At 42.7% G+C, this 57,671-nt stretch carries 49 protein-coding genes and 1 pseudogene; 39 read left to right on the forward strand and 11 right to left on the reverse strand.

The window, feature by feature from the left end:
- Nucleotides 1-197: 197 nt before the first annotated feature.
- Nucleotides 198-1,037: a DODA-type extradiol aromatic ring-opening family dioxygenase gene (locus ACHUFV_RS22780; protein WP_394238180.1), complete on the forward strand. Its 840-nt coding sequence runs from the start codon at nucleotides 198-200 to the stop codon at nucleotides 1,035-1,037.
- A gap of 188 nt (nucleotides 1,038-1,225) precedes the next feature.
- Complete coding sequence (locus tag ACHUFV_RS22785; protein ID WP_394238182.1) at nucleotides 1,226-2,689, forward strand: aldehyde dehydrogenase; 1,464 nt, start codon at nucleotides 1,226-1,228, stop codon at nucleotides 2,687-2,689.
- 451 nt (nucleotides 2,690-3,140) lie between these two features.
- On the opposite strand, the gene ACHUFV_RS22790 is transcribed toward ACHUFV_RS22785, so the two are convergent.
- The gene (locus ACHUFV_RS22790) at nucleotides 3,141-3,578 is read right to left on the reverse strand and encodes an Rrf2 family transcriptional regulator (RefSeq protein WP_394238184.1); all 438 of its coding nucleotides are present in this window, start codon (nucleotides 3,576-3,578) and stop codon (nucleotides 3,141-3,143) included.
- A gap of 202 nt (nucleotides 3,579-3,780) precedes the next feature.
- Between ACHUFV_RS22790 and ACHUFV_RS22795 the strand changes: the two genes are divergently transcribed.
- A complete protein-coding gene (locus ACHUFV_RS22795; protein ID WP_394238186.1) occupies nucleotides 3,781-4,653 on the forward strand; it encodes an SDR family oxidoreductase in 873 nt (290 codons plus the stop codon).
- 181 nt (nucleotides 4,654-4,834) lie between these two features.
- On the opposite strand, the gene ACHUFV_RS22800 is transcribed toward ACHUFV_RS22795, so the two are convergent.
- Nucleotides 4,835-5,494, reverse strand: coding sequence for a carboxymuconolactone decarboxylase family protein (locus tag ACHUFV_RS22800; RefSeq protein WP_394238188.1), 660 nt, complete (start codon nucleotides 5,492-5,494; stop codon nucleotides 4,835-4,837).
- Between the two features lie 336 nt (nucleotides 5,495-5,830).
- Between ACHUFV_RS22800 and ACHUFV_RS22805 the strand changes: the two genes are divergently transcribed.
- Nucleotides 5,831-7,519 (forward strand): methyl-accepting chemotaxis protein, encoded by a 1,689-nt coding sequence (locus tag ACHUFV_RS22805; RefSeq protein ID WP_394238190.1) that lies wholly within the window; start codon nucleotides 5,831-5,833, stop codon nucleotides 7,517-7,519.
- Between the two features lie 344 nt (nucleotides 7,520-7,863).
- Here the strand turns inward: ACHUFV_RS22805 and ACHUFV_RS22810 are convergent.
- Both ACHUFV_RS22810 and rpmG read right to left on the reverse strand, forming a co-directional pair.
- Nucleotides 7,864-7,983 (reverse strand): annotated as a pseudogene (locus ACHUFV_RS22810) (GTP-binding protein); the annotation flags it as partial.
- Nucleotides 7,984-8,098: 115 nt separating this feature from the next.
- Nucleotides 8,099-8,248 carry a 50S ribosomal protein L33 gene (gene rpmG / locus ACHUFV_RS22815; RefSeq protein WP_168243666.1) on the reverse strand — a complete coding sequence of 50 codons (150 nt, stop codon included), beginning with the start codon at nucleotides 8,246-8,248 and terminating at the stop codon, nucleotides 8,099-8,101.
- Between the two features lie 235 nt (nucleotides 8,249-8,483).
- Between rpmG and ACHUFV_RS22820 the strand changes: the two genes are divergently transcribed.
- The 8 genes from ACHUFV_RS22820 to ACHUFV_RS22855 all read left to right on the forward strand — a co-directional run bounded on the left by ACHUFV_RS22820 (nucleotide 8,484) and on the right by ACHUFV_RS22855 (nucleotide 16,498).
- On the forward strand, nucleotides 8,484-9,566 hold the full coding sequence (locus ACHUFV_RS22820) for a metal ABC transporter solute-binding protein, Zn/Mn family (RefSeq protein ID WP_394238192.1): 1,083 nt from the start codon (nucleotides 8,484-8,486) through the stop codon (nucleotides 9,564-9,566).
- Between the two features lie 179 nt (nucleotides 9,567-9,745).
- A complete protein-coding gene (locus tag ACHUFV_RS22825) occupies nucleotides 9,746-10,741 on the forward strand; it encodes a permease (RefSeq protein ID WP_394238194.1) in 996 nt (331 codons plus the stop codon).
- 12 nt (nucleotides 10,742-10,753) lie between these two features.
- Complete coding sequence (locus tag ACHUFV_RS22830) at nucleotides 10,754-11,731, forward strand: TIGR03943 family putative permease subunit (protein ID WP_394238196.1); 978 nt, start codon at nucleotides 10,754-10,756, stop codon at nucleotides 11,729-11,731.
- A 241-nt stretch (nucleotides 11,732-11,972) separates the two neighbouring features.
- Nucleotides 11,973-12,227, forward strand: a complete 255-nt coding sequence (locus ACHUFV_RS22835; protein ID WP_394238198.1) for a hypothetical protein — start codon at nucleotides 11,973-11,975, stop codon at nucleotides 12,225-12,227.
- 184 nt (nucleotides 12,228-12,411) lie between these two features.
- On the forward strand, nucleotides 12,412-14,052 hold the full coding sequence (locus tag ACHUFV_RS22840; RefSeq protein WP_394238199.1) for a catalase: 1,641 nt from the start codon (nucleotides 12,412-12,414) through the stop codon (nucleotides 14,050-14,052).
- A gap of 214 nt (nucleotides 14,053-14,266) precedes the next feature.
- Nucleotides 14,267-15,037, forward strand: coding sequence for a DUF2935 domain-containing protein (locus ACHUFV_RS22845; protein ID WP_394238201.1), 771 nt, complete (start codon nucleotides 14,267-14,269; stop codon nucleotides 15,035-15,037).
- 215 nt (nucleotides 15,038-15,252) lie between these two features.
- Complete coding sequence (locus tag ACHUFV_RS22850) at nucleotides 15,253-15,780, forward strand: hypothetical protein (RefSeq protein WP_394238203.1); 528 nt, start codon at nucleotides 15,253-15,255, stop codon at nucleotides 15,778-15,780.
- Nucleotides 15,781-15,943: 163 nt separating this feature from the next.
- Complete coding sequence (locus ACHUFV_RS22855) at nucleotides 15,944-16,498, forward strand: NUDIX domain-containing protein (protein WP_394238205.1); 555 nt, start codon at nucleotides 15,944-15,946, stop codon at nucleotides 16,496-16,498.
- An 88-nt stretch (nucleotides 16,499-16,586) separates the two neighbouring features.
- On the opposite strand, the gene ACHUFV_RS22860 is transcribed toward ACHUFV_RS22855, so the two are convergent.
- The 3 genes from ACHUFV_RS22860 to ACHUFV_RS22870 all read right to left on the reverse strand — a co-directional run bounded on the left by ACHUFV_RS22860 (nucleotide 16,587) and on the right by ACHUFV_RS22870 (nucleotide 20,017).
- Nucleotides 16,587-17,036 (reverse strand): CBO0543 family protein, encoded by a 450-nt coding sequence (locus tag ACHUFV_RS22860; RefSeq protein ID WP_394238207.1) that lies wholly within the window; start codon nucleotides 17,034-17,036, stop codon nucleotides 16,587-16,589.
- Between the two features lie 48 nt (nucleotides 17,037-17,084).
- Complete coding sequence (locus ACHUFV_RS22865) at nucleotides 17,085-17,591, reverse strand: CBO0543 family protein (protein WP_394238208.1); 507 nt, start codon at nucleotides 17,589-17,591, stop codon at nucleotides 17,085-17,087.
- A gap of 245 nt (nucleotides 17,592-17,836) precedes the next feature.
- The gene (locus ACHUFV_RS22870) at nucleotides 17,837-20,017 is read right to left on the reverse strand and encodes a beta-glucosidase family protein (protein ID WP_394238209.1); all 2,181 of its coding nucleotides are present in this window, start codon (nucleotides 20,015-20,017) and stop codon (nucleotides 17,837-17,839) included.
- Between the two features lie 447 nt (nucleotides 20,018-20,464).
- Between ACHUFV_RS22870 and ACHUFV_RS22875 the strand changes: the two genes are divergently transcribed.
- The 3 genes from ACHUFV_RS22875 to ACHUFV_RS22885 all read left to right on the forward strand — a co-directional run bounded on the left by ACHUFV_RS22875 (nucleotide 20,465) and on the right by ACHUFV_RS22885 (nucleotide 24,536).
- Nucleotides 20,465-22,186 (forward strand): hypothetical protein, encoded by a 1,722-nt coding sequence (locus ACHUFV_RS22875; protein ID WP_394238211.1) that lies wholly within the window; start codon nucleotides 20,465-20,467, stop codon nucleotides 22,184-22,186.
- Between the two features lie 306 nt (nucleotides 22,187-22,492).
- Nucleotides 22,493-24,301: an S-layer homology domain-containing protein gene (locus ACHUFV_RS22880; RefSeq protein ID WP_394238213.1), complete on the forward strand. Its 1,809-nt coding sequence runs from the start codon at nucleotides 22,493-22,495 to the stop codon at nucleotides 24,299-24,301.
- Entirely contained in the window at nucleotides 24,288-24,536 is a 249-nt protein-coding gene (locus ACHUFV_RS22885) for a DUF3006 domain-containing protein (protein WP_394238215.1), read from the forward strand. The genes ACHUFV_RS22880 and ACHUFV_RS22885 overlap by 14 nt, the downstream gene beginning before the upstream one ends.
- A 657-nt stretch (nucleotides 24,537-25,193) precedes the next feature.
- Here the strand turns inward: ACHUFV_RS22885 and ACHUFV_RS22890 are convergent.
- Both ACHUFV_RS22890 and ACHUFV_RS22895 read right to left on the reverse strand, forming a co-directional pair.
- Nucleotides 25,194-25,916: a hypothetical protein gene (locus ACHUFV_RS22890; RefSeq protein ID WP_394238217.1), complete on the reverse strand. Its 723-nt coding sequence runs from the start codon at nucleotides 25,914-25,916 to the stop codon at nucleotides 25,194-25,196.
- A 405-nt stretch (nucleotides 25,917-26,321) separates the two neighbouring features.
- A complete protein-coding gene (locus ACHUFV_RS22895; RefSeq protein ID WP_394238219.1) occupies nucleotides 26,322-27,062 on the reverse strand; it encodes a hypothetical protein in 741 nt (246 codons plus the stop codon).
- Between the two features lie 277 nt (nucleotides 27,063-27,339).
- Here ACHUFV_RS22895 and ACHUFV_RS22900 point away from each other — a divergent pair, with 277 nt between their 5' ends.
- Nucleotides 27,340-27,606 (forward strand): hypothetical protein, encoded by a 267-nt coding sequence (locus tag ACHUFV_RS22900; RefSeq protein WP_394238221.1) that lies wholly within the window; start codon nucleotides 27,340-27,342, stop codon nucleotides 27,604-27,606.
- Nucleotides 27,606-27,887 carry a hypothetical protein gene (locus tag ACHUFV_RS22905; RefSeq protein ID WP_394238223.1) on the forward strand — a complete coding sequence of 94 codons (282 nt, stop codon included), beginning with the start codon at nucleotides 27,606-27,608 and terminating at the stop codon, nucleotides 27,885-27,887. Before ACHUFV_RS22900 ends, ACHUFV_RS22905 begins: the two co-directional genes overlap by 1 nt.
- 156 nt (nucleotides 27,888-28,043) lie before the next feature.
- Here the strand turns inward: ACHUFV_RS22905 and ACHUFV_RS22910 are convergent, their stop codons facing one another.
- Together ACHUFV_RS22910 and ACHUFV_RS22915 are read right to left on the reverse strand one after the other, a co-directional pair.
- Nucleotides 28,044-28,379 carry a L,D-transpeptidase gene (locus ACHUFV_RS22910; RefSeq protein WP_394238225.1) on the reverse strand — a complete coding sequence of 112 codons (336 nt, stop codon included), beginning with the start codon at nucleotides 28,377-28,379 and terminating at the stop codon, nucleotides 28,044-28,046.
- A 1,105-nt stretch (nucleotides 28,380-29,484) separates the two neighbouring features.
- The gene (locus tag ACHUFV_RS22915) at nucleotides 29,485-30,627 is read right to left on the reverse strand and encodes a C40 family peptidase (RefSeq protein WP_463516578.1); all 1,143 of its coding nucleotides are present in this window, start codon (nucleotides 30,625-30,627) and stop codon (nucleotides 29,485-29,487) included.
- Between the two features lie 275 nt (nucleotides 30,628-30,902).
- Between ACHUFV_RS22915 and ACHUFV_RS22920 the strand changes: the two genes are divergently transcribed.
- The 22 genes from ACHUFV_RS22920 to ACHUFV_RS23025 all read left to right on the forward strand — a co-directional run bounded on the left by ACHUFV_RS22920 (nucleotide 30,903) and on the right by ACHUFV_RS23025 (nucleotide 57,424).
- Nucleotides 30,903-31,163: a hypothetical protein gene (locus ACHUFV_RS22920; protein ID WP_394238229.1), complete on the forward strand. Its 261-nt coding sequence runs from the start codon at nucleotides 30,903-30,905 to the stop codon at nucleotides 31,161-31,163.
- 328 nt (nucleotides 31,164-31,491) lie between these two features.
- A complete protein-coding gene (locus ACHUFV_RS22925; RefSeq protein ID WP_394238231.1) occupies nucleotides 31,492-33,483 on the forward strand; it encodes a penicillin-binding transpeptidase domain-containing protein in 1,992 nt (663 codons plus the stop codon).
- Nucleotides 33,484-33,771: 288 nt separating this feature from the next.
- On the forward strand, nucleotides 33,772-34,647 hold the full coding sequence (galU, locus tag ACHUFV_RS22930) for a UTP--glucose-1-phosphate uridylyltransferase GalU (RefSeq protein WP_394238233.1): 876 nt from the start codon (nucleotides 33,772-33,774) through the stop codon (nucleotides 34,645-34,647).
- 1,023 nt (nucleotides 34,648-35,670) lie between these two features.
- Nucleotides 35,671-36,393 (forward strand): YveK family protein, encoded by a 723-nt coding sequence (locus ACHUFV_RS22935; RefSeq protein ID WP_394238235.1) that lies wholly within the window; start codon nucleotides 35,671-35,673, stop codon nucleotides 36,391-36,393.
- Entirely contained in the window at nucleotides 36,383-37,078 is a 696-nt protein-coding gene (locus tag ACHUFV_RS22940; RefSeq protein WP_394238237.1) for a CpsD/CapB family tyrosine-protein kinase, read from the forward strand. Before ACHUFV_RS22935 ends, ACHUFV_RS22940 begins: the two co-directional genes overlap by 11 nt.
- 277 nt (nucleotides 37,079-37,355) lie before the next feature.
- A complete protein-coding gene (locus ACHUFV_RS22945) occupies nucleotides 37,356-39,170 on the forward strand; it encodes a polysaccharide biosynthesis protein (RefSeq protein ID WP_394238239.1) in 1,815 nt (604 codons plus the stop codon).
- Between the two features lie 33 nt (nucleotides 39,171-39,203).
- Nucleotides 39,204-40,334, forward strand: coding sequence for a DegT/DnrJ/EryC1/StrS family aminotransferase (locus ACHUFV_RS22950; protein WP_394238241.1), 1,131 nt, complete (start codon nucleotides 39,204-39,206; stop codon nucleotides 40,332-40,334).
- Nucleotides 40,335-40,418: 84 nt separating this feature from the next.
- Nucleotides 40,419-41,021, forward strand: coding sequence for a sugar transferase (locus tag ACHUFV_RS22955; RefSeq protein WP_394238328.1), 603 nt, complete (start codon nucleotides 40,419-40,421; stop codon nucleotides 41,019-41,021).
- Nucleotides 41,011-41,634 (forward strand): acetyltransferase, encoded by a 624-nt coding sequence (locus ACHUFV_RS22960; protein WP_394238243.1) that lies wholly within the window; start codon nucleotides 41,011-41,013, stop codon nucleotides 41,632-41,634. The genes ACHUFV_RS22955 and ACHUFV_RS22960 overlap by 11 nt, the downstream gene beginning before the upstream one ends.
- Nucleotides 41,631-42,941: a glycosyltransferase family 4 protein gene (locus ACHUFV_RS22965; RefSeq protein ID WP_394238245.1), complete on the forward strand. Its 1,311-nt coding sequence runs from the start codon at nucleotides 41,631-41,633 to the stop codon at nucleotides 42,939-42,941. Before ACHUFV_RS22960 ends, ACHUFV_RS22965 begins: the two co-directional genes overlap by 4 nt.
- Before the next feature lies 1 nt (nucleotide 42,942).
- The gene (locus ACHUFV_RS22970; protein ID WP_394238247.1) at nucleotides 42,943-44,271 is read left to right on the forward strand and encodes a nucleotide sugar dehydrogenase; all 1,329 of its coding nucleotides are present in this window, start codon (nucleotides 42,943-42,945) and stop codon (nucleotides 44,269-44,271) included.
- 13 nt (nucleotides 44,272-44,284) lie between these two features.
- Nucleotides 44,285-45,361 carry a Gfo/Idh/MocA family protein gene (locus ACHUFV_RS22975; protein WP_394238249.1) on the forward strand — a complete coding sequence of 359 codons (1,077 nt, stop codon included), beginning with the start codon at nucleotides 44,285-44,287 and terminating at the stop codon, nucleotides 45,359-45,361.
- Nucleotides 45,362-45,928: an N-acetyltransferase gene (locus ACHUFV_RS22980; protein ID WP_394238251.1), complete on the forward strand. Its 567-nt coding sequence runs from the start codon at nucleotides 45,362-45,364 to the stop codon at nucleotides 45,926-45,928.
- Between the two features lie 20 nt (nucleotides 45,929-45,948).
- Complete coding sequence (locus tag ACHUFV_RS22985; protein WP_394238253.1) at nucleotides 45,949-47,094, forward strand: DegT/DnrJ/EryC1/StrS family aminotransferase; 1,146 nt, start codon at nucleotides 45,949-45,951, stop codon at nucleotides 47,092-47,094.
- Nucleotides 47,091-48,206, forward strand: coding sequence for a glycosyltransferase family 4 protein (locus ACHUFV_RS22990; protein ID WP_394238255.1), 1,116 nt, complete (start codon nucleotides 47,091-47,093; stop codon nucleotides 48,204-48,206). Before ACHUFV_RS22985 ends, ACHUFV_RS22990 begins: the two co-directional genes overlap by 4 nt.
- Nucleotides 48,207-48,235: 29 nt before the next feature.
- Entirely contained in the window at nucleotides 48,236-49,558 is a 1,323-nt protein-coding gene (locus ACHUFV_RS22995; protein WP_394238257.1) for an O-antigen ligase family protein, read from the forward strand.
- Entirely contained in the window at nucleotides 49,446-50,663 is a 1,218-nt protein-coding gene (locus ACHUFV_RS23000) for a lipopolysaccharide biosynthesis protein (protein ID WP_394238259.1), read from the forward strand. Before ACHUFV_RS22995 ends, ACHUFV_RS23000 begins: the two co-directional genes overlap by 113 nt.
- A 57-nt stretch (nucleotides 50,664-50,720) precedes the next feature.
- Nucleotides 50,721-51,392 (forward strand): ABC transporter ATP-binding protein, encoded by a 672-nt coding sequence (locus tag ACHUFV_RS23005; protein WP_394238261.1) that lies wholly within the window; start codon nucleotides 50,721-50,723, stop codon nucleotides 51,390-51,392.
- A complete protein-coding gene (locus tag ACHUFV_RS23010) occupies nucleotides 51,389-52,732 on the forward strand; it encodes an ABC transporter permease (RefSeq protein WP_394238263.1) in 1,344 nt (447 codons plus the stop codon). The genes ACHUFV_RS23005 and ACHUFV_RS23010 overlap by 4 nt, the downstream gene beginning before the upstream one ends.
- A gap of 673 nt (nucleotides 52,733-53,405) precedes the next feature.
- Entirely contained in the window at nucleotides 53,406-54,173 is a 768-nt protein-coding gene (locus ACHUFV_RS23015) for a tyrosine-protein phosphatase (RefSeq protein WP_394238265.1), read from the forward strand.
- Between the two features lie 484 nt (nucleotides 54,174-54,657).
- Complete coding sequence (gene galU / locus ACHUFV_RS23020; protein WP_394238267.1) at nucleotides 54,658-55,551, forward strand: UTP--glucose-1-phosphate uridylyltransferase GalU; 894 nt, start codon at nucleotides 54,658-54,660, stop codon at nucleotides 55,549-55,551.
- Nucleotides 55,552-55,597: 46 nt separating this feature from the next.
- Nucleotides 55,598-57,424, forward strand: a complete 1,827-nt coding sequence (locus ACHUFV_RS23025; RefSeq protein ID WP_394238269.1) for a polysaccharide biosynthesis protein — start codon at nucleotides 55,598-55,600, stop codon at nucleotides 57,422-57,424.
- Nucleotides 57,425-57,671 lie beyond the last annotated feature (247 nt).

Below are 57,671 nucleotides of genomic sequence, written 5' to 3' on the forward strand. Positions count from 1 at the left end.
AGTAGAGTCATCTTCTGACAAAGGGACAGGGAAAAATCCCAAGTCTGTCAGAAGTAAAGCCATCTTCTGACAAAGGGATAGGGAAAACTCCAAAGTCTGTCGGAAGTGGAGTCTTCTAACAATGGTGTCAGGCACCATATCACAGCCCGGCACCCCTGTTTAATGTTTTAATCTATTTACCAAAGGAGATATTTTTCATGACGATTGAATTAAGTATGCTTGTACCTCATGTTCCAAGCATTTGCCATGAGGATCAAGTACCTGAATTTCAGCAAGAGATGGTCGATGGTTTAAAGGCGGTTGCAAAGGAAATTTCCGAAATAAAGCCAGATGTGATCGTGTTAGTATCTTGTCACTGGCCGTCCACTTTTGCCCACTATGTCGACTGCTATCCTGTACATAAAGGCCTTCTTACGGCAATAGAAGCTCCCGATCTCATTAAAGATGTTCCCTATCATTACCAAGGTGACGAAGGATTAGCTAACCAATTAGTCCAAGCCGGAAAAGATGCCTCTTTGGCCGTTGAAGGGGTCCATGATGAGTTCTTTGTGTGGGATTACGGCACAGTTGTTCCTTTACGCTATTTGGTTCCAAATGAAGATATTCCGGTCGTTAACCTATCTGTTACGCTAGCTGCCAATCTTCAGGAAACCTATGAATGGGGTCAGGCGATTGCAAAGGTTTTACTAGAAACAGACAAGAAGGTCATATTCGTTTCAAGTGGTGCGCTTGCACATAACTTAGTGCGCGGCAGACACAATATGCCAACCGTTTCGGAGCATGCGATGGATAAGCAGTTTGTTGATTTTGTGATGAATAAGCAATATCGTGAGGCCTATAACATGCTGCCGCAATTTTCAAGTCTGGCAAAGGTTGAGTCAGGCGGCCGGCACTTAGCTATGCTGTTAGGAATCATTGATGAGGATTGGAATCCAGTGTACTATGCTGCCGGGCAGTCATCAGGCAGCTGGAATCCTCTCATAACTTTTACAAAAACAAAGGCTTCTTTTGTAAAAGAATATTCAGCGAGTTTTTAGAAGTACTAAAAGTTTTGTAGAGAGGAAACGTATTCTTTAGTTAACCGTGCAGCTTCGATTAGTATTTTAAACAACACATTCAGCTTAAGGCAGTATCTCGGAATAAATTATTGTAATATTCGGAAAAAAGTATTATTTATACGCGCAAATAATTTTATAAAAATAAAAAACTATTAGGAGGATGTAAAATGAGTACACAAGCAGAAGTAGTAAAATCAGTTGATAGTTTACACTTTATTAATGGGGAATATGTTCAATCACTTTCAGGGAAGGTAAAAGCCAATATTAACCCTGCAACAGAAGAAGTGATCAGCCAAATTTTGCAAGGTGGACAAGAGGAAGTGGACGCAGCCGTTGCAGCTGCTAAAAGAGCGTTAAAAGGACCTTGGAAAAAGTTCACCTTGGATCAAAGAATTGCTGTTATTCGTAAAATCGGAGACCTTATTTTAGAAAGAAAAGACGAGCTTGCGCGCCTTGAATCATTGGATACAGGAAAACCAATTTGGTTGTCAACAGCCGTTGATATTTCAAGATCTGCCTACAACTTCCACTTCTTCGCAGACTATTTGCGTTCTGTAGGAACAGAAGCCTATGAAACAGATGATACAGCGATCAACTATTCCGTTCGTCGTCCAGTGGGGGTTGTGGGAATCATCAGTCCTTGGAATCTACCATTATTACTGATGACTTGGAAACTAGCACCAGCTCTTGCAGCCGGTAATACAGTTGTGATCAAGCCAGCAAGTCTAACGCCAACAACAGCAACAGTGATTGGAGAAATTTGTAAAGAAGCTGGAGTTCCAGACGGAGTAGTGAATATTGTAAACGGTTCTGGCGGTGTGGTAGGTACAGCACTTACTGAGCACAAAGATGTTGATGCGATTACGTTTACAGGAGAAACGTTAACTGGACAAACGATCATGAAATCAGCAGCAAACACATTGAAAAAGCTTTCCTATGAGCTTGGCGGCAAGAACCCCAATATCATCTTTGCTGATTCTGATTTAGACGAAGTGATCGAAACAACGTTAAAATCGAGCTTTATTAATCAAGGGGAAGTTTGCCTTTGCGGCTCCAGAATCTATGTAGAACGTTCTGCTTATGATCAATTTATTGGGAAGTTTGTGGCAAAAACAAAGGAATTAATCGTTGGAGATCCATTTGATCCACAAACAAAAGTTGGCGCATTGATCAGTAAAGACCACTATGAGCGCGTTCTAAGCTATGTTGAGTTAGCAAAAGAAGAAGGCGGAGAAGTTCTAACTGGCGGTAAACGTCCTGAGGGATTAGAAAAAGGCTACTATTTAGAACCTACTATTATTACAGGTCTTGATCGCAATTGTCGAGTTGTAAAAGAAGAAATCTTTGGCCCGGTTGTAACAGTCATTCCTTTTGACACAGAAGAAGACGTGCTGGATCAAGTAAACGATACAGATTATGGTTTAAGTGCATCCATTTGGACCAATGACCTACGTCGTGCCCATCGCGTAGCAAGAGAAGTTGAAGCCGGAATTATTTGGGTAAACACATGGTTCCTACGCGACCTTCGCACACCATTCGGCGGCATGAAGCAAAGCGGCATCGGCCGAGAAGGCGGAATCCACAGCTTCGAATTCTACTCAGAATTATCTAATGTTTGTATTAAACTATAATTGAGCAGCGGGTTCATTGACCCACTCATAAAATATGTGCAGAATAACTGAAGTAAGCCCTATCCGATAATCAAAAGGATAGGGTTTCTCTATTAGAACAACAATAAGCGTCAGGGGAATTGCCGATAATGAAACAAGGGGCCTTTCTCCGTGTACCAAGACGAGACGAGAGGTCTCTCCCTGTGGTACGCCTAATAATAAGATTCCCATTCTGACAAGGGAAAGAAACAAAGATCAAGAATCAGTCAAAAGAAGGGTCGTTTCCAGACAAAGAGAAGGCCAGAAACCAAGAATCAGTCAGAATGTACCCCGCCTTCAAATGAAAAAGCCTTAGTGACAGATCCCACAGATATAAATTAGTACTGCGTGGCACAGGGTCTAGCTAGCAGAGCGTCCGAATGGAGAAGAGGAACCCGTCCCCGTGGTCAATCCTTTACCCATGTTCCTTTTTTTAACAGTTCATATTCTCTTTACTAGCAATATCCTTTACAACATCCTCTAGGGTTAAACTTCCTAATACTTTCTCCATTGCTAGCTGGGCAGCTTCAAATAATGGTTCAATTGTATTTTGAATGTTCCTTCCTACGGGACATTTTGGATTTGGGTTGTCATGTACACTAAACAATTCCTTTTCCTGTACAACATTCACAGCCTTATAAACGTCAAACAGTGTAATTTGTGATAAGTCCTTTGCAAGCTTAGCTCCAGCAATACCGGGATGCACCTCTATTAAGCCTGCTTTTTTGAGCATTCCCATAAGTTTTCTAATCACGGCAGGATTCGTATTAACACTTGAAGCCAAGAATTCAGAAGAACTTGTACCTTCCTTGTTAAAATCAATCAAAGTTAATATATGAATTCCCACAGCAAATCGGCTGCTGATGGACATCTTCAGTCACCATCCCTATTACTTTCCGCTTTTTAATTCTTTTATTTTATCTTGTAATTAATTTGATTACAAGTATATGCTGTCCATTACAAACGCAAAATATTAAAGGTTTTTTACCTGTTGACAAAACGATTACATGTAACTAAAATGAATACAAGTAATCGAGGTTGTTACAATAAAATCATAATGGGAGGATTATTATATGAAATTATTAGTTACAGGAGCAACTGGAAAATTAGGTTCAAAGGTTGTGGAATCATTATTGAAAACTGTATCTGCAAGCCAATTAGCAGTAAGTGTTCGTCATCCAGAAAAAGCAGAGGGACTACGTTCTCTTGGTGTAGAAGTTCGCCGTGGCAATTTTGACGAACCAGAAACATTGGATGTTGCTTTTGCAGGGATTGATCGTTTATTAATCATTTCTGCAGACGGAGACAATGAGACAAGGATTGTTCAGCATACGAATGCAGTCGCAGCAGCCGAACGGGCAGGAGTTAAATTTATTGCTTATACAAGTCTTGCAAATGCTACAGAAAGTAAGAATTTAATGGCTCCTCCACATGTGGCGACAGAAGCGGCCATCGTTAAAACGGGTATTCCATACTCTTTCTTGCGTAACAATTGGTATTTAGAAAATGAAATTGGAAGTATTCAAGGTGCGTTGGCAGGTGCTCCATGGGTAACGTCTGCTGAAGATGGAAAAGTAGGCTGGGCTCTGCAGCAGGATTATGCAGAAGCAGCAGCAAAGGTTCTTGTAGGAGAAGGTCACGAAAATACAGTATATGAGCTTTCTGGTCCACTTTTAACACAAGAAGAATTAGTCAATGCTCTTGGTGTTGTAATAGGTAAAAAAATACCTGTACAACAAGTTAATGATGAGACATATGCTGAGATCATGAAAGGTTTAGGTGTACCTGATTTTGTCCTTCCGATTGTAGTGGGAATTCAAGAAAGCATTCGAAACGGTTCATTAGAAGTGGATAGTCCTGATTTTGAAAAAGTCCTTGGTCGCCCAGTGACGCCTATCAGCGAAGCACTTACACAAATTGTTCAAAGTATCTCAGAAACAAAATAACCTTAACTCAACAAAAACCGGCCTTCTTATAAAGCAGAAGCCGGTTTTTCGAGCCACGGGGACGGGTACCGTGGCCCTGAAGTAAGCAAATTCACAAAGAACAGGAACACAAGGTCCTTTCTATTGTAACAGCTATTTATTCTTAAAAAATGGATCAAGGGGCCCGTCCCCGTGGTCTTACTTACTCTTCCTCTCGGAAACTCTGAATCATATTAGCCATATGAACATAAGCTCCGCCAGCTCGCACCACGGAAGTGACCATGACCGCCTCAGCGAGCTCTTCATTCGTTGCGCCGAGTTGTTCAGCTTTTTTCGTATGCACATCAATGCAGTATGGACATTGTGAAGCGTTGGCAACAGCCACGGCGATAATCTCCTTGAATTTTGCACTAAGATTTCCCACCTTTGTAGCGGCAGCACTAAATGCCTGATACCCTTTAAAACCCTCTGGTGCAAATGAACCCAACTGACCTACGAATTGCAGGTTGGAACGGGCATACAATACATCTGGTGCATCCTTCTGCTTTGCATTATGCACATGTGTACTGTGCGTGATGGCCCCGCCAGCCTCGACCGCGACGGCGACAAATACAGACTCAGCCAATTCCTCCAATGTGGCCCCCGCTTTTTTCGCTGCCTTCGTATGAAAGTCAATGCAATAAGGGCATTCTGTTACATGCGTAATCGCAACCGCAATGAGTTCCTTTTCCCTTTTAGACAAGACGCCTTCTGAAAAAACTGCTGCACTAAAATCTCGATATGACTGCATTTGTTCCGGTACAAGACCTTTTAATTGAGACAAATTTCGAATGTACTCTTTAGCATATAAATCACTCGTCATATGTAGAAGCTCCTTTTTCAATGCTTATTTTTTTAATCAATCATTCGAAAAACACAAAGTAAGATTTCCTCATTTAGTTTTCCATCATTGCCAATTCTTTATCCCAACGTATGAAAAAGAGCCACAGGTCCCGCGGCCCCAAATAAAGAGCCACAGTCCCGCGGCTCACAAATAAAAAGAAAGCACAGAAAGCCGCAGAGATTAACGGAATCTGCGAAATGAGCCAAGGAACCCGTCCCCGTGGTTTTTTTCATAGTATTGAAAATTCCCAAATGGTAAAATAGTCTTATTGGTTTCATATATTCGTAGTGTATAAAGTCCTCGAGGAGGGAATTTATGAAGATTAAAACAAAACTTATCGTATTAGTTTCGTTATTGGTGGTTGGGATACTTATTTCAGGCTTTTTAGCAAGTATTCAATCGAGGGTTACAGAGAAGGCCTATCTTGAAATTGAGGAACATCAAGGCCTTCAATTAACGTTAAAATCAATCGAATATCGTTTTACGGGAATTTCTAATGATGAAAGAGCGTTTCTTCTTACTGGTGATGATGAACTGGTGGCTGGAACGGAGGATAAAATCAAGGAGATTGAGCAATATTTTATCGAAGCAAAGAAGGTTCAGCTGGATAATACAGATAGAGAGACACTAGAGGAGATCAATCAAAACCTACAAATTTATTTTGATTCCCACAGGAAAATGGTGGATGCTTATCACAATGGGGATAAAGAACAAGCATTAACCGTCCATATGGAAGAACAAAGAAGTATTCGAAAAGAGTTAGTGGATCCGAGTGTGGAAGCATTCATTACTAAAGTCAATCAATCCATTGACGAAAATACAACTAAATTAGAAGAAACGCAGACAATTAGCGCGGTCATCCTATACGCTGCGACTTTTATATCCATTATCGGTGGAATGTTCATTTCTTCCTTGATCATTCGCTCAATTAATAGACCAATTAAAATAATGAACGCACGCCTGAAGGAAATTGCAGAGGGTGAGGGTGATCTTACACAGGAAATCACCATTAAGACACGTGATGAACTAGGGGAAATGGCGTCCTCTTTTAACCAAATGGTTGGAAAGCTGCGAGAGTTAATTAGACAGGTAGCGGTGAATGCGGAGCAGGTTGCAGCGGCATCGGAGCAGTTGGCTGCAAGCTCAGAAGAAACGACAAAGGCAACAGAGCACATTGCAACAACGGTCCAAGAGGTTGCTGTTGGAACGGACAGACAGGTTCAGAGCTTGAATGACACGGATAAAACAATCCAGGATTTATCTTCTCTAGTAACTCAAATCGCTGAAAGCTCAGAAATCGTATCAAATACATCAATCCAAGCATCAGAAAAGGCCGTTGATGGTAATCATTCTGTAACCAAGATTATTCATCAGATGGATGATATTAGCGATACTGTGAATCATCTTTCTGAAAAAGTAAAAACGCTGGGCGAACGCTCGAACCAAATTAATGAGATTATCAGAGTGATAACAGGAATCGCAGATCAAACAAACCTGTTAGCCTTAAATGCAGCGATTGAGGCAGCAAGAGCAGGCGAGCACGGACGCGGATTTGCCGTTGTGGCAGACGAAGTGCGAAAGCTGGCTGAGCAATCCTCCGAGTCGGCTAAGCAGATTTCTTCTCTGATTTCTGTGATTAAAACAGATACAGACGAAACCGTCGAATCCATGGATGCGACGACTAGTAAAGTTACAGATGGAATTCAATTGATCCGGGATGCCGGAAGTTCATTTAGGCAAATTGAACAAGCCGTTCAAGGAGTTTCTTCCCAAATTCAAGAAGTAACAGCAGCGGTACAACAGCTTTCAGCGGGAACGGACCAGATGGTAACAAGCATGGAGGCTGTTGCCAGGGTATCAGAAGTCATCGCAGACGGCACCCAAACCATGTCAGCCTCCACCGAAGAACAAGTAGCCGCAATGGAAGAAATAACAGCCTCCTCCTCATCCCTAACAACAATGGCTGAAGAACTACAAGATTTAATTAAAAGGTTCAAAATCTAGGATAACGGGGCTCTCATGAAGCAGGGGGACGGTTCTGTTGCTTCCTAAAGGTGAAGATGGTAGATTCGCTCTACCTCAATGATCCTTTAGCTGATCAATCGTTCATTTAGTTCCAAGGCAGGGCTTTGAGACTTCATGGACTCAAATGGAAGAAGCCTTAGTAACAGGTAACACGTCCTGAATATATGTAAAAGTCACAGGGACAAAAGTGTCCCTGTGGTCATACTATTTAAGACCCATGGCGAAACCGTTGTAGGAAATAATGATATAAAACAACCTGATTTTCAAAATTCCTATCCTGCTGCAGTAATGGTCCATGCAAAAGGATCAATCATTTGATTCCAATTTTGTGTCATCTCTTTTCTCAATCTTTCACGGTTTTGAAGAATATGATTTAATAATGTGGTTTTACCTGCCCTTAAATAACCACTCAAAACAGTTACAGGAATTCTAGTGTCCTTCATGCTCATTCTTCCTTCCATTCTATTTTATAAATCAAAATCATTACGATTTATAGGATAAACTTATACCAACCTACTATCACTAAAGGATCAACACATTACTAACCTTACTAGCTTCTTACTTTGTTTCTCTGTGAATCGTGTAGCGCTTCAATCGAGGAGAATATTTCCTTAGTTCGAGTCTTTCAGGATTATTTCGTTTATTCTTTGTAGTGATATAATTTCTGTCACCAGTTTCAGTACATTGTAAGGTAATTTTTACACGCAACTGGCAGTAACCTCCTTATATTTTCGGGATTTAAATCAGAACCATTAAGATTTGAACCTTATCTGAATTTTATTTTTTTGTCAAGCGGAGGTAGATAATTTTTTAAGTTTTACAAAAAAATAAATCGAAATGATTCCTAAATTCATTTACAAACACATAGATTTATTTTAGAATGTAAAACGAAATGATTTCGTTTTATTATGTGGTATTTAAAATTTAGTAAGGGGGATTACGTATGAAAATACCTGCACTTATTACATCATCTGTCTTAAGTTTAAGCCTGCTATTAACAGGTTGCAGCTCTAAAGAGGCTGGAAAAACCAATGAAAATGAAGAGAAAGATAAGCTGACCGTCTTTACCACTATTTATCCGCTTGAGGATTTTACAGCAAAAATTGGTGGAAGTTATGTCGAAGTAAAAAGTATTTATCCACCAAACGTGGATGCCCATACCTTTGAGCCTTCTACTTCAGACATGGTTACACTCGCCAATTCTGATCTATTTATCTATACAGGGGTTGGAATAGAAGGGTTTGCAGAAAAAGTAACAGAATCCTTGAAACAGGAGAATGTGGAAGTCCTTAAAGCAGCACAAGGTATCAAACTGATAGATTCGGTTCTTTCTGGAGAACGCTCCCACGAAAGTGAAGAAAGTCATGCTGATGAGGAAAACCACGAAGAAGAAAGCACCCATTCGGAGGAACAATCCCATGAAGAAAATATCCATTCAGATGAACAATCCCTCGAAGGTGAAACGACAGAGCCCAGTCATGAAGAAGAACATGCTCATGGAGATGTCGATCCTCATGTATGGTTAGATCCCGTACTTTCTATTGACCTGGCAAAGAACATTAAAAATTCTTTGAGCGAGTTAATGCCGGAACATGCATCAGAGTTTGAATCAAATTTTAATGAATTAAAAAGTGAACTCAAGAAATTGGATCAAGAGTTTACTAAAACAATCGAGGGCTCGAAAACCAAGTATCTATTAGTGTCCCACGCAGCCTATGGCTATTGGGAAAAACGATATGGAATTAAAGAAGTTCCAATTGCAGGCTTATCCCCAACAGAGGAGCCTTCCCAAAAAGAACTCCAGAAAATCATCACAGAGTCAACCGAACACGGCATTCGTTACGTCATTTTTGAACAAAATGTATCTCCTAAAATAGCAAAAATCATTCAGCAGGAAATAGGGGCAGATTCTCTTACTCTTCATAATCTGGAGGCTCTAACAGAGGAAGATATCAAACAAAAAGAAGATTATTTCAGTATCATGAGAAAAAACTTAGCAACAATCAAGACTGCGTTGAACGATTAATAATATGCATATAAACGCTCTCATCTATGACTTTCTACATCCCTGCCAATTTTATGATGGCGGGGATTTCCTATTTAATTAACTTTTTAAAATTTCTCGAAGAATGAATCATACTCTATTAATTAGGAAATATATTAAAGGTAGAAACGAATGGCTCAAATGATAGTTGGGAGGTTAACATGAATCGCATTCTTCGTAATTATATAATGGAGATTTCAGGTTTTTTCATGATTGGACTGGCTCTATTACTCTTTTCCTACAGCGAGCTAAAACTTCCACTGACTCTACCATCGTCATTATTAAATCTAAACACCATATTTCTTAGTATTTTAATAGAAGCACTGCCCTTTGTTTTAATAGGGGTTCTTATTGCAGGCTGTATTCAAATCTTTGTTACCGAGGATCATATTCAAAGATGGATTCCTGAAAACAAGGTAATGGCTGTCATTATGAGTTGTATCATTGGCGCACTATTTCCTGCTTGTGAATGTGGAATCGTTCCAATCGTTCGCAGGCTCATTGGAAAAGGTGTTCCAATCCATGCTGCAATTGGCTTTATGTTGACAGGCCCCCTTATCAACCCTGTCGTAATTGCCTCTACATACATGGCATTTGGAAACAATGTGAAAATCGCTGGATTGCGAATGGGCTTAGGTTTTATTACAGCTCTTTTGGTGGCTTTTGCCATAAGCAGGCTATTTAAAGGAAACCAGCTGAAAGCACCAATAAGGTCAGGGTCCTCCCTTACAAATAAGAAACAGCATTCCTTTATGAACCGATTTTGGTCCATGCTGACACATTCGATTGATGAGTTTTTTGATATGGGAAAATATCTGATCATTGGTGCATTTATCGCAGCTGCTGTACAAACTTATATGCCGGCAAGGGCTTTATTAGAAACTGGCAGTGGTCCGGGATCCTCACTACTTGTGATGATGGGGCTGGCTTACATTTTATCCCTTTGCTCTGAGGCAGATGCCTTTATAGGTGCTTCTTTTAGCAGTATATTTCCACTCTCCTCCATCCTTGGATTCTTAATCTTCGGACCTATGATGGACTTGAAGAATACGATTATGATGCTAAGCGTATTTCGATGGAGGTTTGTGATGGTCGTGTTGTTATTAATCATTTCAATCGTCTTTTTTACATTAATGCTGGTACAAACCTTTATATAAGGAGGACAAGGCATGAAACTGCAATTTCAGCAGGCGTTAAAAGCGTTTATTTTACTGGCTTTTTCAACCATGCTTTTCAAGCTGCATTATACCGGTGACATCTCCAAGTTTATTAATCCAAAATATGAGAATTTAAGCCAAATAGCTTCCATCACTTTTTTGATTTTGTTTTTCATCCAAATCACTAGAGTATGGACTGCTCGGGAAAACCACCTTCATCATGGTCATAATGAGGATCATTTCCATCATGGTCATCACGATGACCATTCCTGTCATCACAATCATGGAGATTCTCCTTCTCATACAAAAAAATTCATTTCATATGCAATCCTCATACTCCCGTTGGCAACCGGGTTCTTTCTTTCTCCCAAGGTACTCGATGCCTCTATAGCCGATAAAAAAGGTGCCATGCTCATTCTATCTAACCAAAATCAAGCATTACAAGATGATAAAGATCAGTTAATCGGTGAATCGTCTATACAAAAGAAAAAAGGTATAGACAGTCCGGAAGAAATCCCTGGTATTGAACACTCTGTAGATCCTAGTAATTGGGAAGATCAAATGGAAATGTCGGGGGAAGAATATAATGAACAAATGAGCCAGTTAGAACAAAATGACACGATTGAGATGAACGATTACGTCTATGCCGCTTATACCGATGAAATAGTTAAGGATGTTGCTAAATATAGAGGGAAGAACATTAAATTAAAGGGATTCGTATACAAAGAAAAGGGATTATCCCAAAACCAGCTTGTCATTTCCAGGTTTTTAATCACCCATTGTATAGCGGATGCCAGCATAATCGGATTTGTTTCTGAATTTTCCGAGGCCCCATCCCTTGATAAGGATACATGGATTGAAGCAGAAGGTGTGTTGGATGTCACAAGCTATAACGGGGTTGAACTTCCCCTTATTAAAATTACAGATTGGAAGGAGATTAATGAACCAGAAAAACCATATGTTTATCCAATCACTGTAAAAATGATGTAATAAATGTTTTTTAGCAGATGCAAAGGATTGGGAGACTTACATTACATGTTAAAGGATGGTATTAGACAAAAACGCTTGGTTCAAGCGTTTTTGTAATGATTGTGTAAGTCTGCATTAGGATAATAGTTCAGTTTTATTATTAACATAAGCTATCCATTAAACGTCATAAATGATAAAATAGAACAAATGTTCCGTTTGAAATCTAAAATGATGAAGTTGAATAATGTGGAGGCGGTCAAAAATGGACGTTGTTTTAAAAAGAGAAATAAGTCAGCTGCTAAATCAATATGAAAAAAATAATGAAATTGAAAAGATTAAAAAGGCTATGCTGGCAGGTGATTTAAATGGAGCCAAAGTTCTCTATCATTATTCTGATAACGTAACCAGTAAAGAATTCGAAGAAATCAAGAGCAGCTTAAATCTAATGGCAGGAACAAAATTGAAACATATCATCTCCAGTTGCGAAGAATTGATTAAACCATCGAATAATCCATAGAAATAACTGGAATATAGAGTCGTTTAGGTGCCTATCAATAAAATGACGTATGAATTTGCATACGTCATTTCTTTTTATCAGTGTTTCCTCCTTATTGAACCGGACAGGTTAGTTTGCAAAAATAGTATATTTTTTCCAATAAAGGGTAAAAGAAGTAGGTGATTAATTCAAGGAGGGGTTCATGATGAAGGAGAACCAGAATAAGGATGCTTCAACCAATCAGGACGTGGAGCGTGAAACACTGACAACAAGGCAGGGGCATCCTGTGTCGGATAATCAAAATATCCGGACAATTGGTGATCGCGGTCCAGCGACGCTTGAGAATTATCATTTCATTGAAAAAATCTCCCATTTCGACCGGGAGGAGATTCCGGAGCGGGTCGTTCACGCACGCGGGTCCGGGGCCTTTGGCTATTTTGAAACATACGGAAAAGTCGGGGATGAGCCGGTTGAAAAGTATACGCGTGCGAAGGTCTTTTCGGGTGCAGGGAAGAAAACGCCACTTATGGTGCGCTTCTCCACAGTAGCGGGTTCGAAGGATTCACCAGAAACAGCACGTGACCCGCGCGGCTTTGCGGTCAAAATGTATACGGAGGATGGCAACTGGGATTTGGTTGGGAACAACCTGAAAATTTTCTTTATCCGTGATGCGATGAAATTCCCTGACATGATTCATGCGTTTAAAGCCGATCCGGCCTCTAACGTGCCTAATCCACAGCGGATGTTTGATTTCGTTTCCCGCACACCAGAGGCAACGCATATGATTACATTCCTCTTCTCTCCATGGGGGATTCCCGCGACCTACCGCCACATGCAGGGCTCCGGGGTCAACACCTATAAATGGGTCAACGCAAAGGGTGAGGCTGTTCTGGTAAAATACCACTGGGAACCGAAGCAGGGAATCCGAAACCTAACGCAGGAAGAGGCAAATGAGATTCAAGCGAAAAACGTCGGACATGCGACACAGGATTTATATGAAGCCATTGAGCGCGGTGATTACCCGGAATGGGAGCTTTTCGTTCAAATCATGGAGGATGATTACCATCCGGAGCTCGATTTTGATCCGCTTGATGATACCAAGCTTTGGCCGGAGGAACAATTCCCGTGGCTGCCAGTCGGTCGGATGGTACTTGATCGCAATCCAGTGGATTTCCACGCGGAGATTGAGCAGGCTGCCTTTGGTACAGGGGTTCTTGTCGATGGGATGGATTTTTCAGATGATAAAATGCTTCAGGGCCGCACCTTTTCTTACTCGGATACACAGCGCTATCGCATAGGGGCGAACTATTTAAAACTACCTGTAAATGCACCAAAAGCCCCTGTGCGCACGAACCAGCACCGCGGCCAAATGGATATACGCGATCCGAAGGAGTCTGGAGAAAATCCACATATCAACTATGAGCCTTCATTAATCGGCGGCTTTAAGGAAGCAAGCACAGAAAATCGGACACCGCACCAGCCAATGTATAATGCAGCGGCGATGAGTGCGCCAATTGATCGTCCAAACAACTACGGGCAGGCCGGCCATACATACCGCAGCTTAGAGGATTGGGAGCGCGATGAACTGATTAAAAATCTATCCGAAGCGCTTGCCGTGTGCGACCAACGAATTCAAGCTGCCATGATTGACCACTTCACACAAGCCGATGAGGACTATGGACTCCGTGTAAAAGAAGGCATCGAAAAAGTAATGAAGGAACTGAAGCAGGAAAACAAAGTCCCAGGCCGCGAATCAGGCCAGTCGAAATACGGTCAAGGAACCTTAGCAGAGAATGAAGCAACAAAAGAGGCTGTAAACAAAAGCCACGAAGCCGATCCATATTAATATAGAATAAAAAGGGCTGTCGGAAAGTCGGTGAAAACCAACTAACTGACACCTCTTTTTTTATAACAGTGTCCATACATGGTGTCAGGCACCATGTATGGACACAATCCGTCCGGAGTGCACAGTATCCTCCTGCCCGAAAAATGGTATTAATAAATCCCTTCACTCCCGAATAAAGTGATACGACGTCAACTATGAAGGAGATGGATTCCGTTTGAGTAACCATTTGAACGCAGCGGTTTTTGAGCATCAATTTTGGCTCCAGGTACTGGGGGACCATTCCCGGTTTATACGTGATTCATTATATGCGTCCCAGCAGGAGGACATTGCCAAGGCGATTCATTTTATCGAGCAGTTTGATCATCATCTCATGCAGGCAAATTTTCTGAATCAATCAAACCTTGTTCCTTTTTCCGCAGCGGTTGAAGAAGTGGTCAACCAATTGAAGGACTTTAAGCTTTCCATCTTAAGCAGGCATCTGACGGGTCAAATGGGCATCCATCTCACGCCAACCTTCATCAATCATATGGTGAATGAATTGGAAGAATACCAGCGAGTGTTATCCTACCTGAAGCAGGGCCAGGCACCGCCAATATGTCACGAGCTGCACCACCATTTAATTTGGCTGGTGGATGCTGCCGGCCATGCAGGCGCGATTAACGATCTAATGGATGCAGTGGAAAAAAGGCTGAAGAAACAAAGCCATAAGTTCACCAAACACTTTGAGCAATTTTATTTAAAAGCAGTGGAGCTAACCGGATATCTGCGCACCAATATCCACCACTTTCCTGCTTTAAACCGATTTACACATGAAGTCGAGCTAGAAATGAATCTATTTATGACCTTTTTAAAAGAGCTGGAGGAGCTGGAGCTAAGCGCCGAAGTCCTCAGCACGTTCACACCATCGATGGCGGACCATATGTATCGAGAGGAGCAGTATTACTTAATGAAGCTTGCCGAATCCTACAGGTCAGACAGCATATAGATTCATCTTTTAAAAAGCCCTGTTTCATGACACAGGGCTTATTTTGGTTATTACTGATAGTGTAAGGATCAAATGTATCTTCACTTTCTTCCTATTTAAATGATTCTCCGCTTCACACCATTTCCATAAATTTAATTAATTTTACCCAATAAAAATGCCCTTACGAATCACCGCTTGTCTAATAAGATATTAAGAATGAAAAAGGAGTGATTAGTATGAATTTTAAACTTCATGACCATGAAGATGACAATATGAAAAAGGGTGAAAAAGGAGAAATGGAAAAGGGCAAGAAGAAACCAGAAAAGCTAGAAAAACCGAAGAAACCAGGGAAACCAGAAAAGCCAGAAAAACCGAAGAAGCCAGGGAAACCAGAGAAACCGGAAAAGCCAGAGAAAATGAAGAAACAGAAGAAAAAAGAAAAAGAAGAAAAGTCTGGTAAGAAAAAAGAAAAAGAAGAAAAATCCGGTAAGAAAAAAGAAAAAGAAGAAAAATCCGGTAAGAAAAAAGAAAAAGAAGAAAAATCCGGTAAGGATAAAGGAAAAGAAGATAAATCCGGTAAAGAAAAAGAGAAAGAAAACAAATCTAATAAGGATAAAGAAAAAGAAAACAAATCTAATAAGGATAAAGAAAAAGAAAACAAATCCAATAAGGACAAAGAAAATAAGTCTAATAAAGATAAAGATAAAGATAAAGAAAGCAGCTCAAATCAGGAAAAAGAAAATAACTCAAATAAAGAAAAATAACATGAATTAGAAATCCAACCCCGTTTAAATAGGACGGGGTTAGTGTTTTCTTTAGCAATCTTTTTTTACATAAAGCAAATAATGCTAATGACAAGAACTTTGTATGTACTATACAATTATAATCAACTAAAAAGCAGCAAGAATGAGTTTGGAGATGAATTAGATGAATAGCAACTTTTGCATGAACTGTGGACAAGCTTTGGAGGATAGAGAAATTGGGGGAGAGGTGCGACGTGCTTGCCCGGAATGCTCCTTTGTTCATTGGGGCAATTATAGCGTCGGCGTCGGGGCGTTAGTAATGAAGGACAATAAGCTATTATTAGTTCGCCGGATGCACGATCCTGGGAAGGGAAAGTGGACAAATCCAGGCGGGTTCATTGAGCAGCACGAAACAATTGAATCGACAATTGTCCGTGAAGTCATGGAGGAAACAGGCGTAACCGTCAAAGTGAACCGAATCATTGGTCTTGGCGATAAACCTGGAAGCGTCCATCATACATACATCACGTTTGTCATGGATTATGTTAGCGGTGAACCGAAAGCAGATGGGATTGAAGTGGACAAGGCAGGCTTCTATTCCATTGAAGAAATGAAGGAACTTAACGTAGCCGATTTCACCTGGAGGCTCGCTCAACTAGTTATAAATGACAACCATCAAGGTTTTCAATTAAATGAAAAAATAAACGCTCCGGCCAACGGTTATCGATTGTGGAGATAGAACCAGGGGGACGGGTCCCTCGGTTCGCCTCCACAGACATTTAGACTGGCAGAGAGTTCGTATTGAGCCAAGGAACCCGTCTCCGTGGCTAAGACTTCATCAACCTGCGCACCAGTTTTAAGTTAGCATAAAGAATGTAAAATATAATGGGGTAGAGCATGGCGGAATACCAGAGTTTCCAAGTCGTATAGTAAAAGAAGTTGGTTTGCAATGAAATCCATTCGAAGCATATTGAAAACAAGGACCAGCCTAAGATGTAGTATGATTTTGCTGCAACACTTTTATCAAAAGGAAAAAAGTTTAAAAACAGAGTGCTAATGGAGGGATAGATAAGCAGCTGAGCTAAAAACCCTAAGTATTGCAATCCTTCTGAAACAAAGCCATACAGGTTAAGCTTCACATCCAAAAGATCGTCAGTGATTCTCCCAAAATTAAACGCAAAAAAGCAAGTTGCATAAATCTCAATCTTCTTTAGCCGCTTCGGCATAAAGATAGCGATTATATTGAAAATAACTAAACAAATAAATATATAGATCATAATGAAGTCAGCTACTTTCAGTAATTAATTTTCTTCTATTAAAAACCTCTATTTAAAATCACTCATTTTCACATCAAAAATAATCAGTAACGAAATGATAATGACAACGGATAGAAACCAAGCAAGCAGAGGACGTTTGTGGTGAACAGGCAAAATGAAAAAAATGACTCCAGTAAATAATACCGACCATGAAATATTCCATCCATTATGATAAGTGATAAAGCCCAATTGGTAATTGATATACTCAATCACTACATAGAATCCTGACCATAACAAAAACCATAGAACCCGTTTCTTCCATTCCTTAGGAAACCGGCCGAGATATATTAATACAGTGACAGAATAGGAAACAACCATGGCTATAAGGGTAACCAAAGTATGATTCGGTAAGAGTAAGTCATGGAATAACCACATCGACTTTTGATAAAGAAGAAAATTGTATAGAAAATCTCCAAGAATGAAGAAAAGAATGGTAGGATAATACATTCTCCAATTCCGCCAGTCTCCCCATACATACCCAGCAATTAGATAGAAAGCATTTATGAACAAATACATAGCATCATTCCCTTTAGGATATAATGATTATATTTTGTGGGAATGCGCTAATTTATTCGTAACCTAGGTTATTTCTGGTGAGCCACGGACGAGCCGCGGGTACGGGTCCCTCGTCCCACTGCCAGAAATAATCGAGCCAAGGAACCCGTCCCCGTGGCTACTATGTCGTCTATTTCGGCTAAGTATGCAACAAAAAAGGATTGAATCCTACTGAGAATTCAATCCTTCTATCTATTACTATTCAGTTATTCAACGATTACCGTTTCTTTGTATGGCGTATTTTCGCTAGATGTACCAAGATATACAGTGTACTCGCCAGGCTTCACTACGAAGTCGTGGTCGTAGTAGTCCCATACACTCATCGGATGGTTCGTCGAGTTCGGGTCAATCGTGAGGGTAACTTCACGTGACTCACTAGGCTCGAGGTAAACCTTCTGGAACCCAACAAGACGCTTAGGTGGCTGTCCTTTGACAGGGATGCCTAGATATACCTGAACAACCTCAGCTCCAGCAACCTTTCCTGTATTGGTTACGGTCACATTTACCGTGATAGGGGACTGGCCATCCGTTTGTGATGGTGTTACTGAGAATCCAGAAAGCTCAAAGGACGTGTAGGATAGGCCGTACCCAAACGGGAATAACGGCTTAATTTCTTGGGACTGGAACCAGCGGTAGCCCATGTTGAGTCCCTCAGAATAACGGATAACCGGGAAGCCATTACCTTCATCGGTACCAGGATAGCGCTCAGGGCTGTCTGCGTACAAAAGATCGCCCTCGGAAGCTGCATAGGTTGTAGGCACCTTGCCTGATGGATTGACAACACCGAAGAGTAAGTCGGCAACGACGTGACCATCTTCAGTGCCTTGGTTCCATGCTTCAAGAATCGCTTTAGCCTTGGCGATCCATGGCATCATCACAGGACTGCTGTCTTTCATAACGACAACCGTTTGCGGATTGATTTCCAGTAGCTCGTCGACCATACGATTCTGATCGTTCAGCATGTTCGGACTAGGTAAATCAGCGCCTTCAGTGGCAACCAAGCCGGCCATTAGAATCACCACGTCAGCTTCAGTGGCTGCCGATTTGGCTTCTTCTAGGTTCGACAGATCTTTGGCGACAGTGACCTTGCTGACCTTCGTATCCGAACCAAGACCTTGCAGGACATTCTGCATGCCTTCTACCGGTGGTACAGTGTAGAGCGGAGTGACCTTGGATGAGCCGCCACCGCCATTGCAGGCATCATCAACGAACTCAGACTGACCGATGATCACGATAGAGCCATAGGCTTTCGGATCAAGCGGCAGCATCTGGCCTTCATTTTTCAGAAGAACAGCTGTCTGGGAGCCGATTTTCCGAGAGATGGCACCATGACCCTTTGCATCGATCTCACCTGGATTGTAAGGACGCTCGAACTGTCCGAAACGGAACATCTGCGTGTAGCGGCGAATCAGTGCACGGTCGACGGTTTGGATCTCAAGGCTTGTGTCCTCAAGGGCATTCTTGACATTCGTCTCGTTTAACCACTTGGCGTCAGGCATTTCATGGTCCATACCAGCGTTCAACGATCCGGCAGCAGAGCGGCATGACCAGAAATCAGATTGCACGTAACCTTGGAAACCCCACTCGTCACGAAGAATATCGTTAAGGATATAGCGGTTTTCAGTTGCGTAGACACCACGAACGCGGTTGTAGGCGCTCATGATTGCAGCGATGTCACCATCCTTGACCAACATTTCGAACGGAAGCAGGTAAAGCTCGCGCAATACGTGCTCGTCCACCTCGACACTAGTGCGGAAGCGCTCGTACTCCTGATCATTAACCACATAATGCTTACCCATGGCAATAATGCCGTGTTTTTGGATGGCCTTCGTAACCTCGACGCCCATCACCCCGGAAAGGTACGGATCTTCTGAAAAATATTCAAAGTTACGGCCAGCAATCGGTGTTCGATGTAGACAAACGCCCGGTCCTTCAAGCACATGTTGGCCAAGCGTCGCAGTCTCAGAGCCAATGATGTCGCCGTACTCACGTGCAAGCCCAGGATCAAAACCAGCAGCAAGACCAATGGACATCGGTAATGCGGTAGCGGATGGGCTCGGATGTCCGTCGCCCATACCTACGCCTACAGGGCCGTTGGTAATGCGAAAGCGTGGAATTCCTAACTCCTCAATCCCCTTTACATGACGCTGTACTTGAATCTGGGCCATAAGCTGATCTTGCTCCTCCGCGCTCATAGCATTGATTTCATCTGCAGACGGCAAGGCATAGATGTTGATTGTCTCCATCGCACCGTGAAGCTGAGCGATTTTTTGCTCCAAAGTCATAGCGGCTACGAGCTTCTCCGCACGCTCACGTGGTGACAATGACTTGTCCATCCATGGAAACTGTCCATTCTTTTCTGTATCAGTATGATGTTGATTAGTCATGTAGAACGCTCCCCACACAATATTTTTACTAATAATAGTAGTATTTGAACTGCTTTTTCTTTTAAAAAAAACGCTTACATAGTAAAGGTACCTGGATGTTCTTCAAAGATTATAGGATACTCCAATCGGTGTTAATCCTTTTTATAAGGTATCCTTTCACACATTATATTATTTTTCTTAGACCCTTTATCGTACTATTTTTTCTTCATTAGTAAATATTTGATTACTTTAGTGGCGATGGATTGGAAATATCCGCTTTTTAAAAGAAGGAGGTCTTCGCAAAAGAAAAGAGGGAATGGGGTGGTTGTCTTAAAGAATTTAGGTTAAAAACTGGGACACAGTCTCATCGCCTACTTTATATCCAATTAAAACTATTAATCTACAACTTTAACAATTTTCCAATTTTTTCAGTTATTATAGTAGTAAAGGAAAAAAGGGGGAAAGACCATGAAAAGGAGCTCAATTACTCTAGGCATCCTGCTGTTTCTTATGGCTCCAACTACTACACTCGCACAAGAGCCAAGTAATAATGCATCACAAACACCAATGGCCGCTGTGGAAACAGAAACACCGAATACTCCGGCAGAGGTCCAAGCAAATGAAGGACTGTCAACAGATCTACAAACAAACGACAACACAGCAATCGTAGAGCCGCAGTCTGCAACAGAAAATGAGCAGAACGCGAATACCCAATCGGACTCTGTAACAGTAGAGGAACCAGCGGCAAATGCAGAAACAGAGCAGCCAGCAGTCTCCGAACCTATAAAGGAAAGCGAGAATGCTGTAGCAACAGGCTGGCAGGAGAGGGATGGGCAATGGTACTACTATGATGAAAGTGGCAGCCTATTGGCCAATCAATGGATACAAGATAACAGCACCTGGTTTTATGTGCAGGAAGACGGGGCAAGGGTTTCAAACCGTACAATGGACATCAATGGAAAAGGTTATTTCTTTGACACGGACGGATCCATGGCCTCCAATGGCTGGGCGACAGACGGAAACTACTGGTATTATGCAAGAGAAGATGGTACTTTGTGGACCGGTTGGTTTGACTATAATGGGCAAAAATATTTCTTAGGTGAATTCCAATATAATGGTTACGGCGGCCCCTATGGATATACCATGAGAACAGGGCATTTGAAAATTGAAGAGAAACATTATTACTTCGATTCCAGCGGTGCCTTGGTGTCAAATATCGGTTGGCTTCAGGATGCAAATAACAATTCTTATTACTATGGAAATGGGGACGGGTCACTTTATACTGGCTGGCTGTTCAATAACGGTCAGTGGTACTACATGAATCCCACCATGTATAGCAATACACAAGCGGAGATTAACGGGAAAACTTACCACTTCAACCAAGATGGTGTGATGGCTTCTAATCGCTGGGTGATGTATGGTTATTGGAACTATGCTAAGGAAAATGGAGAGCTGCATACCGGATGGCTGTTCGATAACGGTCGTTGGTATCACCTTGGTAGGTATATTGATAACCCATATTATTATATGTACCCTGACTACTACCCAAGATATATATATCACCCATACTACATGGCAACGGGTCAATGTATCATTGATGGGAAGCTTTATTTCTTTGATTCAAGCGGTGCTATGGTTACGACAACCGGCTGGTTCAAAAACGATAATAATTGGTATTACGGAAACGGCGACGGTACCTTATATATCGGGTGGCAATTCGATAACGGCTATTGGTACTACTTAAATGGGTCTATGTATAAAAACACATATGCATCAATAAATGGGAAAACCTACTTTTTTGATAAAAGTGGTGCCATGGCTACGAATGGCTGGGTGACAGATGACTATTCTTGGTTCTATGCACTGAATAGCGGTGAGCTGTATGCAGGATGGCTATCTTATGGCGGCAACTCTTATCTCTTGGATGATTCAGGGAGAATGGTAACGGGCTGGCTACCTCGCGACAACAAATGGTACTTTTTAGATTCATCTGGTGCCATGAAAACAGGTTGGGTTCATTCCGGCTACAGCTGGTATTACATGGACAGCTCAGGTGCGATGCAAACTGGATGGCTTACAATCGACGGACAAAAGTATTATTTTGATGAATCAGGCGCAAGAGTGACAGGGTATAAAACCATCGACTCAAAGGAACATTACTTTGATTCCGTTGGTGTTTTGCAATATTAAAAACAGGATGAATCACACATACGTTGTACATTAGGCCGATTTCCTAAGAAATCGGCTTTTTGGTCCGCGGAGACAGACCATTATGTCAAAAGACCATGGTCCGCCTTTCTAAACCACGGAACCCGCTTGGCTCTCCCCATAACCTACCATTAATATCTTTGCATATAAGTGTGTATGCTATATCTAAAATCGGAGAGAGACCATGGAATAGGACCCATGACCCGTTTGATGGACTGGGCCATGGTGTCTGTCCCCATGGTATGTTAGGAAGGATACTGAAACGAACGGAGAAAAGGAGATGAATATTTGAAAAGGATTTTCTCTTATCTATTGATTGCCCTGATGATGTTCTCGAGTGTGGGTATGAGGGAGGCAAAAGCAGAAACAATATTTACAGATTTAGGGAACTATTCATGGGCTGATGAAGCCATTTACTATTTATATGACAAGAAAATTATCGGCGGATATGGAAATGGTCTATTCGGACCTGGAGACAATATTACGAGAGAACAGGCCGCTCTTATGCTTGTGCGAGAATTATACCCAAATGAAAAAAGCAAAACGAAATTGGAATTTACAGATGTATCGTCAACAAGTGACTATTACAATGCCATTGCAGTTGCAGTAGACCATAAGCTTTTTGGCGGTTATGATGACAATACATTTAAGCCAGGGAATCAAATCACACGAGCGGAAACGGCAAAGATTCTAACAGTTGCTTATGGATTAACAGGGGATAATGCTGATTTTATCGATACAGCAGATGCTCCGTGGGCAAAGGATTTTATTAATGCATTAGCATCCAATCGAATCGCGCTTGGATATCCTGATAGAACCTTTAAGCCCAATAACTCGATTTCCAGAGCAGAATTTTCCTTATTAGTAGCGCGTGTGTTAGATGATCGGTTTAAGCAGGAACCGGCTGAATCGACTCCGGCTGAGCAGGAGCCTGCTGAAGTAAATCCGGTCGATCCACAAAACCCAACCGAACAGGAACAGGCACCATATGAACCCGTACCAACAGAGCCATTACCGGAAATGAAAGTCAGCTTTTTGGATGTGGGTGAAGGCGATGCGATTTTAATTGAATATGCCAATGGGAAAAAGACTTTGATTGATGCCGGACGCTCGGACTCTGTAATTGAATCAGCATTAGCAGCTGAGGGAGTCACACATATTGATACGCTTATTGCCACGCATCCGGATGCCGATCATATTGGCGGTGCGGACTATGTAATTCAAAATTATGGCGTAATAAAAGTGATTGACGGTGGTCAAGTTCATACAACACGGGCCTTCACCGATTATTTACAAGCAGCTGATACAAGTGGTGCTTCTTTTGAAACCGCTGAAATTGGAGACAATTTGTCAGATGACCCGAACGCGGTGGCAAATGTCCTATTTGTCGATCATCAAGCGGCTGATTTAAATGATGGCTCCATCGTTATTAAGCTGTCATACGGCGATGTATCTTTTTTACTCACGGGAGATGCGGGGCATAAGGTAGAGAATGAACTAATGAATCAATACAGTTATCAAGAATTACAAGCAAACTTTTTAAAGGCTTCTCATCACGGTTCAAATACAGGGACAAGCCGGGATTTCCTTTCTGCAGTAGCTGCAGGCGGTGTCATTTTATCCTACGGGGAAAACCCATATGGACACCCTTCTGAGGAAGTGCTTCGAGACTTACTAGACTATGGTGCTGAGATCTATTCAACCTTTTACCAAGGAACTGTGAGCTTTGGAACCGACGGGCAGTCCACCTTGCTTTATGACTATATAGAAGAACCTTTTTATACCCTTGAACCAATCCCGCATCCTTACCTGTATCGTGTGGATTTAGATAATGAATACGTTCTTATTCATAATGATACAAACGAAGCGGTAGATATGTCTGGATGGTATATAATCAGTGTAGAAGGGAACCAGAAATATGTGTTTCCTAACGGCACAGTTATCCAACCAGTAGACGATATTGCGGTAGTGTCAGGGCCTGAGGCTTTCGCAGGAGAGGATCAATATGTATGGACAACAGAGAATATTTGGAACAACAGCGGAGATTCCGCACTGCTCTATAATGCCAAAGGAGAGCTAATGAGTGAAATCAGGTAAATACGTAATTGAATCCATTGAAAATGGTTTAGTGAAATTGCTCTTTTCAGATGATGAGACAATTGAAACGCTAGTTGAGGTCGATCAACTCAAACATCCAGTTAAACCGGGTGATGTACTCTATATAAAAATAGAGAATGGAAAATGGACGTCAAATCCTCTTCCTGTTGAAACGGAAAAACGAAGAGCGCAAGCCAAAGCACTGCTTGAAAAGCTAAAAAATAAAAGCCAATAAACGAAGCCCTTAATCTTATGATTAAGTAGTTTCGATAACAGGAGAAAATCTAAAATCGCAGCTCAAATAACATAAGATTTCGTATCATGAAATAGCAAGTAAATAACAATATAACTAGCACACAAAAAAGCTTGGGATTTTTCCCAAGCTTTTATCTTTAAGTATGTAAGGAAAAGTTGTAGCAGTTCATTAAACGCTAAGGTGAGAATGTTAGATAAGTGGAGAAATTTCTCTTAATTAAGAAATAACACCGAAAATAGCCTAAATAGACGGAAGGATTCCGACTATTGACTTGAAAAACGCCAAAATGGATCATTTTGCTTTGTGTAATCGGAAAACCTCCGCTTATTTGATTATCTCCGGTTACCTATTTCCGTAAAAAAGCAACACAGCAAATCGCGACGAATTAAAATAGTTATAGCACGAGACAACAATTATTATCAATAGGTTTTTTAGGTTGCAATTTTGCTCTTTAATGAAAGTGTAAAGAGGAAAATAAGAGACCAAATCATATATGATTTAGTCTGCTAATGAACATACTATTTGGTATGTTTCTCCACTGAAACGGAACTACTTATCATATGATTAATGGCTTTTTTGCAGTCCGCGGGCACAGATCCAATTGGTTTTCCGAGTCAAGGTACCCGTCTGGTTCACCTAACTTCTAGTCAGCAGTGAAAACCATTTTCTTTGGACGTCTGATTTATGGCGTTTCAATCGTTTACTTGCAATTGGAAATATCTGAAACACAGACATGTTAGGGTACTCTTCGGTTACGATTTTGGTCAATAACGCTTCCTCTGCTTCCGTCCAATTATTGCCTTGCTCCTGTTTAATCTGATTCACTTGATCCCTGTAGCGTTGGTCAACCTTGGTGTACCAGTAGGTTGAACATCTGGCAGGAGAGATTCCAATTTCTTCTGCTACTTTTTCAAAAATAGAGGCAAGTGTTTTGGCCTCCTTCGTGCCATTGATAACCGACTGAATCAGCAGCGACTCTTTTTTCTCATCCCAGTTAGCCGGATAGTTTTTTTCTTTTACCAGACGGGATTGTACAGTTCGCTCCTGCTGCCATTCCTGATTCGATTCATTGTATTTTTCAAAGTAGGTCTCAAACCATCGTTGATACACATTCATGGTCGAAATCGGATACTCAAAGGCTGCCTTTTGAAGCATAGTCGCGTATGTCGTAAACACCGTCCAATATCCATCGGTACCCACACCCTGCCATCCGCCTGATTGAAACATTTTGAACATATCTTCCGTCCATCGCATATACGGTTGATTGAAGGAGAACATCTCTCCAAATTTCTGTTGCCCCATTCCATAATTCGTGGGGACCTGTGGTAATTGATAAAACAGCCTGAAAGTATCAAACATATGAGAACAACCCCTTTAGTAAAAATGAAATCCTCTTCCTGTTATAAAAACACTCTGTCCTATTGCTATTCCTGAAACAATCTAAATAGAACCTCCAAAGGCTGAAAGGTTGTCCTTCTGTTATATTTGGTAAATGAAGGTACGCGGGGAGGCTAGAACCCCTAAAAGGAAACAAGGTGAAGCGAAATCAGCTCTTGGCAAATCGCCGAAGAGGTTAGAATGTGTATAGCGAGGAAAACGCGGAGCAAAGAAAAAAAGCGCGGTTGGGTGGATAAATTGACAGGTAAGAGCTAAATCAAGAAAGCTCATTCAATGAGGGGCCTTAACCTCAAGTAAGGCCCCCATGTTTCAAGGTTCTTCAATCCTTAATGAGCCACGGTACCCGTCCCCGTGGCTCTCAATGACTTAACTCATTCGTTTAATTCCTTGCTGATCTCTTGTTAGAAGGGAGAACCATTTTCTTTGGACATCAGTTTTATGGCGTTTTAACCTTCTGCTCGCGATAGGGAACGTCTGGTAAATGGACAAATGAGGATACTCCTCGGTAATGATTTTGGTTAGTAATTCCTCTTCTTCCTCTGTCCAATTCTCAGCAAGTTCCTGCTTAATCTGACTCACTTGATCTCGGTAGCTTTGCTCAACCTTTGTGTACCAATACGTTGAGCATCTCGCAGGCGATATTCCAATCTCTTCACTTACTTTTTCAAAAATAGAAGCAAGCGTCTTTGCCTCCTTGGTTCCAGTTATCACTGATTCAATAAGGATAAATTCTTTTTCTTCATCCCAATCCGCCGGATAGTTTTTCTCGTTATCCTGGGATTGTTCCTGGTGCCACTCTTGGATGACTTCACGGTATTTTTCTTGGTAGGTCCCCCACAATTGCTGATACATTTCCATAGTAGACAGGGGATACTCAATGGCTGCCTTTTGAAAAATGGTGAAATAGTTCAGGTAGAGCTTCTGATATTCAGTCATACTGCTTCCCCAATTGCTGCCGGAATAGGTAGAGAACATGTCCATCATTCCCTTTGACCACCGCATATACGGCTGATTCAGTGTAAACAGCTCTCCAAAGTTCTGTTGCCCCATACCCATTTTCGTAAAGCCTTGATATAAATGCTGAAACGCTTTTAAAGAATCAACCATGTAAGTAACAATCCCCTTTTCTCCAAAATTGGTTTTATTGTGTAAAATAGCACTAACATATGGCTATTCAAATAAATAAATATTTAGAACACATCGAAGTGAATTTGTTTGTCCACGGGGACGGATCTCATGGTCCGTTTGATTGAATAAACCACGGGCCTGTCCCCATGGCCCACCCCTCGACTACAGCAGAATAGATAATAACGATTTTGACCAGTATATTACATGAAATCGATATGGTATGATAAGGGAAAGGATCTTAACGGTGGTGATGACGATGGGAAAAATTCAATCTTCTGAAGAGCTTATGAAATACATTTCCAATATGAATAAAGACAATTCTGTATTTCAGTTTTCTATTCCAGGTAAGGGGAAATTCACATTGGTTCTCCAAGAGGAAGATGAACAATCCGTAAAGGCTGAAGCTGATGAAAGTCCTGAACTCAAACGTATGCTAAAGGAAAGCATGGAGCAGTACGAAAGTGGTAGTGGAATAACTACGACAGAATTATTAAAATCACTATCCAAAAAGGACTTTATGTGATGTATAAACGAAATGTTATTTGGCCTCCTGCTGTTAAGGAAAAACTAACTCAGTTTAGGAGTGAACGGTTTACCCCTGAAGAAACTTTTGACTTTATTTGTCAATTTATCTTGGACACGGAAGAGCTATTAAAAAATAATGTGATTGGGAAATCATATACTGAAGAATTTGGTGAATACAAGGGTATTTCAAGGATGGTAATTAAAAGGTTTAGAGTTTATTATAAATTAATTGATCATGATATAGTTATTTTGGCTGTACTATTTCCGGGCGAAAACTAAAATAGCTTTTTAAAATTTAATATATTGATAATGTCAGTGCCTCCACGGGGACGGTTCCATGACCCTCATTCTCGTTCTTAAATTCCATAATCGATCGTACAAAAATAAATGAAAGTGACTGCTGCTGCGGTCACTTTTCTTCTTATGCTATTGAAATTATTTATGAATGACAACACTGGTACCAATCGAAACTCTAGAGGATAAATCTAGAACATCATGATTAAACATCCTAATACAACCATGAGACACATTCTTACCGATTGAGGCTGGGTTATTCGTTCCATGTATACCATAATGAGGTTTTGACAATCCCATCCATAAAACTCCAAATGGTCCGCCGGGATTAGGTTGTTTATTAATAATCGTGTATGTCCCATGAGGTGAGGGTGACAACATTTTTCCAACTGCAATAGGATAAGTTTTGATCAGCCGATTTCCATCAAAAAGTTTTAATTCATGTTTCACTGTGGACACGTTAATCCATTTTGCCATGAGGGAACACTCCATTTTTTAACATAATGTATGAATTTATTCGGATATTTGTTAATGAACTAGCTGTGGGATGTGAGGACAGATTCGTTGACACGTTTTGTTTCATTTGGCCTCGGGACCAGTCCCTAAGATCAGTGTTTTTCCCACAATCTCTCATAGGTGACTTTGCTTGTCGCTGAGAGAAGTCTGATAGTGCCAGAGAGCAAAGAAAAGGGAATCCGGCCGTCACTAAGAGGGTTTGATAGTGCCCGTGAGCAAAGAAAAAGGAGTCCGGCCGTCACTAAGAGGGTTTGATAGTGCCCGAGAGCGAAGAAATGCTGGTCTGTCGGTCATAAAGAAGGTTCGATAGTGCCCGAGAGCGAAGAAACGCCGGTCTGTCGGTCACTAATAGAGATCGATAGTGCCCGAGAGTGAAGAAAAGTGAGTCCGTCGGTCACTAATAGAGGTCGATAGTGCCCGAGAGCGAAGAAACGCTGGTCTGACGGTCACTAAGAGGGTTCGATAGTGCCCGAGAGCGAAGAAAAGTTGGTCTGACGGTCACTAATAGAGGTCGATAGTGCCCGTGAGTGAAGAAAAGCTGGTCTGACGGTCACTAAGAGAGGTCGATAGTGCCCGTGAGTGAAGAAAAGCTGGTCTGACGGTCACTAAGAGAGGTCGATAGTGCCCATGAGCGAAGAAACGCCGGTCTGACGGTCACTAAGAGAGGTCGATAGTGCCCGTGAGCGAAGAAAAGTTGGTCTGACGGTCACTAAGAGAGGTCGATAGTGCCCGATAGCGAAGAAAAGTTGGTCTGACGGTCACTAAGAGAGTCTGATAGTGCCCGCGAGCGAAGAAAAATCAGTCCAACGGTCACTAAGAGAGTCTGATAGTGCCCGATAGCGAAGAAACGCCAATTTGTCGGTCACTAAGAGAGTCCGATGGTGCCCGTGAAAAGTGAAAAAATAGCTAAACGGGAACTAAGAAGCGTTATGGAACGCAGGGTACCATGTTTCATTTTCCTTAACTGAGCAACGAAACCCGTCCCTATGGCACCAATCCAAAAAGCCCAACCCTCAAACAACTGCAACCAGCTGTCCAAGAATTGGGCTCACACTCTATGTATCTCCTAATAAAACCTCTTAAAACTATCAAAATGACTCTTCCAATATACATTACTCACACTAGAGATATCCACACCATCCGAGCCGGCATGAATGAATTCACCGTTGCCGATATAGATCCCCAAATGCGAGATTCCTTTAATATATGTATCTTTGAAAAAGACCAAATCGCCGACCTGCGGTGAACTGACTTCGAACGAGCGATCATAATATCCTGCTGCGGATAGGCGGGTGATTGATTCACCAGCTTGGTTAAAGACATAGTATATAAAACCACTACAGTCAAAGCCCGCAGGTGTTTGGCCGCCAAATACGTATGGCACGCCTATCAATTTTTTAGCATGGTTCAGTACCTCAGCAATCGTTGGATTGTTCGTCGTTTCAGCTACGCTGCCTAGCGAACCTTGAGTACTGTTCGACACCGGTACAACATCTGCACTGGCCGTTCCGCTCACCTTTAGCGTCTGTCCAGCAAAAATCAAATCCGATGACAACCCGTTTAATGCCTTTAACTGCGAAATATTCAAGCCAACCTGTAGCGCAATCTTCCCTAAAGTATCCCCGCTTTTAATCACATATACGGACGTTCCTGCATTATTTGTTGTAGAAGCTTCAGTTGTAGGCGGATTCGTTTGAGGTGCTACACTCGTGCCACCTCCCACATTCAACACCTGGCCGGGATAAATCAGAGACCCTGATATCCCATTCCAGCTCTGCAGCTCACCAAGTGAAATGCCATAGCGGTTGGCAATCTTAATCAACGTATCACCGGATACAACCGTATAGGTACCGCCAGAACCTGATCCAGATGCAGGGGCTGTTGCCGTAACAGTAGGAGGTGTACTTCCTGACGCAGATACCTTCAACGTCTGTCCGGCATAAATGAGATCGCCTGAAATCCCGTTCCATGCCCGCAAATCGGTGAGTGAAATGCCGAAGCGATTGGCAATCTTACTTAGCGAATCGCCGGACACAACGGTGTAGGAAGCTCCCGAAGAACTCGGAGCCGGTGCAGGTGCCGGAGCAGCAACAGCCGGAGCAGCAGCAACAGCCGGAGCAGCTGTAACAGCCGTTCCACCCGCTTGCCCTGAATCCGGAACGTTCAAGCTTTGATTCACATAAATCTGATTAGATGTCAATCCGTTCAATTGCTTTAAATTATCAACAGTCGTACCGTGTTTTTTAGCAATGCTAAAAAGGGTCTCCCCCTTTTGGACTGTGTAAGAACCAGCCAGCGCCGTCGACGAGAAGGCAGTCGACAAGACAGCTGCAGTGGCGATCGTTGCAACCATTTTTTCCATATTGACATTCACTCCCAAAAATCACATAATATATCTTTATTCTATCATATACCCCCTGCTAAATAATAGATATTTTAAGAGATGTTAGAATATTTTGATAGATATTGCCAAATTGGTAGATTATGAGTAAGATAGAGTCATGCGTGTTTTTCATCAAACGCACCATTACGACAAATAACGACTCCAGATTGCCAACAGGGCCTAGAATGAATACAGAGAAAGGTGAGAGGATGAAAGAGCAAAAAACAGATCAAATGCAGTTATTCAAAAACCTGCTGCAAAAAATGTACGAAAAGGGAGAAAATGAGGAACGCATCTCCACAAAGGAGCTTCTGCAGGATATGGAAGGCGACCTGCGCAGTATCTTTTCACAAAATAACTGAATATCAAACATTGAACATACACCAAAGAGACGACTGGAAACCAAGCCCCGCAGGAATCACGGGCACCATCACCAGATGTCTCTTTTTTGCTATTAACTTCATTCAGCAGAAGTCCATCACTTCTGTGGTTAAGGGATGAATAGAAAAATGGCTCTCCGATTTATGTGGTGTCTCAAACACCTGCTGAATGAAGTTAAGCCTCCGGCGGATGCCACAGATTTTTTAATGGAAATTTATCGAGCTCTAAAAAATCTGGGCTCGGAGCGAATTTGATAATGGTAAAAATCACCCAAAGTGGTACACTAACCCCAAGGAGGCGACTCGAAAAATGAAAAAATCTCTGGCACTTATTTTTTTCATCCTATTCATTCTCACGGCTTGCAACAACACACCGCAGCCGTCAGACACAATGTCACAATACATAAACCTATGGAATAAGCAGAAATTCGCGGACATGTATGAGCTTTTATCAACTAATGCGCAAAAGTCCATCACCAAAAAGGACTTCGTCAGCCGCTATGAAAAATACTACAAGGATCTCGAAATCACGAAGCTCAAGGCCGAATTCACCAAGCCAAAGGAAGAGGAGAAGCCGAAGGAAGACAGCATAAGCTATCCCTTCTCCGCCAGCATGAACAGCATCGCCGGCGACATCTCTTTCAATCACAAGGCAACGCTTGTAAAAGAAGAAAAAAACAACAAGGAAAACTGGTACATAGACTGGAATTCAACCTACATCTTCCCAGAGCTAGACGAGGGAGCCAAAATTGGTATTTCCACCAACACGGCGAAGCGCGGTGAAATCACGGACCGCACGGGACAGGGACTAGCTGTAAACGGACAGGTGTATGAGATCGGCATCGTTCCCGCTGAGATGGGCGATCAAAAGGAAAAAATTATCAGCCAGCTTGCCACTCAGCTTGGCATCACAACGGAAAAAATCAACAACGCCCTTAACGCTTCATGGGTGCAGCCGGACTATTTCGTCCCAATTAAGAAGCTGTCCCTCGAGGAACAGGAACTCGTCGCCAACCTAACGGAGTTGCCATCCGTCAACTCCAAGCAGGTCGCTGCACGCGTCTATCCGATGAAGGCAGCTGCCGCCCACCTGATCGGCTATGTCGGGCCCATCACAGCCGAGGAGCTGAAGGAACGCGAAGGAAAAGGCTACACAGCAAATGATACTATTGGAAAAAGAGGTCTCGAGCAGGTGCTCGATGAACAGCTCAAAGGAGAAAACGGCGTCACCATTAAGATCAAGAAAGCTGATGGCACTGAAACTACTCTCGCTGAAAAAGAAGTCAAGGACGGTGAATCCGTTCAGCTGACCATCGACGCGACCATGCAGACAAAGCTCTATCAGCAGCTCGTTGGACAGGCTGGAACCGCTGCGGCCATCCACCCGACAACCGGCGAAACACTAGGTTTAGTCAGCTCACCAAGCTTTGACCCGAATCTACTTTCGTTAGGTGCGACAGCCGAGCAATGGACGGCGCTGCAGGACGATCCGCTGAATCCGCTCTTGAACCGCTTCAGCGCCAACTTTGCACCAGGTTCTGTCATCAAACCGCTAACAGCGGCAATTGGTCTTAAGGAAGGAACGCTTGACCCAGCAGCAACGCTCAACGTCAGCGGTCTGCAATGGCAGAAGGATTCCTCCTGGGGCAGCTATTATGTTACAAGAGTTAAGGACCCCGGGACACCGGTTGATTTGGAAAAAGCTTTGCTCTACTCAGACAATATCTATTTTGCCCAAGCAGCACTGGCGCTTGGAAAGGACAAGCTGGCAGACGGTCTGAAGGGATTTGGCTTTGAAGAGGAAATGAAGTATCTATTCCCGCTCGAACCATCGAAGACAGGCGCAATGGACACGGAGATCCTCCTAGCTGATTCCGGGTACGGCCAGGCACAGGTGGAAATGAATATCCTCCATCTCGCCGCAACATACACACCGTTCGTAAATGCCGGCAAGCTGATCAAGCCGACGCTATTGCAGCAGGACGAGCTCGGCCAAGCCTGGAAGCAGAACGTCATCAATGAAGAGCAGGCAGCACAGATCAATACGATTCTGCAAAAAGTAGTCCAGGATCCAAGGGGCACTGCCAATAAAGCGAATATCCCGGGAATGCCACTTGCAGGGAAAACCGGCACCGCCGAGCTGAAGGCGAAGCAGGGGGAAAAGGGAACGGAAAACGGCTGGTTTGTCGCCTATAATACGGAAAATCCATCCCTCCTCGTGGCCATGATGGTTGAAGGAGTTCAGGCTTCCGGCGGCTCGTCAATCGTTGTGGAAAAAGTACGGAATGTGTTTGCACAGTAAAATAGAGAGGGCTGCAGTCAGAAGCAGCCCTTATTCTACTTGTAAAATTGATAGATGACAGTAAAAAATACATATATAATAGAAGAAAAGCGTTTTCATTCCGAGGGAATCATAGAAAATCGAATCTATTGTAAAAACCATTCTTTTGAAAAAATTTCTTAAAATAAGCGTTTGATTAATTTCAAGCAACAATAAAGGTGTCCCACTCTCATATGTAGAATAAAAAGGAATACCACTAATAAGATAATAACAGCACATAAAAACAACATTACCCAAGGGGAGATTTGTTTGAAAAAGGTACGTAAAGCAATTATCCCGGCAGCGGGACTTGGGACGCGGTTCCTGCCGGCTACAAAGGCGATGCCGAAGGAAATGCTCCCGATTGTCGATAAGCCGACGATTCAGTATATTGTCGAGGAAGCAATTGAGTCAGGCATCGAGGATATTATTATCGTAACAGGTAAGGGAAAACGCTCGATTGAGGATCATTTTGACCATGCAGTGGAGTTGGAGCAAAACCTCATCAGCAAGGAAAAATACGAGCTGTTGGAAGAGGTCCGCAATATTGCCAATATGGTCGATATTCATTATATCCGGCAAAAGGAACCAAAGGGGCTCGGCCACGCGGTATGGTGTGCGCGGAACTTCATCGGTGATGAGCCGTTTGCGGTATTATTGGGTGATGATATCGTCCAAGCGGAAACACCGTGCCTGAAGCAGCTGATGGATCAGCATGAAAAAACACTTTCCTCTGTCATCGGCGTGCAGCAGGTTCCGAACAGTGAAACACACCGGTATGGAATCATTGATCCGATTGAAAGCTTCGGTCACAGCTACCAGGTCCGCAACTTTGTGGAAAAGCCGGCACAGGGAACAGCGCCCTCCAATCTAGCCATCATCGGCCGTTATATTTTTACACCAGAAATCTTTATGTTCTTGGATAAGCAGGTGGTTGGTGCAGGCGGTGAAATCCAACTGACCGATGCGATTCAGCAGCTGAATGAAATCCAGCGTGTGTTTGCTTTTGAGTTTGAAGGCAAGCGCTATGATGTCGGGGAAAAGCTTGGCTTTATCGAAACGACGATTGAATTTGCGCTCCAGCATGAGGATTTGCGGGAGGATCTACTGCGATTTATGGCGAAAAAATTGGATCAACTGAAGTAATCATGGCAAAAAGATACTGCGTGTCTAAATGCAAAAAGCATGGTAAAGGAATTCACCATGCTTTTTATCATATCCTTAAAATTTTGTACAGGCATAAGAGTTTGTAGGCGGAGAATTTCCGGCTAATGTACATAGAGTAGGCTTGCGAGGCTGATATAAGCGGAGGTTTTCCGGTTAACTGCTGTACTATAAGATAAAATCCAAGATTTGCACAACATTAGCGGAAATACTCCCTCTATTTATAGGGAAATATGAGTATTTCCTAATTTAAACGGAATTCCTCCGTCTATATTTCAATTTCTGTTACTTTCCTGGAGGTATGAGAATCCATAAGCGGAGAATTTCCGGCTAATGTCTAATGGCGGGCTAAAAAAGCCAAAATAAGCGGAGAACTTCCGATTAGCTGCTCTAAAAAAGTCAAAATCCAAGGATTTGGATAAGATAAACGGAACAACTCCTTTTATTTATAGGGAAATATGGGTATTTCCCAATTCAAGCGGAATTTCTCCGTTTATTTTTCAAACAACTCTAGAAATGCAGCCCCTACCTGGCAAGTTATAATGGTAATTTGCAAGATTTGTACCCGGCGTATGATGAAGAAAATAAAACAATGGAAAAGAGCGTCCAAATGATGCTCTTTTCTTATTAATATAATGTTATGTTTGAGTCCAAAATAGATGCCTTCACAAAACTCCCATCAAGAGATCACAACAAAGATTTCTATCTTCTATATCTAAAAATCCAAAGAAACAAATCTTCAAACTCTCTTAAATTACCTGCTAGTCAGTCCTCTCCTTAACTTAAACTTTACAAAATCTTGCAAACGAATGAAAACCGGCAAAACCCTTTCCCCATGCTACTTCCCTCTCGTTTTTCAAAGGTATGATAGGTAAATTCTGACGAAATTATAGAATATTTCTATAGAAAATCGATATACATTTTTAGTAATCGAGATTGTGCATTATTTCTGAATAGAATATAGCACGTTAGAAATTCTTTTAACGAAGCGTTAAGGAGGAGAACATGGAGGAGACCATTCAGCTAAAAGAAGTGCTGCGAATGTTGAGAAAACGAGTAGGTTTAATCCTGATTCTTACCACATTAGCTGTAATTGCAGCCGGAGTGATGAGTTACTTTGTCATGCCCCCCATTTATCAAGCCTCAACACAGCTCTTAGTCAATAAAACTCAATCTGAACAGCCCTTATATAGTCCAGGTGAGGTTCAAACAAACCTACAGCTCATCAACTCCTACAACGTCATTATGAAAAGTCCAGCGATTCTTGATCAGGTGATCGATGAATTGGGAATTGATTTAACGGTGGCTGAATTAAATGAAAAAATGACCGTTTCCAGTGAAGAGGATTCTCAAGTGGTCAACCTAACCGTCCAGGATACAAACCCCCAAATGGCTGCAGACATTGCCAATGAAACGGCCGAAGTCTTCCGGGAAAAAATTTTCACACTGATGAACATTGATAATGTAAATATTTTATCCAAGGCAAAGGTGGAACAAAATCCAGCTCCGATTAAGCCAAAGCCCTTGTTAAATATGGCTTTAGCTCTTGTGATTGGCTTCATGCTGGGTGTTGGAATCGCCTTCATATTAGAGTACCTGGATAACACGATCAAAAGTGAGCAGGACATTGAAAAACTTCTACAAGTACCAGTACTCGGCGTTGTTGCTGCGTTTGACCACACGAATAAAAAGAAAGAAATCGCAAGGAGTGGATCCAATGGGACGTAATAAAAAGGCAAAAGGGAATGATGTAAAGCGAAGTTTAATCACGCAGCAGGATCCGAAGTCACACATTTCCGAGCAATATCGAACAATCCGAACCAATATTCAATTTGCGTCGGTTGATAAAGAATTGACCACCATCGTTGTCACGTCGTCAGGTCCTGCGGAAGGAAAGTCCACGACCGTAGCCAATTTGGCGGTTGTCTTTGCGCAGCAGGGAAAGCAGGTGCTGCTGATTGACTCGGATTTACGAAAGCCAACCGTTCACTATACGTTTCAAGTGAGCAATATAAAGGGATTAACGACTGTCCTAACAAAACAATCAACGCTAGAGGAAGTGATCCAACCATCGATGCAAGAAAATTTATCACTTGTAACAAGCGGGCCGATCCCGCCAAACCCTGCTGAGCTGCTCAGTTCAAAGGCGATGGAGGAGCTAATAAAGGAGGCGAGCACAACGTACGATATGGTGCTGTTTGATTCCCCGCCATTGCTGGCCGTGACCGACGGACAAATATTAGCCAGTAAATGTGATGGCACCCTTTTGATTGTGAGCAGCGGAAAAACAGAAATAGAGCAAGCGATAAAGGCAAAGGATTTACTAAATTCAGTGAATAGCCATCTACTGGGAGTCATTTTAAATAATAAAAAGCTTAAAAATCCCCACTATTATTCCTATTATGGCGAGTAGTCAATGAATTGTAATCAATTGGTAATATAGCTTAATAATATTTAGAAATACACATGAATAGCATTCTAGTATATGGATTATTTTACCAACCAATTAAATCAAACATCCATTCCCTTTAAAAATACAAAATTTATCTATAGATAGCTTCGTAGATTAGAATATCTAAACCTTCAAATAAACAGACCGGTTAGTTCATCTTAAAGCTACCAACTTGGGTTGAGGAGACCATCCATTCCATCATGACGCTTTCAACAACTTGAGAGAGAGGAAGTTATAAATGCCGTATGAAAAGCGGGTTCCGCTTCTAGTCGGGTTAGATTCGATCATTGTCTTGACCTCTATCTTTTTTGGATATATATTGCTGCATCCCTACACCAAATTTTATACAGAATCCATGCTTTGGGTTAGTTCAATCACCTTAGTCGTTAGTCACCATGTATTTGCCTCCATCTATCGTCTGTATCAGAAGGCATGGGAATATGCAAGCATTGGAGAGCTGCTTGCAATCCTGAAGGCTGTCACCTTGTCCATAACCGTGACAGCCGTCGCTCAATCCCTAGTATATCAAGATGTATACTTTAGAGTTTTGGGCATTACCTGGATGATGCATGTCCTATTAATTGGAGGATCGCGTTTTTCCTGGCGAGTGTTCCGCGACCATTACATAACAGTCAATCCTGATAATAGACGCACCCTGATTGTTGGAGCTGGTTCAGCTGGAACGATGGTGGCACGTCAATTGTTGAAAAATAACCAAGGGCAGCTTTATCCGGTTGCCTTTGTCGATGATGATCCAAACAAGCATCGATTGCAAATCTATGGAATTGAGGTAAAGGGCGATATTCAAGACATCCCCTGTATTGTAGAAAGATGCAGAATTCAAAACATCGTGATTGCCATTCCTTCCTTGAGGAAAAAAGAAATCAACAAAATCTATGATGAATGCGCCAAAACAAAAGCAACCACTAAAATTTTTCCCTTGATAGAGGACCTGGTGACAGGGAAGGTTTCCATCAATCAGATTCGGAATGTGGAGGTGGAGGACTTACTTGGCCGTGAGCCTATTGAATTAGATATTGATTGCATTGCCGATAAATTAACGGGTAAAACCGTTCTCGTCACTGGTGCAGGTGGCTCGATCGGTTCAGAAATCTGCCGGCAAATTGCGAAATTTTCACCGAAAAAGCTCCTGCTGCTCGGCCATGGGGAGAATAGCATTTACGCCATTGACATGGAATTAAAACAACAATATCAGGATGACGTGGAGATCATTCCGATTATTGCCGATATTCAAGACGGGGCCCGCATCCTAGAAATTATGGAAATGTACCGGCCAGATGTGGTGTATCATGCGGCAGCACATAAGCATGTTCCGTTGATGGAATACAATCCGACAGATGCTGTAAAAAACAATATCCTCGGCACGAGGAACGTCGCAGTAGCGGCAGATACTTACGGGGTGAAAAATTTTGTTCTGATTTCAACAGACAAGACGGTGAACCCGCCAAATGTCATGGGAGCGACCAAACGGTTTGCCGAGATGATTATTCAAAACATCAATAAGGAAAGCGAGACCAAATTTGTGGCCGTTCGCTTTGGAAATGTACTGGGGAGCCGCGGCAGTGTCATTCCTTTATTTAAAAAGCAAATTCAAGAAGGGGGCCCTGTGACGGTGACACATCCGGATATGACCCGTTATTTTATGACGATTCCCGAGGCTTCACAGCTTGTCATACAGGCAGGTGCCTTAGCGCGGGGCGGTGAGGTGTTTGTCCTGGATATGGGCGAACCGGTTAAAATCGTGGACCTGGCGAAAAACCTCATCAAGCTTTCGGGTTATTCAGTGGACGACATTGGCATCACTTTCACGGGGATACGACCAGGGGAGAAGCTATATGAGGAGCTGTTGAATGAAAATGAGGTGGTGAAAAAACAGGTGTTTCCGAAGATTTTTATCGGGAAGGCGGAGCCGGTTGGGAAAGAGGAGCTTTATGGGGTGATGGAGACGCTGCTGGATATGGATGAAGCGGAGCTCAAGGAGACCTTGGTGAGAATCGCCAATACGAAGCTCGATGGGAGTAATCAACGGTGAGTGGAAAGGCTCATATAGGGAGGCGTGAAGGTGATGAATGACAAGAAAAAGGGCAATAAGGGAGAGCGGATTTATCTTTCATCACCGCATATGAGTGACGAGGGATATGAAAAGGAGTACGTAAAAGAGGCCTTTGACACGAACTGGATTGCTCCTATCGGAGAACATGTCGATCGTTTTGAAAAAGAGCTTGCAGCAAAAGTCGGTTCAAAGGCTGCGGCAGCCCTGTCATCGGGTACAGCAGCGATTCATCTAGCCCTGAAAGCAGCGGGAGTGGGCGCGGGGGATATTGTGTTTTGTCCAACACTCACATTCTCTGCCACTGCGAATCCCATCATCTATCAAAAGGCCACCCCTGTTTTTATCGATAGCAATCAGGAAACCTGGAATATGTGTCCAAACGCACTAGAAGCCGCCTTTTTAAAATATCCACACGTGAAGGCCGTAATCGTTGTCCATCTTTATGGGCTGTCGACAGATATGGATTCGATCATGGAGGTCTGCCGGAAGCATCAGGTTCCAGTCATTGAAGACGCGGCAGAATCTTTAGGCACCTACTATAAAGGAAAGCATACAGGAACCATTGGCGACTTCGGAATTTTCTCGTTCAATGGAAATAAAATCATTACCACCTCAGGCGGCGGCATGCTGGTTTCGAATCACAAAGAAAAGGTAGCAAAGGTCCGGTTTTGGGCAACGCAAAGCAGGGACCAGGCAAGACACTATCAGCATAGTGAATTGGGCTACAATTATCGGCTGAGTAATGTCCTTGCCGGCATTGGCAGAGGACAGCTAAAGGTTCTCGACAAAAGAGTAGAAAAGAAGAAAGCGATTTTTGAATTTTACCAGAAGGAGCTGGGAGGGCTTGAGGGAGTCCAAATGATGCCGGTTAATGGATGGAATGAACCGAATTACTGGCTTAGCTGCATGACCGTCAATAGCATCAGTCCCGTAGAGCTAATGGAAGCTCTGGAAAAAGAGAACATTGAATCAAGACCAGTATGGAAACCGATGCACTTGCAGCCGTTTTTCGGAAAATATGATTATATCGGAACCGATGTTTCAGAAAGGTTATTCGAAAATGGAGTCTGTCTACCAAGTGATACAAAGATGAAGGAAGAGGATTTAACAAGAGTAGTAGAGACAATTAAGAAGCTATGGTAAGCAAAGTTTTGAATCTACGAAAAAGCTGGTGAGCATGCGTTGAAAAATAAGCCTGGAATCTACAAAAGATACCTCAAAAGACCAATGGACGTCCTATTATCCTTAATAGCACTGATCGTTCTTAGTCCTCTCTTTTTACTCATTAGCATTCTTGTAAAAGTAAAGCTAGGCAGTCCGGTGATTTTTAAGCAAAAACGTCCTGGCTATAAGGGGAAAATCTTCACTCTCTATAAGTTCCGGACGATGACGGACGAGAGAAACGAAAAGGGAGAGCTACTGCCAGACGATGTGAGATTGACGAAGTTCGGAAGCTTCCTTCGTTCCACCTCACTTGATGAGCTTCCAGAGCTTATTAATATTGTCAAAGGCGATATGTCGATCGTCGGTCCGAGGCCGTTATTAGTCCAATACCTCCCGCTTTACAACGAGCACCAAAAACGACGTCATGAGGTGAGACCAGGCTTAACGGGCTTGGCGCAGGTAAGTGGCCGGAATTCGATCGACTGGGAAGAGAAATTTCTACTGGATGTTCAGTATGTAGACAGCGTTTCCTTCATCCATGACTGGAACATCATCCTTCTCACAATCATAAAGGTTTTCCAAAGAGAAGGGATTCATTCAGAAAGTACGGCAACAATGGAGCCCTTTGAAGGAAATAACCGGAAAGGACTGAGCCATGATGAATAAACTTCTGATCATCGGTGCGAGCGGTCACGGGAAGGTAGCCGCAGATATTGCGTTAAAAATGAATCTATGGAAACAGATTGGCTTTCTAGATGATAACGAGTTTCTTGTCTCCTCCATGGGAATCGACGTCGTCGGGGGGTCCTTTGATGCCTTTGAACTTCTAGAGGAATATGACATGTTTGTCGCGATCGGTGACAATACAATGAGAGAAGCCTTACAGGAAACCCTTCTTATCAAAGGGGCAAGCATCGCTACATTAATCCATCCCGCTGCGGTGATTGGTGACGAGGTCGAGATTGGTTTAGGAACGATGATCATGGCGGGGGCTGTGGTGAATTGCTGCACCAAGATCGGAAGGGGCTGCATTATCAATACAGGTGCGACCGTTGATCATGACAACCTGCTGAAGGATTATGTTCACATCTCTCCAGGAGCTCATTTAGCAGGTGCGGTTCAGGTGGGAAAAGGGTCATGGCTAGGGATCGGGAGCACTGTCAGTAACAATGTGACGATTGCAGCCCATTGCAGAATAGGTGCGGGTGCAGTGGTTGTGAAGGATATCGCAGAAAGTGGAACCTATATAGGGGTACCTGCGAGGAGAGTGAAGGAATGACCAAGAACATTTGGATCCTGAATCACTATGGTACCAATATGTATAGAGACCAGGCGGGCAGACATTATTGGTTTGCCGAAAACCTACGGAAGCTGGGGGCGAAACCAACGATCTTTTGTGCCTCAACCTTTCACAATTCAAATGGAAAAATTGATATCGGAGCTGATAAATATGCGTCAGAACAGGTCAATGACATTCCGTTTGTCTTTGTCAAAACGCCCGATTATAAGGGAAATGGAAGATCGCGAATCTGGAATATGGTGTCGTTCTATCGAAATCTTTTTCCAGTGGCAAGGCACTATGCAAAACGTGTTGGGAAGCCTGATGTCATTTTGGCTTCAAGTGTTCATCCGCTAACGCTGATTGCCGGAATGAAAATCGCCAAAAAATGGGGGATTCCCTGTGTTTGTGAAATAAGAGATTTATGGCCTGAATCGATTGTCGCGTATGGTGCGTTAAAGAAAAACAGTATCCTCGCAAGGCTTTTGTATCAGGGTGAAAAATGGATCTACAAAAAGGCAGACAAATTACTTTTCACGATGGAGGGCGGGAAGGATTATATCGTTGATCAGGGCTGGAACCAAGAAAAGGGCGGTCCAATCGATCTCAACAAAGTCCATCATATCAACAATGGCGTTGATCTCGAGACGTTCGAATATAACAAGGAATTTCACACAGTAGACGATGAGGACCTGAACAATGAAAACGTATTTAAAGTCGTCTATACAGGATCAATTAGAAAAGCAAATAACGTGAGAAAAATGGTAGAAGCAGCAGAATATCTCCAGTTCAAGGGACATCCTAACATCCAGTTATTGATCTACGGGGACGGAACAGAACGAGCGGAACTAGAAACATACTGCCAATACAGAGAACTGCAGAACATCAAATTTAAAGGATTTGTGGAAAAAAATAAAATCCCCTACATCCTTAGTAGATCAGATCTGAACATCATGCATTTTGAACAAAACAGTTTAAAAAGATATGGAGCGAGTCTGAATAAGCTGTTTGAGTATTTTGCCAGCGGGAATCCGACGATTTCAGATTGTGAGTTTGGCTACGATCTGATCCAAAAATATCAATGCGGCATGGTGATCGACAACGCAAACGCCAAACTATTAGCTGAGATGATTATTCATTTTTCTAGCATGCCTAAAGCAGAATACAGCGTCTATTGCAACAATGCCCGGGTAGCTGCACAGGATTATGATTTTACGAGATTGACAGGTAAGCTTGCCAATCTACTAGGTGTCGAAACGACCGATCGTCCGATGGTACAAACAGGAAGCGAAACGGAGGAACGATAGGATGGGAGTAAACAAACCAAACGCGGGGAGCTTGAAACAAAAGCTGCTAGACAAAACGGCCACGCTTGGAGTGGTCGGCTTGGGCTATGTCGGGCTGCCGCTTGCAGTTGAAAAAGCAAAGGCCGGCTATAAAACGATTGGGTTTGACGTGCAGGAACAGAAAGTGGAAATGGTGAACGCCGGTAAAAATTATATTGGCGATGTTGTGAATGAGGATCTAGAGAAAATCGTCCAGTCAGGGCTTCTTTCAGCGACAACCGATTTTGCACAGGTGGCAAAGGCAGACTGTGTTTGTATTTGTGTCCCGACACCCCTTGATGTGCATCAGCAGCCCGATATTAGCTATGTGGAAGCCTCGGCAAAGGCCATCGTTCCCTATATGCATAAAGAGATGCTGATTGTTTTAGAATCAACCACCTATCCAGGAACGACAGAGGACCTGCTGAAACCGATTCTTGAAAACTCTGGCCTTACCTGTGGCAGGGACTTCTATCTAGCTTTTTCTCCAGAGCGGGTCGACCCTGGAAATCTGCTTTATAAGACGAAAAACACCCCGAAGGTCGTTGGCGGGATTACGAAGCATTGTACCGAGATAGCGGCTACCTTATACGAAAGTATTCTTGAAGCACCGATTCATCGCGTTTCCTCCCCAGCCATTGCCGAAATGGAAAAAATACTAGAAAACACCTATCGAAATATCAATATTGGGCTTGTGAATGAACTGGCCATTCTTAGTAACAAGATGGGCTTAAGCATCTGGGAGGTCATCGATGCGGCAAAGTCGAAGCCCTATGGCTTTCAAGCCTTTTATCCGGGGCCAGGACTTGGCGGGCATTGTATCCCGCTCGATCCCTACTATCTTTCCTGGAAGGCGCGTGAATATGGTTTTCATACCTCGATGATTGAAGCCTCGATGATGGTGAATGATCGAATGCCTGAGTACTGTGTCGAGCGAGCTAGTAAAATCCTCAATCGACACGGTAAAGCAATCAAGGGCTCCAACATCCTAGTGCTGGGCGTTGCCTATAAACAGGATATTGACGATTACCGCGAAAGTCCTGCGATACGGGTTATTGATGAATTAGAAAAAGGAGGCGCGGAGGTTGTGTATTATGATCCCTTCGTGCCGGAGTACCGTGATCAAGGAAAGGTGAAAAAGGGAGAAGCAGATTTAACAGCTGAATTGATTCGAAATGCCGATTTAGTCATCATTACCACAGCCCATTCAACGGTCGATTACGCTTTCGTCCAGCAGCAGGCAAAAGCGATATTTGATACGAAAAATGCGATGAAGAGCATCCAGAATCGAGAAAACATCGAATTGCTATAAGAGGGGGATCATGATGAGTTTACGATATGCCTTAATTGGCTGTGGAAGAATTTCACCCAATCATATCGCAGCGGCGATCAAAAACAAACTAGAAATAGCGGCTTTATGCGACATCGTCCCTGAAAATATGAAAAGCAAAATCCATACCCATCATCTTCCTCCATCAACCCCTCAATATACTGACTACAAAGAGCTGCTTGAAAAAGAAAAGCCACAGCTTGTCGCGATTTGTACGGAGAGCGGAAATCACGGTCAAATTGCATTAGATTGCATCGACACCGGCTGCCATCTCATTATTGAAAAACCCATCTCTCTTTCACTCGAGGAAGCGGATGAAATCATTGCAAGGGCAAAGGAAAAAAACGTAAAGGTGTGTGCCTGTCATCAAAATCGGTTCAATAAATCGATTCAAAAGATCAGAGAAGCCGTAGAGCAAAATCGATTTGGTAAGCTGCTGCATGGAACCGCCCATATTCGCTGGAACAGAGGAAAGGATTATTATCAGCAGGCCCCTTGGCGTGGAACATGGGAGCAGGATGGCGGAGCATTGATGAACCAGTGTATTCACAATATTGATCTACTCCGGTGGATGATGGGCGACGAAATTGACGAGGTCTATGGAATCACCGCCAACTTGAAGCATCCCTTTATTGAAGCAGAGGACCTAGGGCTGGCACTCATTAAGTTTGCGAATGGAAGCTATGGAATGATTGAGGGAACGACGAATATCTACCCGACAAATCTGGAAGAAACCCTCTATCTATTCGGAGAAAGCGGCACGGTGAAAGCGGGCGGTAAATCTGTTAATAGAATTGAAGAATGGCAGTTTCTTGATAGAAAGGATAATCCGGAAGTGGTGAAACGAACCTTTCAGGAGGACCCGCCCAATGTCTATGGATATGGCCATATTCCCTTATATGCGGATGTTATTGAGGCGATCCAAAACGATCGAGATCCCTATATAACGGCAGAGGATGGAAAAAGAGCGCTGGAGCTTGTTTTGGCCATTTACAAATCATCCCTAGTCGGAAAAAGTGTGAAGCTCCCGATGGAAAAGGGGAGCACGTTGGATTTCAGGGGGAATCTGTAGATGGACTATTACATTCATGAAAGCAGTTATATCGATGAAGGGGTAACAATCGGCGATGGCACAAAAATTTGGCATTTTTCCCATATTCAACAAGGGGCGGTCATCGGAAAAAATTGCTCGTTAGGTCAAAATGTCAATATCGCCAACCACGTGAAAATAGGGAATGGCGTCAAAATCCAAAACAATGTGTCAGTCTACGAGGGGGTAGAGCTGGAGGATTATGTATTTTGCGGGCCCTCGATGGTTTTTACCAATGATGTAACCCCGAGAAGCAAGTATCCGAAGGGAAGTGCCGGCTATAAAAGGACCCTTGTGAAATACGGGGCGTCCATTGGAGCAAATGCGACGATTGTATGCGGAGTGACGATAGGCCGGTGGGCGATGATCGCTGCAGGTGCGGTCGTGACAAAAGACGTTCCTGACCATGCCTTAATTGTCGGGGTGCCTGGGAAGCAAGTAGGCTGGGTATGCGAATGTGGCAGGGTACTAACAGATGGATGGAATTGTAAGATATGCAGGAGAGCGTATTTCCTGATCGAGGGAGGACTAGAAGAAAAAGACGACTAGCATGGAGGTGAAACGAATACATGATGGAGTTCAGAGATTTAAAGACTCAGTATCGAACCTACAAGCAGGAAATCGATACGGCGATACAGCAGGTTCTGGACAGCGCTCAGTTTATTGGGGGCAAACCAGTGAGTGAGTTGGAAGAACAATTAGCCCACTACGTCGGGGTCCAGCACTGTATCACCTGTGCCAATGGAACGGAAGCAATGACGCTATTGTTGATGGCATGGGGGATCGGGAAAGGGGATGCGGTATTTGTTCCAGACTATACCTTCTTTTCCACCGGAGAAGTCGTTTCCTTTAGCGGGGCAACCCCTGTTTTTGTTGATGTCCAACGGGATACGTTCAATATCGACCCCGTTCATTTAGAAAAAATGATTACGAAAACAATCGAAGAAGGTGGGCTAACGCCAAAGGCCATTATTCCGGTTGATTTATTTGGTCTTCTTGCAGACTATGAAGAAATTGAGAAACTAGCAAAAAAATATCAGCTTCTCGTTTTAGAGGATGGAGCGCAGGGCTTTGGCGGAAGTATTAAAGGAAAAAGGGCCTGTAGCTTTGGGGATGCCGCCACCACCTCCTTTTTTCCTGCGAAGCCTTTAGGCTGCTATGGAGACGGGGGAGCGATCTTCACAAATGATGACGAATTGGCGACCCACATCCAGTCCCTGAAGGTTCACGGAAAAGGGCTTCATAAATATGACAATGTAAGAATTGGCGTCAATTCAAGATTGGATACCCTTCAAGCGGCAGTTCTCCAGGTGAAGCTAAAAGCGTTTATCGATCATGAATTAGAGGATATCAATCAGGTAGCCCGGCTGTATAACGAAAGACTTTCAGAAATCGTCGAAACCCCTATCATCCCGAAAGGCTACGATTCAAGCTTTGCTCAGTATACGATTAAGCTGAAAAATAAGAGACAGAGAGATACACTGCAATCGAAGCTTAAAGATTACGGGATTCCTAGTATGATCTACTACGGTAAACCGATGCACCAACAGGGAGCCTTTAAGGATCTCCATTATGATGACAAGGAATACCCAGTTGCAACGGAACTTAGTGACATTGTGTTGTCCTTACCGATGCATCCCTATATGAAAGTAGATGATGTACTCAAGGTCACGAAGGTCATCACGATCCTTTTAGATGGAGACGGACCGGTATGAGAATCTTGCATATCAACTCCTACTATGGCGGCGGATTGTTTTATAAACATTTATATGACCAGCAGCAAAGAGAAGGGCTAGAGATCGATGTGTATGTCCCAGCAGCAAAGGCTCTGAATCCAGAAAACGTTGATCTTGGCGATTACACCATACACAGTGTCAACCACCGCAAATATGACCGCTATTTCTTCCACCTGAAACATCGCAAAATTCTCAAAGACGTAAAGGACAAATTCCACATCCATAACTATTCGCTGGTCCATGCCCATTCTCTTTTTTCGAATGGCTATATTGCACTCAAGCTAAAGAAGGAGTTTGGCATTCCCTATATGGTGGCGATAAGAAATACGGATGTGAATTACTTCTTCAAATATATGATTCACCTAAGGAAGCTGGGTGTTGAGATTTTAAAAGAAGCAGATAAGATCATTTGTTTGTCGGAGCCCTATAAACATACGGTCATTGAAACTTATGTTCCTGAGCATCTTAGATGTAAAATTTCCCGAAAAGTACGAGTGATCCCAAATGGAATTGATAGCTTTTGGTTTGAAAATCGATCAGATTCAAAAGCGACCCCACCTAAAGACCATTTGAAACTAGTGTACGCAGGTGTCGTCAATAAACGAAAAAATGTATTAACTACCGCAAAAGCAGTAGAGCTTCTTCAAAAACGAGGATACCAGGTTACATTCACGGTAGTGGGAAGAGTGGAAGACCAGAGGGTACTTCAGAAGTTAGCCTCTCTGCCATATGTTCACTATATCGAGCAGAAGCCGAAGGAAGAGCTTATCAACATTTATCATGCTAACGATATCTTTGTCATGCCATCCATCGAGGAAACGTTTGGACTTGTCTATCCAGAGGCAATGAGCCAAGGGTTACCTGTCATCTATAGTAAGGGCCAAGGCTTCGATGGACAGCTCGACGAAGGAGTAGTGGGATATTCCGTAACTCCCACCTCCGCAGAAGAAATAGCCGATCGGATCCAGGCTATCCTAGCCAACTTTGAGGTACTATCCAATCATTGTGTGAACAAGGTCGATCAGTTTCGTTGGAGCAGAATATCGGAGGCGTATCACGAGCAATACTCCCAGATCGTGGGATTATTCTGAACGGATATCGTTAGATGTGAGGGCTTATGATGATAAAAAAAGCGAAGGCAAACCTTGTAACGATAAAGAATAAGGATGACAAGAAACTAAGCATGGCCTTAATGGCTTCCTATGTCGTGCTGACAATCCAGTACGCTATCTTAATTTCCTTTAATCTAATGGATACGGATAGTGGTGCAATGGTTCAGCTCCTATCAAAAGGACTGGTAGGACTCTTTTTCCTATACGCTCTGCCAGTTGTGCTGAAAAGAAGGAAATTCACGGTTCTAGGAATCTACTTTACTAGCCTATTTGTGTTTCTCCTACATTTCCTGTTCTTTCCGGAAAATCGAGTCTATATCGGCGAAATCAGTGTGTCATTTTTCCTGATGTGTGTTCCTGCGTTTTTGTATAGTCTGTGCCTCCATGACTGGAAGGTTCTAAAAGATAGGATGAAAAAAACAAGCTGGTTTGTGTTTGTTTTTGGCTTGATCGCTGGTATTCAAATCGTAGTAGGTGGAGCGGCAGCAGGCACCTATAGTATGTCACTGTCCTATTATATTCTCCTGCCGGCCATTCTGTTTATCGATGAATTTTTTGAGAAATTTACACTACGATCCCTATTCGTGGCATTTCTTTCGGTCCTGGTCATCCTGGCATTGGGAGCACGAGGGGCGATCCTGTGTATTGCTGTGTTTATCTTGTTTCGAATAATCAGACCCTATGCGAAATTTCACTATCGAAGGATCCTTTTGTACCTCGCTATTTTGGTGAGTACCCTCTTGGTGTTCGTCAATCTTGAAAGGATTCTTGTCACCCTTAACGGCTTCCTATTGAAATTTGGGATTACTAGCCGGAGCGTCATGCTCTTCTTAAATAATGAGGAGATTCACTTAAGTGGCAGGGAAAAGATTTATCATTATGTACTGGGAGAAATAGCTGCCCATCCGGTCCTTGGAGTAGGTCTCGGCGGCGATCGAGTCAGTGGATTAGGGTACAGTCATAACCTATTTTTAGAGCTAGGATCCAATTTCGGCGTAATTCTCGGTGGCATCCTTTCGCTGGTACTGATTCTCCTGATTGTACGTTCCTTCTTTTTAAAAAATAAAGCAAAGAGCCAGATGGTGGTCATCTGGCTGTGCCTGGGGTTTGTCCATTTAATGGTAAGCGGTTCGTATCTAATCGAAATGAAATTTTGGATCCTGCTTGGTCTGTTGATCAACGTTCATTTTCTAGTTCCTGCAAAGGGAGAGGGCCTACATGCTGAAAAAGAAAATCATCCTGGATACGATCTTAAATATCATCGCAACGGCTCTGCCCATCCTGATTCTTCAGCTGGTGATCCTACCATTCATCGGTACAAGAGCAGGTGATGTTCAATACGGCTTGATCATCACATTAGTCAGCCTGTCTACCTTGCTAAGCCAGCCCTTTGGGAATGTGCTGAATAATATTCGGCTGTTAACCCATCAAGAGTATGAAGACCATAAGGTGTCGGGTGATTTTACGATTCTGCTGGTAGGTGCCATCGGGATCAATGCTTGTACGATGATCATCGGGACCCTTTACTATGTTGAATCTGATTTCTTCATGAATGTGGGATTGATGCTCATACTCTCCTGTTTAAATGTAACAAGAGAGTATGCGATCGTCAGTTTTCGAATCACGTTAAATTACAAAGCCATTCTCATCAATAACATCATTTTAGGAATTGGCTATTTAGCAGGATTGGCGGTCTTTTGGGTAACGGGATATTGGCAATGGATTTATATCATCGGATTCTCCTTGAGTCTCATCTATGTGATGAGACATTCCAGCCTTTTAAAGGAGAAACTTACAAAAACCCCTTTTTTTAAAAGAACAACCTATAAGAGTATTATTTTATTCATTTCCGTCTTGATGAAGACGATGATGAATTATGGGGATAAGCTCTTACTCTTTCCCTTGCTTGGACCCGCGACTGTGTCTGTTTATTATAGTGCAACGGTCTTGGGGAAAATCATCTCGATGGCCATCACACCGATCAGCAGTGTCATGCTGAGTTATTTAGCTAAGATGGAAAAATTGAGACTGAAACAGTTTCTATCTGTCTTGGCGATTATTACTGCTGTTGGTGTGATAGGTTATTTGGTTACGGTTTGGATTAGTGCTCCTATACTCTTACGGCTCTATCCTAAATGGGCGGAGGAGTCCTTGACATTAATACCGATTACAACCGCAACCGCCATTATCGAAATGATGTGCAGCGTGATTCATCCTATTGTCCTTCGGTTCAATCATATCAACTGGCAGATCATCATAAGCGGCATCAACTTACTCATCTATCTGGCAGGGGGATTGATTCTGTTTCATTTTTATGGGTTGGTTGGATTTTCGATTGGGATCCTAGGGGCAAGTCTATTTAAGCTATTGCTCATGATTGTCATCTTTGTCTGGAATGAACTCAGTAAGGAGCAGGGGGAGAGGGCAGATGGTTAGTTGGAAAGTTGGTTAGGAAAGGGAAACCCCCCTAACCAACTAAAAGGAGTGAATGGAATGATCATATTATCAAATATCCATAAGTCCTATAAGTCAGCGGCAGGAAAGGAATTAGTGTTGAAGGATTTGAGTTTCTCGATCGACAAGGGGGAGTATGTAGCGATTATGGGTTCATCTGGAGCGGGAAAAAGTACGTTGATGAATATTTTAGGAACACTTGAAAGAGCGGATGCTGGTGAATATCTGTATGAGGATAAAAGGATTGAAAAAATGAGTAAGGGGCAGTTAACCTTGCTACGGAATGAAAAAATCGGGTTTGTTTTTCAAAATTTCCAGCTGATTCCGAATCTATCAGTCTCGCAAAATGTCCTGCTTCCGCTTATTTATAACCGGAAGTGGTTTGCGCGTAAAAACGACCGTGTACGAAAGGCATTAGACTTAGTAGGTTTAGGGGCAAAAATGAGGCAGAAGCCACATCAGCTGTCAGGCGGTCAAAAGCAGCGTGCGGCCATTGCGAGGGCGATTGTGAATGAGCCATCCCTTCTGTTGGCGGATGAACCAACCGGGAGCTTGGATGAAGAGAATACAGAATATATTTTGAATATTTTCGATGAGTTACATCAAAAGGGTGTGACAATTATTTTGATCACCCATGATTTAGAGGTGGCCAAAAGAGCTCAAAAGATCATGATGTTAAAGGGCGGGGTATTAAGGGAGTATTCAGTATGAGACTCTTCACTTCATTTAAGTTAGCTCTTCTTGGACTTTGGGCGAATAAATTTCGTGTGTTATTATCGATGCTTGGCATCGTGATTGGTGTATTTGCCGTCATCGTGTTGTCAGCGATTGCTCTTGGTGTGAAGGATACGGTCATGAAGCAATTAGGCGGACTGGGTGCAGAACAGATGATGGTCATTCCCGGACGGGTATTAGGGGATGATACGGGAAACTTGAACCTTTTAAGCGGGGTGTCTGGTGCTCCTAGTACGTTGACTTACAAGGATGTAGTGGAGATTGAGAAGGTGGAGTCAGTGGAATCCGTTACCCCTTTGCTTGAAACGGTTGGAAGGGTCGACTATAAGAAGAGTATTCAAGAGGCTGCCGTAGCGGTTGAAGGGATGCTCATCGGGACGAGTGCGACCTATCCGAAGGTGATGCACACAGGGGTAGAGGAGGGGCGCTTTTTTTCAAGGGAAGAAGAGGAAGGAAAGGAGCGGGTTGTCGTACTTGGCAGCAATATCCAATCCGCATTGCTGAAGGAGCGTCTGACAGAGCAGGAAATCCAGGATGAAGATGCTGGCAAGCAGAAACAGAATTGGTGGCAGAAGATGTTCGATTGGCTCATCGGAGCGAGCGTAGACGCGGAAGAGACCAACCAAACATTAGTGGGAAAAGAGGTCCTGATTCAAGGCGAGCCCTTTCATGTAGTCGGTGTATTAGAATCACAAGCCACACTCGGGATGACGACGGATAATAGTATCTTGATTCCCGTTCAAACAGCACTGGAAATGACGAGTATGCAGAACTTAACCACTATTTATGTGCAGCCGAATGGGGCTGCTGACCTTGAACAGGTGGAAAAGGATGTGTATTCTGCCATTCGTGTTCATCATCCGGAAAGCGATTTTAGTATTGTCAAACAAACGGAGATGCTGGAAGCCATTGATAAGGTAACGAGAATCCTACAGGTGATGCTGATAGGCATCACAGCCACAGCCTTGCTGATTAGTGGTGTCGGGATCATGAACGTCATGGTCATGTCCGTTCGAGAGCGGACACGGGAAATTGGGATCCGAAAAGCATTAGGGGCAACCACCGTGGAGATTTTATATCAATTCTTCTTTGAAACCTTGTTACTGTGTGTAGTGGGAGGAGCTGTAGGGCTTGCGCTCGCGTTTGGTTTTGTGGAATGGTGGAATGGGTCGATTACTATATTTTCACTTTTCATTCCTATATGGGTCGTTAAGCTCGCTTTGTTCTCCTCGGTTGGGATTGGGTGTATTTGTGGGATTTATCCAGCGATTAAGGCGGCAAGGTTGCAGCCTAGTGAGGCGTTAAGGTTTGAGTGAGGGTTCAAGGGAATACATGTAGGGCTGCATGCAGAAGCAGCCCCATTTCACTTTACTTGTAAAACTACTTATATAATAGAAGAAAAGCGGTTTCATAATCGTGATTTATAGAAAAAATAAATCAATTTTTATACAGAAAATGTTTTTGCATGACTCTTCGTGTAAGCCGTGACTCGTGAATGGGTTAAATAAACGTTTGTTTGATACAGATTGACAATGGATGTCTTCGAGATAAAAAACACACTATATCATTAATTAGGGGCTATCTTCATTTTAAGAGAGGTCAAAGTAGTTGGTTCAGGTATCTAAAAAAAGTGAAAAGTGAATAAAGTTGTGTCGTTTTTACTGGTTAATTACCATTAAATTTCCTTGTAATAAATCCCATTACAGAAATATTACTTCACAAAGTGAATAAATCATAGTTTAATTAATACTGTAGTTTAACTAGGATTTATTAATTTTGTATACAAAAAACAAAATTCGACAAAATCTCCTATTGTTCTATGATATGATAATAGTGTTTTTTCCAGCTATCGACTAAAGGTGAGTTTTTTGTTGTCGAAAGTTCAAATAGAGAAAAAGTCGTATATGCTAAATGACAGAAAAGTGGTAAATTTATTAATGTTTGAAAATTTGTATATTCATATATTTAAACTTTGTGGAGGTGTACAGCATGATTGACATACATTGTCATATCCTGCCAGGTATCGATGACGGCGCACAAACAATAGAAGACTCGGTTCAAATGGCAAAAGAAGCTGTCCGTGAGGGGATCACGACGATCATTGCCACTCCACATCATAAAAATCATCAATACGAAAATGAAAAAACCTCAATTATAGAAAAAACTGCACATCTAAATAAACATCTTTCCAATGAAGGAATTCCACTTACAATCTTACCTGGACAAGAGGTCCGGATTTATGGAGAAATCATCGATGATTATCTAGCAGGCGGAAAAATTCTTCCGTTAGCGGAAACCTCTTACCTCTTTATAGAATTTCCATCAGGACATGTACCGCGGTATGCAGAGCGGTTGCTTTTTGACATCCAAACAGAAGGACTTACTCCGATTATCGTTCATCCGGAGCGAAATCAAGAGATTATCGAGAACCCAGATATGCTTTATAAGTTTGTGAAGAATGGAGCATTATCACAGGTGACGGCTGGGAGTGTTTGTGGCTATTTTGGGAAAAAGATTAAGAAGTTCTCACATCAGCTGATTGAGGCGAATTTGACGCACTTTGTGGCTTCGGATGCACATAATGTGAGCACCCGCTCATTTAAGATGGCTGAGGCGATGGAGCAGCTTGAAAAGAGCTACGGGACGGACGCCGTTTATTTGTTTAAGGAGAATGCAGAGCTTTTGGTGCAGGGAAAAAGTATTTATAAGGAAGTTCCTGAAAAAGTAGTGCGGAAAAAGTTTTTGGGGCTTTTCTAAAACAATCAAGCAAGCTGATTGCATGTGTTTTCTATTACAGGCATTGGGTTTCTCTCTTTATAAGTTTGACCATTTGACTAAAATTTTTACATGAAAAACATAGATTATTGTCATGATTTGTTTTATATTAGAAACTATATGTTCTAAATAGTGGAATATTTTGATTTTTATAAATAGAAAAAAATCTTATGCTTACATCATCAGCTAGAACAATTGGATAGCGTTCGGCGATGCCTCCTGTCCGTTATCCATGGAGGTACTCGGTTGCGCTGTGGGGCTATAGTATTACGCCCTTAGACACTAGTTGTCGGGAGTGTGATGTGAGGGTGGGTTAGATGCCCAATTATATTTGATTCTACTATTTTTTTCGTTAATTAATAGTATCTGAATAGTTATTAGTATTTAATGAGAGGACATGTGGGAATGTGTGTTGTCATTATGTACTAAATGTTTGAATCTATAAATATTGAAAGAAGGGGATCAAGTGAAGAAGGTGCGGAAGGCCATTATCCCTGCTGCGGGATTGGGGACACGTTTTTTACCGGCAACAAAGGCGATGCCAAAGGAAATGCTGCCGATAGTTGATAAGCCGACGATTCAATACATAATCGAAGAGGCGGTTGCTTCTGGGATTGAAGATATTATTATTGTAACGGGAAAAGGGAAGCGTTCGATAGAGGATCATTTTGATAATGCTCCTGAGCTGGAACAGAACCTATTAGAAAAAGGGAAAATGGATTTGCTTGAGAAGGTTCAGTATTCCTCTAATCTGGCAAACATTCATTATATCCGCCAGAAGGAACCAAAGGGATTGGGACATGCTGTTTGGTGTGCCCGTAACTTTATTGGGGACGAGCCGTTCGCGGTTTTGTTAGGTGATGATATTGTGCAAAGTGAGACACCTTGCCTTAGACAGTTGATGGATCAGTATGATGAAACACGTTCATCGATTATTGGCGTTCAAATGGTAGCGGACAATGAGACACATCGATATGGAATCATTGATCCATTAGCAGCTGACGAAAGACGTTATCAGGTGCGTAATTTTGTGGAAAAGCCTGCAAAAGGAACTGCTCCTTCTAATCTTGCAATAATGGGTCGCTATGTTCTGACACCGGAGATTTTTATGTTTTTGGACAAGCAGGAGAAGGGTGCTGGCGGCGAAATTCAGTTGACGGATGCCATTCAGGAGTTGAACCGAATTCAGCGCGTGTTTGCGTATGACTTTGAAGGAAAGCGGTATGATGTTGGGGAGAAGTTTGGATTTGTGAAGACGACGGTGGAGTTTGCATTGCAGAATGAGGAGATTAAAGAAGAGTTGTTGGTGTATTTAGAGCAAATTGTGAGAAGTAAATCCTCGGAAAAGGTAGATGCTTAAGCATCACTTTCGGTGATAAAATAATCGGTTAAAGAAGGGAATGCCAGTGAGTTATAAGAAGCGGGTGCCGTTATTAATTATTTTGGATTCAGTGATAGTCTTAACGGCCATTTTTATCGGCTATTATACTTTGCACCCTTATATGAATGTGTATACGATGCCAATGCTTTGGGTCAGTGCGATAACATTATTATTCAGCCATCATTTATTTGCTTCTGTTTATCGCCTGTACCAAAAAGCATGGGAGTATGCGAGTGTGGGGGAGTTAATAGCGGTTGTTAAAGCTGTTACGTTTTCAATCGCTATGACAGCGATTGTGCAAATGGTAGGGTATCAAAATGTTTACGTAAGGGTGCTGGGATTAACCTGGATGCTCCATGTGCTTTTAATCGGCGGTTCGCGGTTTTCATGGCGGGTTTTTCGGGATCATTATATTGCACCGAATCCGAATAGGAAGAGGACATTGATTGTCGGAGCCGGTTCTGCTGGTACGATGGTTGCAAGGCAGCTGTTGAAGAATGACCATGCGGATCTTTACCCTGTTGCGTTTGTGGATGATGCTCCGATTAAGCATAAACTTCAGATTTTTGGGATTGAAGTAAAAGGGAGTACAAAGGATATTGTCCGGGTTGTACATGAAGGAAAGATTGATAATATTGTCATTGCGATTCCGTCGTTGACGAAGCAGGAAATGAAGAGGATTTATGAGGAATGTGCGAAGACGACCGCGAAGACAAAGATTTTGCCATTGATTGAGGATCTTGTGACGGGGAAAGTTTCGGTTAGCCAGATCCGTGATGTACAGGTGGAGGATTTGCTTGGTCGTGAGCCGATTGAGCTTGATATGAATTCGATTTCGGATAAATTGACTGGAAAGACTGTGCTTGTGACAGGTGCTGGGGGATCAATTGGTTCGGAGATTTGTCGTCAGATAGCGAGGTTCTCGCCGGAGAAGCTTCTCTTGTTAGGGCATGGAGAGAATAGCATTTATTTGATTGATATGGAGTTAAAGAAAAAATTTGCCCAGGAGTTTGAGATCGTTCCGATTATTGCCGATGTGCAGGATCGGGAGCGGGTTTTTGATGTGATGCGGGAGTATCAGCCTGATGTAGTGTATCATGCTGCGGCGCATAAGCATGTGCCTTTGATGGAGTATAATCCGGCGGAGGCTGTGAAGAATAATATTTTTGGGACGCGGAATGTGGCGGAGGCTGCGGATGCGTTTGGGGTTAAGAACTTCGTTCTTGTTTCTACGGATAAGGCGGTTAATCCGCCTAATGTTATGGGGGCTACTAAGCGGTTTGCGGAGATGGTTATACAGAACCTAGCCAAGGAGAGTAAGACTAAGTTTGTTGCAGTAAGGTTTGGGAATGTGCTTGGGAGTCGGGGGAGTGTGATTCCGCTTTTCAAGAAGCAGATTGAGGCTGGGGGGCCGGTTACTGTGACACATCCTGATATGACGCGGTATTTTATGACGATTCCTGAAGCTTCACGGCTGGTTATTCAGGCTGGGGCACTTGCTCGGGGTGGAGAGGTTTTTGTTTTGGATATGGGGGAGCCGGTTAAGATTGTTGATCTTGCGCGGAATCTTATAACCCTTTCGGGTTATAGTATCGAGGAGATTGGGATTAAGTACTCTGGGTTAAGGCCTGGGGAGAAGATGTACGAAGAACTACTAAACGAGAATGAGGTACAGAAGAAGCAAGTATTTCCTAAGATATTGATAGGGAAGGCTGATCCGATGGGGAAGAGGGAATTATATTCTGTTATTGAGGCTCTTCCTGATATGGACTCAGTTGAACTTAAGGAAACGCTTGTTGGGATTGCTAACACTAAATTTAGTGAGCAGAAGTCGTTAGTTGCTAGTGTTTAATTGTTGGTCTGTTGGTTAGGGGGTAGTTGAATAGGGGAGATATAGCCCTCTTTCGGGGCATGAAGGTTTTCCTAACTTACTGTCCCTTAACTAATTGTAAGCTAATCCATTTTAGATGATATCTAATTCTGAATTTCGATCCTCTTATCTTATGATTAATAGAAGAGAATTTATTGTTTGAAGGTTATTTTTTTGAAATAATAAGAATGGAGGTGGTGGAGAATAGAAGAATAGTTACTTAGTAATT

It is taken from the genome of Niallia oryzisoli (genome assembly GCF_043641075.1).
Lineage (GTDB): Bacteria > Bacillota > Bacilli > Bacillales > Cytobacillaceae > Bacillus_BD > Bacillus_BD oryzisoli_A.

Excerpts from the sequence above, each read along its gene's own strand:
- ACHUFV_RS22780 (WP_394238180.1), top strand. The coding sequence starts at position 198 with ATGACGATTGAATTAAGTATGCTTGTACCTCATGTTCCAAGCATTTGC.
- ACHUFV_RS22785 (WP_394238182.1), top strand. The coding sequence starts at position 1,226 with ATGAGTACACAAGCAGAAGTAGTAAAATCAGTTGATAGTTTACACTTT.
- ACHUFV_RS22790 (WP_394238184.1), bottom strand. The coding sequence starts at position 3,578 with ATGTCCATCAGCAGCCGATTTGCTGTGGGAATTCATATATTAACTTTG.
- ACHUFV_RS22795 (WP_394238186.1), top strand. The coding sequence starts at position 3,781 with ATGAAATTATTAGTTACAGGAGCAACTGGAAAATTAGGTTCAAAGGTT.
- ACHUFV_RS22800 (WP_394238188.1), bottom strand. The coding sequence starts at position 5,494 with ATGACGAGTGATTTATATGCTAAAGAGTACATTCGAAATTTGTCTCAA.
- ACHUFV_RS22805 (WP_394238190.1), top strand. The coding sequence starts at position 5,831 with ATGAAGATTAAAACAAAACTTATCGTATTAGTTTCGTTATTGGTGGTT.
- ACHUFV_RS22820 (WP_394238192.1), top strand. The coding sequence starts at position 8,484 with ATGAAAATACCTGCACTTATTACATCATCTGTCTTAAGTTTAAGCCTG.
- ACHUFV_RS22825 (WP_394238194.1), top strand. The coding sequence starts at position 9,746 with ATGAATCGCATTCTTCGTAATTATATAATGGAGATTTCAGGTTTTTTC.
- ACHUFV_RS22830 (WP_394238196.1), top strand. The coding sequence starts at position 10,754 with ATGAAACTGCAATTTCAGCAGGCGTTAAAAGCGTTTATTTTACTGGCT.
- ACHUFV_RS22835 (WP_394238198.1), top strand. The coding sequence starts at position 11,973 with ATGGACGTTGTTTTAAAAAGAGAAATAAGTCAGCTGCTAAATCAATAT.
- ACHUFV_RS22840 (WP_394238199.1), top strand. The coding sequence starts at position 12,412 with ATGAAGGAGAACCAGAATAAGGATGCTTCAACCAATCAGGACGTGGAG.
- ACHUFV_RS22850 (WP_394238203.1), top strand. The coding sequence starts at position 15,253 with ATGAATTTTAAACTTCATGACCATGAAGATGACAATATGAAAAAGGGT.
- ACHUFV_RS22855 (WP_394238205.1), top strand. The coding sequence starts at position 15,944 with ATGAATAGCAACTTTTGCATGAACTGTGGACAAGCTTTGGAGGATAGA.
- ACHUFV_RS22860 (WP_394238207.1), bottom strand. The coding sequence starts at position 17,036 with ATGATCTATATATTTATTTGTTTAGTTATTTTCAATATAATCGCTATC.
- ACHUFV_RS22865 (WP_394238208.1), bottom strand. The coding sequence starts at position 17,591 with ATGTATTTGTTCATAAATGCTTTCTATCTAATTGCTGGGTATGTATGG.
- ACHUFV_RS22870 (WP_394238209.1), bottom strand. The coding sequence starts at position 20,017 with ATGACTAATCAACATCATACTGATACAGAAAAGAATGGACAGTTTCCA.
- ACHUFV_RS22875 (WP_394238211.1), top strand. The coding sequence starts at position 20,465 with ATGAAAAGGAGCTCAATTACTCTAGGCATCCTGCTGTTTCTTATGGCT.
- ACHUFV_RS22890 (WP_394238217.1), bottom strand. The coding sequence starts at position 25,916 with ATGTTTGATACTTTCAGGCTGTTTTATCAATTACCACAGGTCCCCACG.
- ACHUFV_RS22895 (WP_394238219.1), bottom strand. The coding sequence starts at position 27,062 with ATGGTTGATTCTTTAAAAGCGTTTCAGCATTTATATCAAGGCTTTACG.
- ACHUFV_RS22900 (WP_394238221.1), top strand. The coding sequence starts at position 27,340 with ATGGGAAAAATTCAATCTTCTGAAGAGCTTATGAAATACATTTCCAAT.
- ACHUFV_RS22905 (WP_394238223.1), top strand. The coding sequence starts at position 27,606 with ATGTATAAACGAAATGTTATTTGGCCTCCTGCTGTTAAGGAAAAACTA.
- ACHUFV_RS22910 (WP_394238225.1), bottom strand. The coding sequence starts at position 28,379 with ATGGCAAAATGGATTAACGTGTCCACAGTGAAACATGAATTAAAACTT.
- ACHUFV_RS22920 (WP_394238229.1), top strand. The coding sequence starts at position 30,903 with ATGAGTAAGATAGAGTCATGCGTGTTTTTCATCAAACGCACCATTACG.
- ACHUFV_RS22925 (WP_394238231.1), top strand. The coding sequence starts at position 31,492 with ATGAAAAAATCTCTGGCACTTATTTTTTTCATCCTATTCATTCTCACG.
- ACHUFV_RS22935 (WP_394238235.1), top strand. The coding sequence starts at position 35,671 with ATGGAGGAGACCATTCAGCTAAAAGAAGTGCTGCGAATGTTGAGAAAA.
- ACHUFV_RS22940 (WP_394238237.1), top strand. The coding sequence starts at position 36,383 with ATGGGACGTAATAAAAAGGCAAAAGGGAATGATGTAAAGCGAAGTTTA.
- ACHUFV_RS22945 (WP_394238239.1), top strand. The coding sequence starts at position 37,356 with ATGCCGTATGAAAAGCGGGTTCCGCTTCTAGTCGGGTTAGATTCGATC.
- ACHUFV_RS22950 (WP_394238241.1), top strand. The coding sequence starts at position 39,204 with ATGAATGACAAGAAAAAGGGCAATAAGGGAGAGCGGATTTATCTTTCA.
- ACHUFV_RS22955 (WP_394238328.1), top strand. The coding sequence starts at position 40,419 with ATGGACGTCCTATTATCCTTAATAGCACTGATCGTTCTTAGTCCTCTC.
- ACHUFV_RS22960 (WP_394238243.1), top strand. The coding sequence starts at position 41,011 with ATGATGAATAAACTTCTGATCATCGGTGCGAGCGGTCACGGGAAGGTA.
- ACHUFV_RS22965 (WP_394238245.1), top strand. The coding sequence starts at position 41,631 with ATGACCAAGAACATTTGGATCCTGAATCACTATGGTACCAATATGTAT.
- ACHUFV_RS22970 (WP_394238247.1), top strand. The coding sequence starts at position 42,943 with ATGGGAGTAAACAAACCAAACGCGGGGAGCTTGAAACAAAAGCTGCTA.
- ACHUFV_RS22975 (WP_394238249.1), top strand. The coding sequence starts at position 44,285 with ATGAGTTTACGATATGCCTTAATTGGCTGTGGAAGAATTTCACCCAAT.
- ACHUFV_RS22980 (WP_394238251.1), top strand. The coding sequence starts at position 45,362 with ATGGACTATTACATTCATGAAAGCAGTTATATCGATGAAGGGGTAACA.
- ACHUFV_RS22985 (WP_394238253.1), top strand. The coding sequence starts at position 45,949 with ATGATGGAGTTCAGAGATTTAAAGACTCAGTATCGAACCTACAAGCAG.
- ACHUFV_RS22990 (WP_394238255.1), top strand. The coding sequence starts at position 47,091 with ATGAGAATCTTGCATATCAACTCCTACTATGGCGGCGGATTGTTTTAT.
- ACHUFV_RS22995 (WP_394238257.1), top strand. The coding sequence starts at position 48,236 with ATGATAAAAAAAGCGAAGGCAAACCTTGTAACGATAAAGAATAAGGAT.
- ACHUFV_RS23000 (WP_394238259.1), top strand. The coding sequence starts at position 49,446 with ATGCTGAAAAAGAAAATCATCCTGGATACGATCTTAAATATCATCGCA.
- ACHUFV_RS23005 (WP_394238261.1), top strand. The coding sequence starts at position 50,721 with ATGATCATATTATCAAATATCCATAAGTCCTATAAGTCAGCGGCAGGA.
- ACHUFV_RS23010 (WP_394238263.1), top strand. The coding sequence starts at position 51,389 with ATGAGACTCTTCACTTCATTTAAGTTAGCTCTTCTTGGACTTTGGGCG.
- ACHUFV_RS23015 (WP_394238265.1), top strand. The coding sequence starts at position 53,406 with ATGATTGACATACATTGTCATATCCTGCCAGGTATCGATGACGGCGCA.